The organism is Methylobacterium sp. HJ2 (assembly GCF_056431005.1).
Map to the genome: position 1 here is coordinate 221,600 of NZ_JBWJYM010000006.1, position 56,131 is coordinate 277,730.

General features: G+C 72.4%; 52 protein-coding genes (2 of these 52 cut by a window edge). 29 read left to right on the plus strand and 23 right to left on the minus strand.

Annotated features, from left to right (window positions below; genetic code table 11):
* On the plus strand, positions 1-1,264 hold the 3' portion of the coding sequence (clpA, locus tag ACS5RC_RS16485) for an ATP-dependent Clp protease ATP-binding subunit ClpA (RefSeq protein WP_478344967.1). It extends 1,217 nt beyond the left edge of the window; 1,264 of the gene's 2,481 nt are visible here — the last part of the coding sequence; the start codon falls outside the window, past its left edge; it ends in the stop codon at positions 1,262-1,264.
* Between the two features lie 85 nt (positions 1,265-1,349).
* Complete coding sequence (locus ACS5RC_RS16490) at positions 1,350-1,619, plus strand: hypothetical protein (protein WP_478344968.1); 270 nt, start codon at positions 1,350-1,352, stop codon at positions 1,617-1,619.
* Positions 1,620-1,649: 30 nt separating this feature from the next.
* Here the strand turns inward: ACS5RC_RS16490 and egtD are convergent, their stop codons facing one another.
* Together egtD and egtB are read right to left on the minus strand one after the other, a co-directional pair.
* Positions 1,650-2,624: an L-histidine N(alpha)-methyltransferase gene (gene egtD / locus ACS5RC_RS16495; RefSeq protein ID WP_478344969.1), complete on the minus strand. Its 975-nt coding sequence runs from the start codon at positions 2,622-2,624 to the stop codon at positions 1,650-1,652.
* Positions 2,625-2,652: 28 nt separating this feature from the next.
* Positions 2,653-3,939, minus strand: coding sequence for an ergothioneine biosynthesis protein EgtB (gene egtB / locus ACS5RC_RS16500; protein WP_478344970.1), 1,287 nt, complete (start codon positions 3,937-3,939; stop codon positions 2,653-2,655).
* A gap of 280 nt (positions 3,940-4,219) precedes the next feature.
* On the opposite strand from egtB, the gene murI reads away from it, so the two are divergent.
* The 9 genes from murI (at position 4,220) to tolB (ending at position 12,967) form a co-directional block, all read left to right on the plus strand.
* Positions 4,220-5,098, plus strand: coding sequence for a glutamate racemase (gene murI / locus ACS5RC_RS16505; protein ID WP_478344971.1), 879 nt, complete (start codon positions 4,220-4,222; stop codon positions 5,096-5,098).
* Positions 5,099-5,166: 68 nt separating this feature from the next.
* Positions 5,167-6,228 (plus strand): Holliday junction branch migration DNA helicase RuvB, encoded by a 1,062-nt coding sequence (gene ruvB, locus ACS5RC_RS16510; protein ID WP_478344972.1) that lies wholly within the window; start codon positions 5,167-5,169, stop codon positions 6,226-6,228.
* Positions 6,221-7,168 (plus strand): metallophosphoesterase, encoded by a 948-nt coding sequence (locus tag ACS5RC_RS16515; RefSeq protein WP_478344973.1) that lies wholly within the window; start codon positions 6,221-6,223, stop codon positions 7,166-7,168. Before ruvB ends, ACS5RC_RS16515 begins: the two co-directional genes overlap by 8 nt.
* 306 nt (positions 7,169-7,474) lie before the next feature.
* Positions 7,475-8,197 carry a DUF4142 domain-containing protein gene (locus ACS5RC_RS16520; RefSeq protein ID WP_478344974.1) on the plus strand — a complete coding sequence of 241 codons (723 nt, stop codon included), beginning with the start codon at positions 7,475-7,477 and terminating at the stop codon, positions 8,195-8,197.
* Between the two features lie 187 nt (positions 8,198-8,384).
* The gene (gene ybgC / locus ACS5RC_RS16525; RefSeq protein ID WP_478344975.1) at positions 8,385-8,816 is read left to right on the plus strand and encodes a tol-pal system-associated acyl-CoA thioesterase; all 432 of its coding nucleotides are present in this window, start codon (positions 8,385-8,387) and stop codon (positions 8,814-8,816) included.
* Between the two features lie 185 nt (positions 8,817-9,001).
* Positions 9,002-9,724, plus strand: a complete 723-nt coding sequence (tolQ, locus tag ACS5RC_RS16530; protein ID WP_478344976.1) for a protein TolQ — start codon at positions 9,002-9,004, stop codon at positions 9,722-9,724.
* Between the two features lie 16 nt (positions 9,725-9,740).
* Positions 9,741-10,184: an ExbD/TolR family protein gene (locus ACS5RC_RS16535; protein WP_478344977.1), complete on the plus strand. Its 444-nt coding sequence runs from the start codon at positions 9,741-9,743 to the stop codon at positions 10,182-10,184.
* Positions 10,185-10,197: 13 nt separating this feature from the next.
* Positions 10,198-11,568 (plus strand): cell envelope integrity protein TolA, encoded by a 1,371-nt coding sequence (gene tolA, locus ACS5RC_RS16540; protein ID WP_478344978.1) that lies wholly within the window; start codon positions 10,198-10,200, stop codon positions 11,566-11,568.
* A 55-nt stretch (positions 11,569-11,623) separates the two neighbouring features.
* Positions 11,624-12,967, plus strand: coding sequence for a Tol-Pal system beta propeller repeat protein TolB (gene tolB, locus ACS5RC_RS16545; RefSeq protein WP_478344979.1), 1,344 nt, complete (start codon positions 11,624-11,626; stop codon positions 12,965-12,967).
* 204 nt (positions 12,968-13,171) lie between these two features.
* On the opposite strand, the gene ACS5RC_RS16550 is transcribed toward tolB, so the two are convergent.
* The 7 genes from ACS5RC_RS16550 to ACS5RC_RS16580 form a co-directional block, all read right to left on the minus strand.
* On the minus strand, positions 13,172-13,717 hold the full coding sequence (locus ACS5RC_RS16550) for a hypothetical protein (RefSeq protein WP_478344980.1): 546 nt from the start codon (positions 13,715-13,717) through the stop codon (positions 13,172-13,174).
* A 196-nt stretch (positions 13,718-13,913) separates the two neighbouring features.
* The gene (locus ACS5RC_RS16555) at positions 13,914-15,146 is read right to left on the minus strand and encodes an MFS transporter (RefSeq protein WP_478344981.1); all 1,233 of its coding nucleotides are present in this window, start codon (positions 15,144-15,146) and stop codon (positions 13,914-13,916) included.
* A 60-nt stretch (positions 15,147-15,206) separates the two neighbouring features.
* Positions 15,207-18,293: a bifunctional proline dehydrogenase/L-glutamate gamma-semialdehyde dehydrogenase PutA gene (putA, locus tag ACS5RC_RS16560; protein ID WP_478345107.1), complete on the minus strand. Its 3,087-nt coding sequence runs from the start codon at positions 18,291-18,293 to the stop codon at positions 15,207-15,209.
* 64 nt (positions 18,294-18,357) lie between these two features.
* Positions 18,358-20,835 (minus strand): sensor histidine kinase, encoded by a 2,478-nt coding sequence (locus tag ACS5RC_RS16565; protein WP_478344982.1) that lies wholly within the window; start codon positions 20,833-20,835, stop codon positions 18,358-18,360.
* A 343-nt stretch (positions 20,836-21,178) separates the two neighbouring features.
* Positions 21,179-22,579, minus strand: coding sequence for an adenosylhomocysteinase (ahcY, locus tag ACS5RC_RS16570; protein WP_478344983.1), 1,401 nt, complete (start codon positions 22,577-22,579; stop codon positions 21,179-21,181).
* 149 nt (positions 22,580-22,728) lie between these two features.
* Complete coding sequence (locus ACS5RC_RS16575) at positions 22,729-23,112, minus strand: CsbD family protein (protein ID WP_478344984.1); 384 nt, start codon at positions 23,110-23,112, stop codon at positions 22,729-22,731.
* Between the two features lie 131 nt (positions 23,113-23,243).
* The gene (locus ACS5RC_RS16580; protein WP_478344985.1) at positions 23,244-23,456 is read right to left on the minus strand and encodes a CsbD family protein; all 213 of its coding nucleotides are present in this window, start codon (positions 23,454-23,456) and stop codon (positions 23,244-23,246) included.
* A gap of 343 nt (positions 23,457-23,799) precedes the next feature.
* Here ACS5RC_RS16580 and ACS5RC_RS16585 point away from each other — a divergent pair, with 343 nt between their 5' ends.
* Complete coding sequence (locus ACS5RC_RS16585) at positions 23,800-24,810, plus strand: 2-dehydropantoate 2-reductase (protein ID WP_478344986.1); 1,011 nt, start codon at positions 23,800-23,802, stop codon at positions 24,808-24,810.
* Between the two features lie 27 nt (positions 24,811-24,837).
* On the opposite strand, the gene ACS5RC_RS16590 is transcribed toward ACS5RC_RS16585, so the two are convergent.
* Positions 24,838-26,763: a potassium transporter Kup gene (locus ACS5RC_RS16590; RefSeq protein ID WP_478344987.1), complete on the minus strand. Its 1,926-nt coding sequence runs from the start codon at positions 26,761-26,763 to the stop codon at positions 24,838-24,840.
* A 151-nt stretch (positions 26,764-26,914) separates the two neighbouring features.
* The gene (locus tag ACS5RC_RS16595; protein ID WP_478344988.1) at positions 26,915-28,786 is read right to left on the minus strand and encodes an ABC transporter ATP-binding protein; all 1,872 of its coding nucleotides are present in this window, start codon (positions 28,784-28,786) and stop codon (positions 26,915-26,917) included.
* A gap of 205 nt (positions 28,787-28,991) precedes the next feature.
* Between ACS5RC_RS16595 and ACS5RC_RS16600 the strand changes: the two genes are divergently transcribed.
* Positions 28,992-29,561, plus strand: a complete 570-nt coding sequence (locus tag ACS5RC_RS16600; protein ID WP_478344989.1) for a ComEA family DNA-binding protein — start codon at positions 28,992-28,994, stop codon at positions 29,559-29,561.
* A gap of 119 nt (positions 29,562-29,680) precedes the next feature.
* On the plus strand, positions 29,681-29,896 hold the full coding sequence (locus tag ACS5RC_RS16605) for a hypothetical protein (RefSeq protein ID WP_478344990.1): 216 nt from the start codon (positions 29,681-29,683) through the stop codon (positions 29,894-29,896).
* A gap of 30 nt (positions 29,897-29,926) precedes the next feature.
* On the opposite strand, the gene ACS5RC_RS16610 is transcribed toward ACS5RC_RS16605, so the two are convergent.
* From ACS5RC_RS16610 to ACS5RC_RS16630, 5 genes are all read right to left on the minus strand, one after another.
* Positions 29,927-30,739 carry an enoyl-CoA hydratase gene (locus tag ACS5RC_RS16610; RefSeq protein ID WP_478344991.1) on the minus strand — a complete coding sequence of 271 codons (813 nt, stop codon included), beginning with the start codon at positions 30,737-30,739 and terminating at the stop codon, positions 29,927-29,929.
* A 49-nt stretch (positions 30,740-30,788) separates the two neighbouring features.
* A complete protein-coding gene (locus ACS5RC_RS16615; RefSeq protein WP_478344992.1) occupies positions 30,789-31,580 on the minus strand; it encodes an AMP-binding protein in 792 nt (263 codons plus the stop codon).
* A 113-nt stretch (positions 31,581-31,693) separates the two neighbouring features.
* Positions 31,694-33,367 (minus strand): thiamine pyrophosphate-binding protein, encoded by a 1,674-nt coding sequence (locus ACS5RC_RS16620; protein ID WP_478344993.1) that lies wholly within the window; start codon positions 33,365-33,367, stop codon positions 31,694-31,696.
* A gap of 136 nt (positions 33,368-33,503) precedes the next feature.
* On the minus strand, positions 33,504-33,773 hold the full coding sequence (locus ACS5RC_RS16625) for a hypothetical protein (RefSeq protein ID WP_478344994.1): 270 nt from the start codon (positions 33,771-33,773) through the stop codon (positions 33,504-33,506).
* A gap of 58 nt (positions 33,774-33,831) precedes the next feature.
* A complete protein-coding gene (locus ACS5RC_RS16630) occupies positions 33,832-33,981 on the minus strand; it encodes a hypothetical protein (RefSeq protein WP_478344995.1) in 150 nt (49 codons plus the stop codon).
* 564 nt (positions 33,982-34,545) lie between these two features.
* On the opposite strand from ACS5RC_RS16630, the gene ACS5RC_RS16635 reads away from it, so the two are divergent.
* Complete coding sequence (locus ACS5RC_RS16635) at positions 34,546-34,983, plus strand: hypothetical protein (RefSeq protein WP_478344996.1); 438 nt, start codon at positions 34,546-34,548, stop codon at positions 34,981-34,983.
* A gap of 24 nt (positions 34,984-35,007) precedes the next feature.
* Here ACS5RC_RS16635 and ACS5RC_RS16640 read toward each other — a convergent pair whose 3' ends face one another.
* From ACS5RC_RS16640 to ACS5RC_RS16650, 3 genes are read right to left on the minus strand one after another with little or no spacing between them, the layout of a single operon-like run.
* Positions 35,008-35,712, minus strand: coding sequence for a uracil-DNA glycosylase (locus ACS5RC_RS16640; protein WP_478344997.1), 705 nt, complete (start codon positions 35,710-35,712; stop codon positions 35,008-35,010).
* Positions 35,709-37,235 carry a bifunctional metallophosphatase/5'-nucleotidase gene (locus ACS5RC_RS16645; RefSeq protein WP_478344998.1) on the minus strand — a complete coding sequence of 509 codons (1,527 nt, stop codon included), beginning with the start codon at positions 37,233-37,235 and terminating at the stop codon, positions 35,709-35,711. The genes ACS5RC_RS16640 and ACS5RC_RS16645 overlap by 4 nt, the downstream gene beginning before the upstream one ends.
* 42 nt (positions 37,236-37,277) lie before the next feature.
* Positions 37,278-38,231, minus strand: coding sequence for a class I SAM-dependent methyltransferase (locus ACS5RC_RS16650; protein WP_478344999.1), 954 nt, complete (start codon positions 38,229-38,231; stop codon positions 37,278-37,280).
* Between the two features lie 152 nt (positions 38,232-38,383).
* Here ACS5RC_RS16650 and hemH point away from each other — a divergent pair, with 152 nt between their 5' ends.
* Positions 38,384-39,469, plus strand: a complete 1,086-nt coding sequence (gene hemH / locus ACS5RC_RS16655; RefSeq protein ID WP_478345000.1) for a ferrochelatase — start codon at positions 38,384-38,386, stop codon at positions 39,467-39,469.
* A 100-nt stretch (positions 39,470-39,569) separates the two neighbouring features.
* A complete protein-coding gene (locus ACS5RC_RS16660) occupies positions 39,570-39,725 on the plus strand; it encodes a hypothetical protein (RefSeq protein ID WP_478345001.1) in 156 nt (51 codons plus the stop codon).
* Positions 39,726-39,771: 46 nt separating this feature from the next.
* Here the strand turns inward: ACS5RC_RS16660 and ACS5RC_RS16665 are convergent, their stop codons facing one another.
* Positions 39,772-40,698: a peptidylprolyl isomerase gene (locus ACS5RC_RS16665; RefSeq protein ID WP_478345002.1), complete on the minus strand. Its 927-nt coding sequence runs from the start codon at positions 40,696-40,698 to the stop codon at positions 39,772-39,774.
* Between the two features lie 322 nt (positions 40,699-41,020).
* Between ACS5RC_RS16665 and secA the strand changes: the two genes are divergently transcribed.
* From secA to ACS5RC_RS16690, 5 genes are all read left to right on the plus strand, one after another.
* Entirely contained in the window at positions 41,021-43,924 is a 2,904-nt protein-coding gene (secA, locus tag ACS5RC_RS16670; RefSeq protein WP_478345003.1) for a preprotein translocase subunit SecA, read from the plus strand.
* A 308-nt stretch (positions 43,925-44,232) separates the two neighbouring features.
* A complete protein-coding gene (gene bioD / locus ACS5RC_RS16675; protein ID WP_478345108.1) occupies positions 44,233-44,922 on the plus strand; it encodes a dethiobiotin synthase in 690 nt (229 codons plus the stop codon).
* A 113-nt stretch (positions 44,923-45,035) separates the two neighbouring features.
* Positions 45,036-46,355, plus strand: coding sequence for a tricarballylate/proton symporter TcuC (gene tcuC / locus ACS5RC_RS16680; RefSeq protein WP_478345004.1), 1,320 nt, complete (start codon positions 45,036-45,038; stop codon positions 46,353-46,355).
* Positions 46,356-46,357: 2 nt separating this feature from the next.
* Positions 46,358-46,690, plus strand: a complete 333-nt coding sequence (locus tag ACS5RC_RS16685; protein WP_478345005.1) for a DMT family transporter — start codon at positions 46,358-46,360, stop codon at positions 46,688-46,690.
* 91 nt (positions 46,691-46,781) lie between these two features.
* Positions 46,782-47,666 carry a cell envelope integrity EipB family protein gene (locus ACS5RC_RS16690; protein WP_478345006.1) on the plus strand — a complete coding sequence of 295 codons (885 nt, stop codon included), beginning with the start codon at positions 46,782-46,784 and terminating at the stop codon, positions 47,664-47,666.
* Between the two features lie 15 nt (positions 47,667-47,681).
* Here the strand turns inward: ACS5RC_RS16690 and ACS5RC_RS16695 are convergent, their stop codons facing one another.
* Entirely contained in the window at positions 47,682-47,981 is a 300-nt protein-coding gene (locus ACS5RC_RS16695) for a DUF3572 domain-containing protein (protein WP_478345007.1), read from the minus strand.
* Positions 47,982-48,057: 76 nt separating this feature from the next.
* Here ACS5RC_RS16695 and ACS5RC_RS16700 point away from each other — a divergent pair, with 76 nt between their 5' ends.
* A complete protein-coding gene (locus ACS5RC_RS16700) occupies positions 48,058-48,432 on the plus strand; it encodes a response regulator (protein WP_478345008.1) in 375 nt (124 codons plus the stop codon).
* Positions 48,433-48,487: 55 nt separating this feature from the next.
* Positions 48,488-49,861 carry a PleD family two-component system response regulator gene (locus ACS5RC_RS16705; RefSeq protein WP_478345009.1) on the plus strand — a complete coding sequence of 458 codons (1,374 nt, stop codon included), beginning with the start codon at positions 48,488-48,490 and terminating at the stop codon, positions 49,859-49,861.
* A 227-nt stretch (positions 49,862-50,088) separates the two neighbouring features.
* Here the strand turns inward: ACS5RC_RS16705 and ACS5RC_RS16710 are convergent, their stop codons facing one another.
* Positions 50,089-50,445 (minus strand): hypothetical protein, encoded by a 357-nt coding sequence (locus ACS5RC_RS16710; protein ID WP_478345010.1) that lies wholly within the window; start codon positions 50,443-50,445, stop codon positions 50,089-50,091.
* A gap of 192 nt (positions 50,446-50,637) precedes the next feature.
* Between ACS5RC_RS16710 and ACS5RC_RS16715 the strand changes: the two genes are divergently transcribed.
* The 3 genes from ACS5RC_RS16715 to ACS5RC_RS16725 all read left to right on the plus strand — a co-directional run bounded on the left by ACS5RC_RS16715 (position 50,638) and on the right by ACS5RC_RS16725 (position 54,038).
* Positions 50,638-51,591: an acetyl-CoA carboxylase carboxyltransferase subunit alpha gene (locus tag ACS5RC_RS16715; protein WP_478345109.1), complete on the plus strand. Its 954-nt coding sequence runs from the start codon at positions 50,638-50,640 to the stop codon at positions 51,589-51,591.
* Complete coding sequence (locus tag ACS5RC_RS16720) at positions 51,588-52,352, plus strand: DUF1796 family putative cysteine peptidase (protein WP_478345011.1); 765 nt, start codon at positions 51,588-51,590, stop codon at positions 52,350-52,352. Before ACS5RC_RS16715 ends, ACS5RC_RS16720 begins: the two co-directional genes overlap by 4 nt.
* Positions 52,353-52,487: 135 nt before the next feature.
* The gene (locus ACS5RC_RS16725) at positions 52,488-54,038 is read left to right on the plus strand and encodes a L,D-transpeptidase family protein (RefSeq protein ID WP_478345012.1); all 1,551 of its coding nucleotides are present in this window, start codon (positions 52,488-52,490) and stop codon (positions 54,036-54,038) included.
* Positions 54,039-54,086: 48 nt separating this feature from the next.
* Here ACS5RC_RS16725 and ACS5RC_RS16730 read toward each other — a convergent pair whose 3' ends face one another.
* Entirely contained in the window at positions 54,087-54,260 is a 174-nt protein-coding gene (locus tag ACS5RC_RS16730) for a YqaE/Pmp3 family membrane protein (RefSeq protein WP_478345013.1), read from the minus strand.
* A gap of 200 nt (positions 54,261-54,460) precedes the next feature.
* Here ACS5RC_RS16730 and ACS5RC_RS16735 point away from each other — a divergent pair, with 200 nt between their 5' ends.
* Both ACS5RC_RS16735 and ACS5RC_RS16740 read left to right on the plus strand, forming a co-directional pair.
* Positions 54,461-55,735, plus strand: a complete 1,275-nt coding sequence (locus ACS5RC_RS16735) for a multidrug effflux MFS transporter (RefSeq protein ID WP_478345014.1) — start codon at positions 54,461-54,463, stop codon at positions 55,733-55,735.
* Between the two features lie 77 nt (positions 55,736-55,812).
* Positions 55,813-56,131 carry the 5' portion of a DoxX family protein gene (locus ACS5RC_RS16740; protein ID WP_478345015.1) on the plus strand. 197 nt of this gene lie beyond the right edge of the window, so the window shows 319 of its 516 coding nt (coding positions 1-319); it begins with the start codon at positions 55,813-55,815; its stop codon lies beyond the right edge, outside the window.

A 56,131-nucleotide genomic window follows, 5' to 3' on the forward strand; every position in this document is an offset into this window, starting at 1 on the left:
GCTGCCCGACAAGGCGATCGACGTGATCGACGAGACGGGCGCCTCGCAGATGCTTGTGCCCGAGGCGCGGCGCAAGCGCGTCATCGGGATCAAAGAGATCGAGGCCACCATCGCCACGATGGCCCGCATCCCGCCCAAGACCGTGTCGAAGGACGACGCGGTGGTGCTCCAGCACCTGACCGAGAACCTCAAGCGCGTGGTCTACGGCCAGCCCAACGCCATCGAGGCGCTGACCTCGGCGATCAAGCTCGCCCGCGCGGGCCTGCGCGACCCCGACAAGCCGATCGGCTCCTACCTGTTCGCGGGCCCGACCGGCGTCGGCAAGACCGAGGCGGCCAAGCAGCTCGCCGCCTCCCTCGGCGTCGAGATGCTGCGCTTCGACATGTCGGAATACATGGAGCGGCACACGGTCTCGCGCCTCATCGGTGCGCCTCCGGGCTATGTCGGCTTCGACCAGGGCGGCCTGCTCACCGACGGCATCGACCAGCACCCGCACTGCGTGCTCCTCCTCGACGAGATCGAGAAGGCGCATCCGGATCTGTTCAACATCCTCCTGCAGGTGATGGACCACGGCAAGCTAACCGACCACAACGGCAAGCAGGTCGATTTCCGCAACGTCATCATCATCATGACGACGAATGCGGGCGCCTCGGATCTCGCCAAGTCCGCCTACGGCTTCACCCAGGCCAAGCGCTCGGGCGACGACGTGGAGGCGATCAACCGGCTGTTCGCGCCGGAATTCCGCAACCGCCTCGACGCGATCATCTCGTTCGGCCACCTGCCGAAGGAGGTCGTCGCCAAGGTCGTCGACAAGTTCGTGCTCCAGCTCGAGGCGCAGCTCGCCGACCGCAACGTCACGATCGAGCTCTCGGACGAGGCTCGCGACTGGCTGGTCGAGCACGGCTACGACGATGCTATGGGCGCCCGCCCGATGGCACGGCTGATCCAGTCGACCATCAAGACCCCGCTCGCCGACGAGGTGCTGTTCGGGCGCCTCAAGGAAGGCGGCGCCGTGAAGGTCGTGGTCAGGAAGCCGGAGGATGCGGAGGCCAAGGCCGGCGTGAAGGACAGCCTCGGCTTCGAGTTCCCGGCGGGCCCGGTGACTCCGAAGCCCGAGAAGGACGTCACCAACGCGGCGCGCAAGAAGCGCGCGAAGCCGCGCACCGCCAGCCGGAAGAAGCCCCCGAAGGACGACAAGGGCGGCGGCGGCTCGGGCGGGCGCGGCGTGCGCACCGTGCCGAAGGTTCCGCTGGTCCGCGCCTGACCGGCCGGCACGGGGTTCCGCCCGGATCGTTGCGAGGGTATGAGCGCGGCGGCGCCACGGCGCCGCCGCGAGGGAAGGGGGCTCCATGACCGACGACCTGCAGGAGGGCCCCCTCGCGCCGACCGCCTACGCTCCGCCGCCGCAGAAGCTCACGGCGCGCGAGCAGCGCCGCCGCAGACGCCTGCGCCGTCGGCGGGGCGAGGAGTTGCTGGCCTGGGTGTTGGTGCCCCTGATCTGCGTCGGGATCTACTGGAGCGTAACGGCGGGCCTCGAATTCCTCGGCACGTCGCCCGGTCAGGTCTGGGACCAGCTGATGCAGGTCAAGGCGATGATGGAGAAGCGCAGCGGCACGTGAGGCGGGCGCCGGAAGTGAGGGGAACGCCCCTCACCCGCGCCGCAGCGCGTGGACCGAGAACAGGGCGCCCGGATCGGTCCAGACGGAGAGCGCCGACCAGCCGGCCTCGGCGGCCAGCGCCTGGAAGCCCGGCACCGTGTACTTGTAGCTGTTCTCGGTGTGGATCGACTCGCCCGCCGCGAAGTCGAAATGGCGTCCGTCGACGGAGACGGTCTGCGCGCGCAGGCTGACGAGGTGCATCTCGATCCGCGAGGCCGTGCGGTTGAACAGGGCGCGATGGGCGAAGGCCGCGACGTCGATATCGGCGCCGAGTTCGCGGTTGATGCGGGTCAGCACGTTGCGGTTGAAGGCGGCGGTGACGCCGGCGGCGTCGTCGTAGGCCGCCTCCAGCACGCCCGCATCCTTCACGAGATCGACGCCGACGACCAGCACCGCGTCCTCGCCCAGGATCGCGCCGAACTGCCGGAGCAGGCGCGCGGCCTCGGGCGGCTCGAAATTGCCGATGGTCGAGCCGGGGAAGAACCCGGCGCGCGCCGCGGCGCCGAGTTCGGTCGGAAGCGAGAACGGCCGGGTGAAGTCGGCCGCCACCGCGGCGACCCGGAGCGCCGGGAAATCGGCGCGCAGGCCCTCGGCCTGGTCGGCCAGGAACTCGCCCGAGACGTCGACGGGCACGTAGGCGGCGAGGTCGGGCAGGTGGCGCAGCAGGCGGCGTACCTTCACGGTCGAGCCGCTGCCGAACTCCACCAGCGCGGCGCCCCGGGGCAGGGCGGCGGCGATCTCGGCGCCGCTGGCGTCGAGGATGCCGAGCTCGGTCCGGGTCGGGTAGTATTCCGGCAGGACGGTGATCGCCTCGAACAGGTCGGAGCCGGCGGCGTCGTAGAAGTACTTCGCCGGCAGCGACTTGCGCCCCCGCGAGAACCCCGCGACGACGTCGTCCAGGAAGGCGGCGGGTTCCGGGGCCTGGGCGACGGGCGTCGCGTTCGCGAAGACGGGCTTGACGGTCACGGGCAGGGTACTCCGAACGGGGTGCGGCTCACGCGTTACTCTTGGCCAGGCGCAGGCCGGTGAACTGCCAGCGCTGATGGGGATAGAAGAAGTTGCGGTAGGGCAGGCGGGCGTGGCCGTCCGGCGTCGCCACGGAGGAGCCGCGCAGCACGTACTGGCTCGCCATGAACTTGCCGTTGTACTCGCCGAGCGCCCCCGGCAGCGGCCGGTAGCCCGGATAGGCGGCGTAGGCGCTGCGGGTCCATTGCCAGACGAGGCCGAAGGCGTCGTCGAGGCCGTGATCGCGGGCGGCGACCTCCCACTCGGCCTCGGTCGGCAGGTCGCGCCCGGCCCAGCGGGCATAGGCGTCAGCCTCGTAGTAGCTGATATGGGTGACGGGCAGGTCCGGCTCGATCGAGCGGCGCCCGCCGAGCGTCATCGTGCTCCAGCCGCCGTCCTCCTCCCGCCGCCAGTAGCCCGGCGCCTCCCAGCCCTCGGTCTGCGCGGCGATGAAGCCGTCCGAGAGCCAGAGATCGGCGCGGGCGTAGCCGCCGTCGCGCATGAAGGCGAGCCATTGCCCGTTGGTGACGAGCGCCCGCTCGACCGTGCAGGGCAGGATCAGGCTCTCGTGGCGGGGATGCTCGTTGTCGAAGGAGAAGCCCTCGCCCGCATGCCCGATCTCGACGATGCCGCGGGGCAGGTCCACGCTGCCGCCGCGGGCCGTCGGCCGGGGAAAGCGCCACGCCGCGTCGTAGACCGCGCCGAGCGGGTTCTGCGCGAAGGCGTGCAGGATGTCGGTGAGCAGGAGCTCCTGGTGCTGCTGCTCGTGGTAGAGCCCGATCTCCAGGATCGGCAGAACGGCCTCGAGCGCGGCCGGGGCGGCCTGGCCGAGCAGGGCCTCGACGGCCGCGTCGACGTGGCGGCGGTAGGCGGCGACCGCCTCGGCATCCGGCCGGGTGATCAGGCCGCGGGCGATGCGCGGCTGCCGCGGGCCGGCGGCGACGTAGTAGGAATTGAAGAGGTAGTGCCAGCGCTCGTCGTGGATGGCGTAGCCGGGTAGGTGCTCGCGCAGCAGGAACTGCTCGAAGAACCACGTCGTGTGCGCCCGGTGCCATTTCGTCGGGCTCGCGTCCGCCATCGACTGGATCTGTTGGTCCTCGGGCGAGAGCGGCGCGGCGCGGCGCTCGGTCTCGGCACGGACGTGGCGGTAGGCGGCGATCCAGGCCGCCCGGTCGACCGGACGGGCGCCGACGGGCGGCGGCGGGAAGGCCGGGCGAGCGGCGTCTCTCGAGATGTCTCTCGGCGCGGATTCGCGGGTCGCGGCTGTCGCTGCCATACGATCCTCCTCTCTTCACGGCCGTCCGGACAACGATCCTGCTGCGCGGATAGCGGTCGCGGGGAGATATGGCCTGCGGCCGGGCGGACAACGGCAGCGCGGCAATTCTGTCGCGCCGTCCCGCCGCCGCCGACGGGCGGCGCGGGCCGCCGGCGTGCGATCCGGCACCGCGCGGACGATCCGGAGCCTTTTTCCGGCCTCAGTGAGATGGCCTTAACCCTGCCGTCCGAGAGTACCGGTCCGAGCGACCGGTTCACGCGCGAGAGGGCCTGGCGGACCAATGCGGATCGATCTCATGGCCGGTGCGAGCCTGTCCGTCAGCGCGCTGCGGGCGCCGACCGAGCCCACGATCCTCGTCTTCGATTCCGGGCTCGGCGGCCTGACCGTGCTGGAGCAGGTGCGGCGCGCGCGGCCCGACGCCCGCTACGTCTACGCCGCCGACGACGCCGCCTTCCCGTACGGGCGGCTCGGTGAGGCGACGCTGGTCGCCCGCGTGCTCGCGGTGATGGGCCAGCTCATCGCCGCGCACCGCCCGGATCTCGTGGTGATCGCCTGCAACACCGCCTCGACCCTGGTGCTGCCGGCCCTGCGCCAGCGCTTCCCCACCCCCTTCGTCGGCGTGGTGCCGCCGATCAAGCCCGCCGCCGAGGCGAGCCGCTCGCGCCAGATCGCGCTGCTCGCCACGCCCGGCACCGTGGCCCGCTCCTATACCCGCGACCTCATCGCGACCTACGCCGAGACCTGCCGCGTGGCCCTCGTCGGCTCGCCGAACCTCGCGGGCTTCGCCGAGGCCGAGCTCGCCGGCGACCCGGTGCCGGATGCGAGCCTCGCCGCCGAGATCGCGCCCTGCTTCGTCACGAGCGACGACGGCCGGCGCACCGACGTGGTCTGCCTCGCCTGCACGCATTACCCGCTGCTGCTGCCCCGCTTCGAGCGCCTCGCGCCCTGGTCCGTGGCGTGGATCGACCCGGCGCCCGCCATCGCCCGCCGCGTCACCCAGCTGATCGGGCCGGCCCCGCGCGGGCGGGACGGCCATCCGGCGCCGGTTCTGGCGGCCTTCACCGGCGGCGCCCCCGCCGGGGCGGCCCTGCGCGCCTCGCTCGCCGCCCGCGGCGTCTCGGATTTCAGCGTCGAGGCGATCCCGCTGGTCCTGCAATAGGGTCGGCCGGCCCCGGCTTGCATTCGGGCCTTGCGCTCGGGCTGGACCTGCCGCAAGCGCGGGGGACCATGAAGACACCCAAAGCCCCGGCCAACCCGGTCCTGGCGCCCGAGCGGCGCCCGGACGACGCGGATCAGAGCATCCGGCCGCTGAGCCTGTCGGAGTTCGTGGGGCAGAAGGCGGCGCGGGCCAACCTGCAGATTTTCATCGGGGCGGCGCGCAAGACCGGTCAGGCGCTCGACCACGTGCTGTTCGTCGGGCCGCCGGGGCTGGGCAAGACCACGCTGGCCCAGATCGTGGCGCGCGAGCTCGGCGTGAACTTCCGCTCCACCTCCGGGCCGGTCATCGCCAAGGCCGGCGATCTGGCCGCCCAGCTCACCAACCTCGAAGAGCGCGACGTGCTCTTCATCGACGAGATCCACCGCCTCAACCCGGCGGTGGAGGAGATCCTCTACCCGGCCATGGAGGATTACCAGCTCGACCTCATCATCGGCGAGGGCCCGGCCGCCCGCTCGGTCAAGATCGAGCTGCCCCGCTTCACCCTGGTGGGTGCCACCACCCGCGCGGGCCTGCTCACCACGCCGCTGCGCGACCGCTTCGGCATCCCGATCCGGCTGGCCTTCTACGACATCGACGAGCTGCGGCTCATCGTCGAGCGCGGGGCGCGGGTGCTGGGGCTGGGCATGTCGGCGGAGGGCGCCGACGAGATCGCCCGGCGCGCGCGCGGCACGCCGCGCATCGCCGGCCGGCTGCTGCGGCGGGTGCGCGACTTCGCGGTGGTGGCCGAGGCGCCGGTGGTGACGCGGGCGCTGGCCGACCGGGCGCTGGGCCTGCTCGACGTGGACCCGGTCGGGCTCGACCAGATGGACCGCAAGTATCTCGGGCTGATCGCCACGAGCTTCGGGGGCGGGCCGGTGGGCGTCGAGACGCTGGCCGCCGCCCTGTCCGAGCCGCGCGACGCCATCGAGGACATCATCGAGCCCTATCTGATCCAGCAGGGCTTCCTCCAGCGCACCCCGCGCGGGCGCGTCCTCACCGCCCACGCCTTCCGGCACCTCGGAATCGCCGTGCCGCGCAGGGATCCGGGCGCGCAGGCGGCCCTGTTCCCGCCCGATGCCGACGATGCGTGAGCGGCCGCCCGGCCTCGTCCGGGTCACGCGCCGTATGGTCGTGCTCGGGCTCGGGGCGGCCGGGCTCGCGGCGACCGGGACGGGGGCTTACGCGGTCGGCGTCGAGCCGCAGCGCCTCGTCGTCACCCGCTACGCGATCCGCACCGCGGCGCCCTGGCCGGCGGGCGCGCGGCTGCGCATCGTGGCGCTCGCCGACCTCCATGCCTGCGAGCCCTGGATGCCGCTCGCCCGGATCGCCGAGATCGTCGCAGTGGCCAACGGGCTCGGCGGCGACCTGATCGTGCTGCTCGGCGACTACGTCGCGGGCATGCGCCTCGTCACCGGGGCGGTCGAGGCCGCGGCCTGGGCGCCCGTCCTCGGCGGGCTCAGGGCGCCGCTCGGGACCTACGCGATCCTCGGCAACCACGATTGGTGGGAGGACAAAGCGGCGCAGCGGCGCGGGCACGGACCCACCGTCGCCGGCACCGCCCTGGAGGGGGCTGGAATCCGGGTTCTGGAGAACGACGCCCTGCCGCTCGCCGTCGGCGGATCGGCGATCTGGCTCGCAGGCCTCGGCGACCAGATCGCGCTGCTGCCGGGCCGCTCCGAGCGCGGCGACCGCCGACGCGGCGTCGACGACCTCGGCGCGACCCTGGCGAAGATCCCGGCCGAGGCCCCCGCCATCCTCCTCGCCCACGAGCCCGACATCTTTCCGCAGGTGCCCGCCCGCATCGCCCTGACCCTGTCCGGACACACGCATGGCGGGCAGGTCCGGCTGTTCGGCCACCCGCTCGTCGTGCCGTCGCGCTACGGCGAGCGCTTCGCCTACGGCCATGTGCGCGAACAGACCGACCTCGTGGTGTCGGGCGGCCTCGGCATGAGCATCGCGCCGATCCGCCTCGGAGCACCACCCGAGATTGTCGTGGTGGAGATCTCGGCGGCCGACCCAGGACCCGCCTAGATCTGCGTACAGCGCATGTCTCGGTCGTCCACAACTCGGGTGGAGCGGGCGCCCGGAGGGTGTTCCGCCTCGGACCGCACTTGCCATGGATGATGATCGATCTCCGGCAAGACTTTGAAGAGATTATGGTTTTCAATGCCGCTGGGCCGTGGCGCGAAAAGGCCTGACGCCGTTCCGTTTTCCGATCACGGACGCGTGCGCGAGCGGAACACCCCCGCACTGCACAAGTTGACGGCCCGAGCCAGCTCCCCCGGGGAGCTCCGGCACCGCATCGTTCACGTCACGCGTTTCCAAGGAAAATACCTCATGAAGACGACTGTTCTGGCCGCCCTCGGCCTGTCCGTCGCTGTCCTCGTCACCCCGGCTCTCGCCCAGGACATCCTGCCGCTGCGTATCGCGCCGCAGGCCGACGCTCCGATCGGGGCCGCTGCGACCGAGACCCCGGCTTTCCGCGCCGAGGCCCTGCGTTCGGACGCCGCCAGCATCGAGGCGAGCCGCATCGCCCTGGAGCGCTCCCGCAACCCGCGCGTGCGCAACTACGCCAACCGCGTGCTGGTCGAGCGTGAGGCCACCACCAAGGCGCTGCTGCCCGAGGGCACCTCGCTCACCCGCGGCGGCACCGTGGTGTCGGATCGCCAGGGCATCGAGACCCGCCTCGACAACCCGGTCGGCCTCGTGCTCGCTCCGGTGACGATCGCGGCCAACATCGGCACCGGCATCGTCGGCGGCGTGCTCGGCGGCGTCGGCATCGTCGACAACAGCCCGACCGAGCCCGGCCGCCGCGTCGCCCTCGGCCCGAACGGTCAGGCCCGCCTGGAGCGCCTGAAGTCCGCCCCGACCGCCCGCGACTTCGACCGCACCTTCGTGCGCGAGCAGGCCCGCTCCGACGCCCGCACGCTCGCCCTCTACGACGCCTACGCCCGCAGCGGCGACAGCGCCGCCGGTCGCCAGTTCGCCAACGAGGCGCTGCCCTTCATCGCCGACGAGCACGCCCACTCGGCGGTCCTGGCCAACCGCATCGGCGGCTGATCGTCCGACGGACGACAGGAACGGATGAGACGGTGAGGGCCGCCCCGGGATGCCGGGGCGGCCCGATCCGCGTTCGGGACGCATCGCGGGCGCCCTCGCGGGGGCGTCCGCCCCGGGGATGCCCTTGCGGGCCGGGAGCGCCCTCTGTAGCCCCGGGACGCGTGGGCGGACCAAGACCCGGATTGCGATGACCGACACCAGCTTCGAGACCGCGCACGCGCTGCCCGTGCGGGTCTATTACGAGGACACCGACTTCTCGGGCTTCGTCTATCACGCGAGCTACCTGCGCTTCATGGAGCGGGGACGCACCGAGCTGCTGCGCGGCCTCGCGGGTGACCAGTCGGACCTGCATCGCGACGCCGACGGCCTCGTCTTCGTGGTGCGGCGCATGGAGATCGACTATCTCAAGCCCGCCCGGATGGACGACGCGCTGACGATCGTCACCGGGACGCGCGACTTGCGCGGCGCCTCGATGCACCTGACCCAGGCGGTGATGCGCGGGGAGGAGGTGCTGGTGCGGGCCGAGGTCGTGGTCGCCTGCGTGCGCGGCGGACGCGCCATCCGCCTGCCGGATTCCCTGCGCCGCGCCCTGGCCCCGCGGGCGGTCCCGAACCCTTAACCCCGCCTTAACCCTGCCGGGCCCTTAACTGGGTGCGTCGCGGCGAATGGTGCAGGCGCGAAGAGCGGCCCTTACTTTCGACAGATTCAACGGCGATTGACCGTTGAAATCGTTCGACGATTCGACCCGCGCGAGCGTGCGCCTCGCCCCGCCGCGGGCTTGCGGGACTTCGAGGATCTGAGTCCATGAATCCAGCCGATGCCATGCAGGCGGTCCAGGCGCCCGTCGCCGACATGAGCCTGCTCGGCCTGTTCCTGCAGGCGCATTTCGTCGTGAAGATCGTGATGGTCGGGCTGCTCAGCGCCTCGGTCTGGTGCTGGGCGATCATCGTCGACAAGACGCTGCTGTTCCGCCGCACCAAGGAGGAGATGGACGCCTTCGAGGACGCGTTCTGGTCGGGCCGCTCCCTGGAGGAGCTGTTCCGCTCGTTCAACGACCGGCCGGCCACCGGGCTCGCCGCCGTGTTCGTCGCCGCGATGCGGGAGTGGAAGCGCTCCTTCGAGGGCTCCGGCCGCCAGATCCAGTCGCTCAGCCAGCGCATCGACAAGACCCTCGACGTCACGATCCAGCGCGAGGTCGAGCGCCTGGAATCGCGCCTGCTGTTCCTCGCCTCCATCGGCTCGGCCGGCCCCTATATCGGCCTGTTCGGCACGGTCTGGGGCATCATGACGGCCTTCACCTCGATCGCCGCCTCGAAGAACACCTCCCTCGCGGTGGTCGCGCCCGGCATCGCCGAGGCCTTGTTCGCCACCGCGATCGGCCTGTTCGCGGCGATCCCCGCCGTCCTCGCCTACAACAAGCTCCAGGCCTCGGTGTCGAAGTCCCAGTCGCGGCTCGAGGGCTTCGCCGACGAGTTCTCGGCCATCCTGTCCCGCCAGATCGACGAGCGCCTGTCGCTCGCCGCCTGATCCAGGAGAATTCCAGATGGCCATGGCGGCGGGTGCGAAGGGCGGCAAGCGCCGGCGGCGGGGTCGGCGCAGCGGCGGCGCCATCAACGAGATCAACATGACGCCGTTCATCGACGTCGTGCTGGTGCTGCTCATCATCTTCATGGTGGCGGCGCCGATGATGACGGTGGGCGTGCCCCTCGACCTGCCGCAGTCGAAGGCCTCCCCGCTCAACTCCGACACCAAGCCCGTCACCCTGTCGATCCGGCAGACGGGCCAGGTCTTCCTCGGCGAGGACGAACTCACCGACGACACCATCATCCCCAAGCTCACCGAGACGGCCAAATCCGGCTTCGAGGAGCGGGTCTTCGTGCGCGGCGACAAGCGGGTCGATTACGGCCGGGTCGCGCAAGTGATGGCCATCGTCACCGGCGGCGGCTTCCGCAAGGTCGCCCTCGTCACCGAGCCCGAGCAGAGATAGCGGGTCGCGCTCCGTGGCATTCTCCATCGACCGCAAGGAACCGGGGGTCTGGATCTCGGCCGGCACGCATATCATGCTGCTCGCCGCCGCGATCATCGGCATCTCGGCGCCCGTGCTGCCGGAGGCCCAGGAGGGCGTGCCGGTCGAGGTCATCACCGAGAACCAGTTCTCCGAGATGACCAAGGGCGAGCGCAACGCCGAGAAGCCGGTGCCGAACGCGGGCACCCGGGCCGAGCGCAAGGCCGAGACGGTCGAGGAGCGCGAGCCCGAGAACGCCAAGGTGGACGCCCCGAGCGCGCCGACCCGCACCGCCGACGTGAAGGTCGCGGATGCCGAGGCGATGCCGCTGCGCATGGCCGAGCCGGATCCCGCCGAGGCGAAGGCCGAGGCCGAGGCGAAAGCCGCCGAAAAGGCCGCCGAAAAGGCTGCCGCGGAGAAGGCCGCCGCCGAGAAGGCGGAGGCCGCCAAGGCTGCGAAGGCCGCGGAGAAGGCGGCAGCCGCCGCCAAGGCCGAGGCGAAGGCCAAGGCGGAGGCCAAGGCGGAGGCCGCCAAGGCCGAGGCGGAGAAGCGCGAGGAACTCGCCAAGCTGGTCGAGCGCGAGGAGGCCGAGGCCAGGGCGGAGGCCGCCAAGGCGAAGGCCGAGGCCGCCGCCAAAGCCGCCAAGGCCAAGGCGGAGGCCGCCGCGAAGGCCAAGGCGGAGGCCGAAGCCAAGGCCGAGGCGGAAGCCGAGCGCAAGGAAGCGGAGCGCCGCAAGGAACTCGCCGAGGCGAAGGCCGAGGCCGAGCGCGAGAAGGCGGAGGCCGCCAAGGCCCGGGCCGAGACCGCCAAGGCGGAGGCCAAGGCCAAGGCCGACGCGAAGGCCAAGGCGGACGCCAAGGCGGTGGCCGACGCGAAGGCGAAGGCGGATGCCGAGGCCAAGGCGCGCCGTCAGGCCGCGCTGGCCGACAAGTTCAACGCGGGCGACATCAAGTCCCTGCTCAACGCGAGATCGCCGTCGCAGACCACCGGATCGACCGGCCGCGAGGTGCAGCGCGTGGCCTCGCTGGGCGCGGCGACCGCGACGGGCCAGCGCCTGTCGCCCTCGATGCGGGACGCCCTGGTGGGCATGCTGACGGACCAGATCCAGCGCTGCTACTCGGCGCCGCCCGGCGCCGCGCAGGGCGTGGTACTGCCGATGCTCGACATCCGGCTCAAGCCCGACGGCTCGCTCGGCACCGAGCCGCGGATCATGCGCGGCGGCGCCAGCGCGGTCGATCAGTCGATCGCCCAGGCCGCGCTCCGGGCGGTCCGGCGCTGCGCGCCCTACCGGATCCCGGCCCAGTACGCGCCCTATTACGACGACTGGAAAGCCATCAACGCGGAGTTCGAGTTCTCGGCGACCTGACCCGAGCGACTCGACCCCGCGCACCCCGCTCCCACGACCCGGACGGATCACGCCCATGCCCCACAGCCCGTTCCCGCGGCGCCGCACGGCGCCCTTCCCCGCGCCGCTGGCCGCGCTCCTGGCCTGCCTCGCCCTGGTGCTGCTCGGCGCGCCGGCGCAGGCGCAGCTGCAGCTGCGCATCGGCGGCGGCGCCTTCCAGCCGATGCCGATCGCGGTCGCGGACTTCTCCGGCGACCCGAGCCTCGGCGGGCTGGTGTCCGGCGTCGTCACGAACAACCTGCGCCGCTCGGGCTATTTCACGCCGCTCGACAAGGCGCGCTTCCCGGAAACGCCCCAGTTCGACGCGGCGCCGGGCTTCGACAAGTGGCGCGCCGCGGGCGTGCAGGGCCTCGTCACCGGCCGCGTCTCGCGCGACGCGGGCGGGCGGCTCAAGGTCGAGTACCGGCTCTGGGACGTGACCGCGGGCCAGCAGATGACCGGCCAGCAATACGCCACCGATCCGGCCAACGCGCGGCGCACCGGCCACCTGATCTCGGATTCGGTCTACACCAAGATCACCGGCCTCGGGCCGTGGTTCGACAGCCGCATCGCCTTCGTGGACGAGTCCGGCCCGAAGGAGAACCGCCGCAAGCGCCTGATGGTGATGGACCAGGACGGCGCCAACGTGCGCGCCATCACCACGGGCGAGAACGCCATCGTGGCCCCGCGCTACTCGCCCGCGACCCAGGACATCGCCTTCATGGCCCAGCAGAGCGGGCACCAGCCCCGCGTCCAGGTGATCAACCTGGAGACCGGCAGCCGGCAGGCCTTCGGCGCGGCCGATTCGATGAGCGCCAGCCCGCGCTTCTCGCCCGACGGGCGCCGCCTCGTGATGAGCGTGCAGCAGGGCGGCAACGCCGACATCGTGACGATGGACCTCGCCTCGAAGGCGCAGAAGCCCATCACCAGCGGCATGGCGATCGACACCTCGCCGACCTACTCGCCGGACGGCTCGCAGATCGTGTTCGAATCCGATCGCGGCGGCTCGCAGCAGGTCTACGTCATGGGCGCGGACGGCTCGAACCCGCACCGCATCTCCTTCGGCGAGGGCTCGGCCTCGCAGCCGGCCTGGTCGCCGCGGGGCGACCTCATCGCCTTCACGCGCCAGCGCAAGGGCGGCTTCGCCATCTGCGTGATGAAGCCCGACGGCACGGGCGAGCGCGTGCTCACCGAGGGCTTCCACAACGAGGGCCCGACCTTCGCGCCGAACGGCCAGTACGTGCTGTTCTTCCGCGATCCGGGCGGGCAGGGCGGGGGCAAGCTCTACATGGTCGACATCACCGGCCGGGTCGAGCAGCCGGTCCCCACCCCCTCCTACGCCTCCGACCCGACCTGGTCGCCGCTGCTCGCGGGGCGGTGAGGGGCGGGCCGGCGCCCGGCCCTACCAGTTGGGCTCCCGGAGGCTCGGCCGATCAGCGTTCCCGCCATGTCGCTGAACGGCAAGGCGTGATCCCCGATCGGCGAGGAACCGGCCTGACAAGGCATACCGGCGTCGCCGCGGGTCACGGAGGCGCCGCAGGGTCTGTGCGGATCCGCCCGTGACCTGTCGCCGAAACGTGCTGGCTCAGCCCTGCTCCAGGCCGACGCGGCGGCGCATGAAGCCCAGGGCGGCGCCGACCGAGGCGGTCACTGCACCGGCCGCGGCCTGCACGGCGCCGGTGGCGTTCGATAGGAGCCCCTCCTCAGCCGCGGCGCCGTGAACGGCCTGCTCGCTGAAGCGCAGCCGGCCGCGCCGCAGGACCTCGCGATCGTTCATGACCAGGGCGGCGAGGTTGGGATCGGCCAACGCGATCATGGCCGCCCCGTCGGCGAAGGCGATCTCGAGCAGCACCTGGGTCCGCGGCGCGTCCGCGGCCAGCGGCGCGAGTGCGGAGGCCGCGAGCAGGGCCGTTCCGGTCAGGTCGATCTGGGAGGCGAGTGCGAGGCTGCCCTTCAGGCCGTCGAGGACCGAGCCGCCCCAATTGCGGGCTCCTGCGATGTCGCCATGCGCCTCGATACTCTGAAGCGTCTCGACCGGTCGCTCGCGCCCGTCCGGCGTGGTGAATAGGCCGACCTCGTAGGTGCCGCGCCCCTTGCCGCACGTGCCGGCAACGACCTTGATGTCCGCCATGATGCCCTGCCCTCGTCGCAGAACTCTAGCGAGCGTCGGCGGCCTTGTCTCCAGGGACGACACTCCCTGTCACCAGGACGGCCCATCCCCCGGCCCGGCGGCGTCGGATTGCCGCCGAGCTTGGGCACAAAGCCCTGATACCAAAACGTTTATCCATACAAGACCGCAAAAGCGGCCGAGAATGGATAATTCGGCCTCACTCGGGCTTCAGCAGGTGGTCCCGCGCGCGGAGCGCCGGGAACAGCCGGCCCCACAGCACGGCGATCAGCACCGTGACCGCGCCGCCCGCGATCACGGCGGGAACCGCGCCGAAGGCGGCGGCGAGGAGGCCGGATTCGAACTCGCCGAGTTCGTTCGAGGCGCCGATGAAGACGGTGTTCACCGCCGAGACGCGGCCCCGCATGGCGTCGGGAGTCTCGCCCTGCACGAAGGTCTGGCGCACGTAGACGCTGATCATGTCGGCAGCGCCCGTCACGAACAGGCAGGCCATCGAGAGCGGCAGCGAGGTCGAGAGGCCGAACACCACGATGGCGAGGCCGAAGACCGCGACCGCGCGCAGCATCCGGGCGCCCGCGTGCCGGCGCAGGGGCCGGTAGGCGAGCAGGATGGCGGTGGCGACCGCGCCCGCGGCCGGCATGCTGCGCAGCGCCCCGAGGCCGAGGGGGCCGACATGCAGCACCTCGGCCGCGAAGATCGGCAGCAGGGCGGTGGCGCCGCCGAACAGCACGGCGAAGAGGTCGAGGCTGATCGCGCCGAGCACCACGGGCTGCGAGCGGATGTAGCCGATCCCGGCCGAGAGCGTCGCCCAGGTCACGGGCGGGCGCTCGGAGACGGGGGCCGGGCGGAAGCGGATCGCGCCGACCATCAGGCTCGCCAGCGCGAAGCTCGCGCCGGCCGCGCCGAAGACCACGGCGGGGCCGGCGGCGTAGAGCAGGCCGCCGACGGCCGGCCCCAGCACCGAGGAGCTCTGCCAGAGCGAGGCGTTCCAGGCGATCGCGCTGCCGAACAGGTCGCGCGGCACCAGAGTCGGCAGCAGGGCCTGGAGCGCCGGGTTGGCGAAGGCGCGGGCGGTGCCCACCAGCACCACGAGGGCGTAGACCGGCCAGACCGCCGCCAGCCCGCTGAACGCGTAGGCGAGGAGCCCGAAGCTCGCGAGCGCCTGCACCCCGAAGCTGATCGCCGCCACGAGGCGCCGGTCGTAGGTGTCGGCGACGTGGCCCGTCACCAGGGCAGCGAGCATCGCGGGCAGGAAGCCCGCGAGCCCGACGAAGCCGAGGGCGAGGGCCGAGTGCGTCAGGGCGTAGACGAACCAGCCGATCGCCACGGCCTGCATCTGGTAGGCGAGGCCGGTGAGGAAGCGGGCTGTGCCGAACAGGCGGAAATCGCCGTTGCGGAAGACGACCCAGCCGGAAGTCGCGAGCGTTGACATCGCGGACGGTGCTGACGGGCCGCCGCCGCCCCGTCAACCGGAGTTACACGCGGGAAACCATCAGCCCTCCAGGCTGACGAGCCCGATATTGCCGCCAGCCGCCGCGGTGTTGACCGTGACGGTCTGCTCGGTGGCGAGCCGGGCAAGGTAATGCGGCCCGCCGGCCTTGGGGCCGGTGCCCGACAGGCCGGTGCCGCCGAAGGGCTGAACCCCCACCACCGCGCCGATCATGTTGCGGTTCACGTAGACGTTGCCGTGGGGCAGGGCCGTCCGGATCCGCGCGACCGTCGCCTCGATGCGCGAGTGGATGCCGAGCGTCAGGCCGTATCCGCCGGCGCGAAGGCCCGCCAGCACCGCGCCGAGGCCGTCGGCGCCGTAGCGGACCACGTGCAGCACCGGCCCGAACACCTCCTCGCCGAGGGCGCCGACATCCGCGATCTCGAAGACGTGCGGGGCGACGTAGAGGCCTTGGGGGGCCGTCGCGGCGTAGAGCGTGCGGGCGTCCCGCGCGCGGGCGGCGATCGCCCGGTCGAGCCGGTCCCTGGCGGCGGCGTCGATGACCGGGCCGAGATCGACCGCGAGGTCGCGCGGGTCGCCGACCCGCAGCTCGCGGGCGGCGCCCACGATCATGGCGATCATCCGGTCGGCGACGTCGGCCTGGAGGCAGAGCAGGCGCAGCGCCGAGCAACGCTGGCCGGCCGAGCGGAAGGCCGAGGTGATCACGTCGTCGGCGACCTGCTCGGGCAGCGCGGTGGCGTCCACGATCATCGCGTTGATGCCCCCCGTCTCGGCCACCAGGGGCAGGATCGGGCCGGGGCGGGCGGCGAGCGCCCGATTGATCGCCTGCGCGGTCCCGGTCGAACCGGTGAAGACGACGCCCGCGAGCGCCGGGTGCGCGACGAGGCGGGCGCCGATCTCGGGGCCGCCCGGCACCAGCGCCAGGGCATCCCTCGGCACGCCGGCGGCGTGCAGGAGCCGCACGGCCTCGGCCGCCACCAGCGGCGTCTGGGGGGCGGGCTTGGCGGCGACGCCGTTGCCGGCCATCAGGCAGGCCGAGACCTGGCCCAGGAAGATCGCCAGCGGGAAGTTCCAGGGCGAGACCGCGAGCATCGCGCCGCGCCCGCGCAGGGCCAGCCGGTTGGACTCGCCGGCCGGCCCCGGCAGGTCGCGCTCGACGCCGAACAGGGCGCGGCCCTGCGCCGCGTAGTAGCGCAGGAAGTCGATCGCCTCGCGCCATTCGCCGAGGGCGTCGTCCAGGGTCTTGCCGGCCTCGGCCTGGAGCAGATGGAGGAAGCGCCCGCGCGCGGCCTCCAGCGCGTCGGCGGCGCGCTCCAGGCAGGCGGCGCGGGCGTCCGCCGGGGTCGCGGCCCAGGCCGGGAAGCCCGCGGCGACCGCCGCCATCGCGGCGTCGGCCGCGTCGGAATCGGCCTCCGCCACGGTGCCGACGGACGCGCCGTCGATCGGGCTCAGGACCGGACGCGGCGGCCCGGGGCGGGGATCGCCCTCGGCCGACACCGCGGCCTCGGCCGGGCGGGCCGACGCCGCGCTCTCGGCCGCGATCTCGGCCCGGAGCGCGTCGAGGGCGGCCGCGTCCCCGAAGGCGGTGCCGGGGCTGTTGGCGCGCTCGGAGCCGAACAGGTCGCGCGGCAGCGGAATGCGCGGATGACGGGCCCGGGCCGGCGTCTCGATCAGGGCCTGGGGCCGCGCGAGCAGGCTCGCCACCGGCACGGCGGGATCGGCAGCGCGGGCGACGAAGGAGGAATTCGCCCCGTTCTCCAGGAGCCGGCGCACGAGATAGGCCAGGAGCTCGCGATGGCCGCCGACGGGGGCGTAGACCCGGCAGGCGGTCTCGGGCCGGATCTCCAGCAGGTGGCCGTAGAGCGCCTCGCCCATGCCGTGCAGGCGCTGGAACTCGAACGGCCCATCCCCGGCCTCCACCGCGAGGGTGGCGATGGTGAGCGCGTTGTGGGTGGCGAATTGCGGGTAGAGCTGGGGCGCCCGCAGCATCTGCCGGGCGGCCGCGAGGTAGCTCAAGTCGGTCACGGGCTTGCGGGTGAAGACGGGATAGTCCGACAGGCCCTCGACCTGGGCGAGCTTCACCTCGGTGTCCCAGTAGGCGCCCTTGACGAGGCGGACCATCAGGCGCCGGTCCAGAGCCTCGGCGAGGTCGGAGACATGGGCGATCACCGCGCCGCAGCGCTTGCCGTAGGCCTGGACCGCGAGGCCGAAGCCGTCCCAGCCCCGGAGCGAGGGGTCGGGCAGCACGGCGCCGATCACCGCGAGGGAGAGTTCGAGGCGCGCGGCCTCCTCGGCATCGACGGTGAGGTTCAGGTCGTGCGCGCGGGCCGCCCGGGCGAGGTCGAGGAGGGTGGGCACCAGCTCGGCCATCACCCGGTCGCGCTGGCGCGGCTCGTAGCGGGTAGGGAGGGCCGAGAGCTTCACCGAGATGCCCGGCCGGTCGGGCAGCGGCCGGTTGCCGGCCTCGCGGCCGATCCGGGCGATCGCGGCGGCGTAGGCGTCGCGGTAGGATGCCGCGTCGGCGGCGGTGCGGGCGCCCTCGCCCAGCATGTCGAAGGAGTAGCGGTAGCGCCGCCGGCCCGGCTCGCCCGCGCGCCTCAGGGCGGTGCCGATCTCCTCGGCGAGGACGAACTGGCCGCCCATCAATCGCATCGCCTGCAGCGCCGCGGCCCGCACCGCCGGGCGGCCGAGGCGGCGCACGAGGCCGCCGAGGATCAGCTCCGGGTTCTCGCCCGGAGTGACGAGCCGGGCGCCGAGCCCGAGGGCCCAGGTGGTCGCCTGGGCGAGCGTCCCGTCCGAGCGGGCGGCGTGGTGGGCGAAGTCGCCGGCGCCGAGGGTGTCGGCGATCAGCCGGTCCTGGGTCGCGGCGTCGGGCACCCGCAGCAGCGCCTCGGCCAGCACCATCAGGGCGAGGCCCTCGCGGCTCGACAGGGCGTATTCCTGCAGCAGCGCCTCGACGGTGCCGAGGCCGCCGCGGCGGCGCACGGCCCCCACGAGCTCGGTGGCGAGCACGTCGATCCGGGCCTCGTCCGCGGGCGGTCGGTGGGCCGCCGCGATCAGCCGGGCGGCGATCCCCGCGTCGTCGGCGGCGTAGGGGGCGCAGAAGCGGGGCAGGGCGGGGCGCGTCATCCGGGTCGGCCCTCGGGTGCGGCTGAGGTCCGGCACCGTAGCACGATCCGAGCCGGGGCCGCCGCTACTCCGCGGCCTCGACCTGCGACTCGGCGTCGACCAGCGGGAAGCTGCAGGTGACGCAGGTGCCCGTGCCCGGGCTCGTCTCCAACGCGACCCGGCCGCCGTGCAGCTCCACGAAGGAGCGCACGATCGAGAGCCCGAGGCCGACGCCCCGGTGGCGCGTGCCGAGGGTCCGGCTCTCGAAGCGGTCGAAGACCAGGGCGGCGACCTCGGCCGGCATGCCGACGCCGTGGTCGCGCACGCTCAGCACGAGGTCGGAGGCCGTGCGCCGCGCCCGCACCTCGATGCGGGCGCCCGCATGCGAGAAGCCGACGGCGTTCGAGAGCAGGTTGAACAGGATCTGCCGGACCCGCTTGGCGTCGGCGTGGATGCTGCCGATGTCGCCCGGCACGTCGAGCGCGATGGTGAGGCGGGATTCGGCCAGCCGATCCTCGATGCCCCGCATGGCGGCCTCGATCGTGGTGCGGACGTCGACCGACTCGCGCTGCAGCTCGAGCGATCCGGCATCGATCGAGGCGAGGTCGAGGATGTCGTTGATGATGACGAGCAGCGCCCCCGAGGAGCGCATGATGTGGTCGGAATACTCGCGCTGGCGCCCGTTGAGCGCGCCGACCGACTCGTCGCCGAGGAGCTGGGTGAAGCCGATGATGTTGGTGAGCGGCGAGCGCAGCTCGTAGGAGACGTGGTGGACGAAGCTGTCGCGCAGCTGCGCCGCCTTCTCGAGGGCGTCGTTCTTCTCGGTGAGCGCGCGCTCGACGTTCACGCTCGCGGTCACGTCGATCAGGGTCAGCAGGGTGGCGCCGTCGGGGAGCGGCTGTGCGGTGCAGTCGAGCACGGTGCCGTCCACCACCTCCAGCCGGCAGGACAGGCTCTCGCGGGCGTCGAGGCCCACGACCCGGTCGCGGATGTCGAGCCAGGGCTCCTCCGCCGGCGCGATGGCGCGGCAGGCCTCGACCACCGCCTCGATGCGGGGGCGCTGCTCCAGCAGGGCCGGGTCGAGGCGCCAGACGCCCGCGAAGGCGCGGTTGGCGAAGGTCAGGCGCCCGTCCGCGCCGAACACCGCCACCGGCTCCTTCAGCGTGTCGAGCGTTTCGGCCTGGACGCGCATCAGGGCGTTGTAGCGGGATTCGAGCGCCATCCGGTCGGAGACGTCGTCGAACAGGTAGGTCAGCCCGCCCTGGGGGTTGGGATCGGCGACGACGCGCAGCGTGCGGCCGTCCGGCAGGTACCACCAGGTCTCGTTGGCCTCCACCGCCCGGTAGGCGGCGAGCACGTTCTGCTTCCAGGCCCGGAAATCGGCGTGCTCCTCCAGCTTCCGCTGGCCGCGCAGGTGGTCGAGGATCTCGCCGTCGAGGGGGCGGCTCTCCAGGAAGGCCGCGTCGAGGTCCCAGAGCTGGCGATAGGCGGCGTTGTGGAAGATCAGGCGCTGGCGGTCGTCGAACATCGCCACCGCGGTCGGCAGCTGGTCGAGGGTGCGGACGTTGGCATTCATCTGGCGCTGGAGGTCGGCGCGCACGCTCTCCAGCTCCGAGACGTCCACCGCGATGCCGACGCGCCCGCTGTCGAGGCGGGTCTCGAACACGTCCAGCATGCGCCGGCTGCCGGCGACCACGGCGGAGAGGCGCGGCACGGCCTGGGGGGTGCCGCGCCGGGCGCCGTCCTCGCGCCCCACCATCTCGCGGGCCGGCCGGTCGAGCAGCTCCACGCCGTCCTGCAGGGCCTCCTCGCGGGAGGGCGCCTCGACGGCGGCGGCGTAGGCGAGGTTGACCCAGGCGAGGCCGCCCTCGCGGTTGCGGCGCCAGACCGGCTGCGGGATGGCGTCGAGGAGGCCGGACAGCGCCGCGAGGCCCTTGCGCGCCTCGTCGAGGGTCTCGCGCAGCTCCGCGATCTCCCGGCGCTCCTCGCTGGTCTCGCGCAGCCGCAGCAGGGCCCGCCCGGCGACCGCCTGCCCCTGGGCCTCCAGGCTGCGGCCGGCCTGGCTGCGCAGCCGCATGCGGAAGCTGGTGCCGCGGGCGCGCAGCCCCTCCACCGCCGCCTCGATCGCGGCGGCGTCGGCCTCCACGAGCCAGGAGCCGAAGGCCAGGATCCGGCGGGCCGCGCCGGAGACCGGGCGCCCGTCGAAGGCGATGCCCGCATCCCCCTCGATCACCGGCTCGCCGCGGGCGTCCCAGGTGACGATGATCTGCCGCTCGGCGGCCAGCAGCATCTCGGCCCGGTCGTGGGCGCCGCGCAGGGCGTCGAGGGCCGCGGCCTGCTCGCGCTCGCGCCGTGTCCAGCGGGCGCGCTCGCGCAGGTGCAGCAGGGACAGGATCGTCGCGAAGGCGATGAGGCCGCCCAGCACCGAGACGCTGGCGACGCCGTGCATGTGCAGGGCTGCGGCATCCGCGCCCGCCCCCCAGGCCGCCGTTCCGCCGCCGAGGGCGTCCACAGCCAGCACGCCGGCGCACGCCGCCGGGCGCGCCGCTCGTTCGAGACCCATGACCCGCCTCATCCCACACACCGTCGATGAGGCCGGCGCACGGGGCGCCACGGCGCGCGACGCGCCATGCCCGCGTGGCGCCCTCTCGGACCGCTGCGCGTCATCTCACCTTCAGATTCGGACCCCACTCTACAGCGCGGAGAAATCCCGTCGGAAGGGCCTTTCGCGCGGGCGGACGGCCCGCGGACGCACGCCGCCGCGATCCGACACACAGAAGACACACTGCGTTAACCACGCAGCCTCTTGACAGGCGCCCCGCAAGCTCAGGCCAAAAACAAAGAGCCCGGCCTTTCGGGCCGGGCTCCAAGCGGTGCAGATCTTCCCCGAGCCGGGGAGGATCGGATCAGTAACGGTAGTGGTCGGGCTTGAACGGGCCGCTCTCGCTGACGCCGATATAGGCTGCCTGATCGGGGCGGAGCTTGGAGAGCTTCACGCCGATCTTCTCCAGGTGCAGGGCCGCGACCTTCTCGTCCAGGCTCTTGGGCAGGGTGTAGACCTGACGCTCGTACTTGCCCGGGTTGGTCCAGAGCTCGATCTGGGCGAGCGTCTGGTTGGTGAACGAGGCCGACATCACGAAGGACGGGTGGCCCGTGGCGTTGCCGAGGTTCACCAGGCGGCCCTCCGACAGGAGGATGATGCGGTGGCCGTCGGCGAACTCGATCTCGTCGACCTGCGGCTTGATGTTGTTCCACTTCAGGTTCTTGAGACCCGCGACCTGGATCTCGTTGTCGAAGTGGCCGATGTTGCAGACGATGGCCCGGTCCTTCATCGCCCGCATGTGGTCGAGGGTGATGATGTCCTTGTTGCCCGTGGCGGTCACGAAGATGTCGGCGCGCGGGGCGGCGTCCTCCATCGTGACGACCTCGTAGCCCTCCATCGCGGCCTGGAGCGCGCAGATTGGGTCGATCTCCGAGATCATGACGCGGCAGCCGGCGTTGCGCAGGGAGGCGGCCGAGCCCTTGCCCACGTCGCCGAAGCCCGCGACCATCGCGACCTTGCCGGCCATCATCACGTCGGTGCCGCGGCGGATGCCGTCGACGAGCGACTCCTTGCAGCCGTAGAGGTTGTCGAACTTCGACTTCGTCACCGAGTCGTTCACGTTGATCGCCGGGAAGAGCAGCTTGCCCTCCTTGGCGAGGTTGTAGAGGCGGTGCACGCCCGTGGTGGTCTCCTCGGAGACGCCCTTGATCGCGTCGGCGAGGCCGGCGAACCAGCCCTTCGGCTTCTCGGCGAGCTTCTTCTTCAGCAGCGCGAAGAAGATCTCCTCCTCCTCGGATTCCGGCTTGTCGAGGAAGGCGGTGTCGCCGTTCTCGGCGCGCAGGCCGAGGTGGACGAACATCGTGGCGTCGCCGCCGTCGTCGAGGATCATGTTCGGCACGCCGCCGCCATGCCAGTCGAACAGCTTCGAGGTGTAGTCCCAGTACTCCTCCAGAGTCTCGCCCTTCACGGCGAAGACCGGGATGCCGGCGGCGGCGATCGCGGCGGCGGCGTGGTCCTGGGTCGAGTAGATGTTGCAGGACACCCAGCGGATGTCGGCGCCGAGAGCCTTGAGCGTCTCGATCAGCACCGCGGTCTGGATCGTCATGTGCAGCGAGCCGGCGATCTTGGCGCCCTTGAGGGGCTGGCGCGCGCCGTACTCCTCGCGGACGGCCATCAGGCCCGGCATCTCGGTCTCGGCGATCGAGATCTCCTTGCGGCCGTAATCGGCCAGCCCGATGTCCTTGACGATGTAGTCCTTAGCCATGAGGCCTCCTGCTCCGTGTCACGCTCGGGCGCTCCCGCCCGGGCTCGGTCCGCCGAGCCTGTAGCAGGTCGTCGGATACGAAGCAATCAAGACATAAAGATGTCTTTATACGTCGCTGCCGGACCGGGCCGGCAGCGACGCGGGCCCGCTCAGTCCCGGCCGCGGGTCAGCCAGCCGACGCCGAAGGCGACCGCGGCGACGAGGGCCAGCGTGGCGGCGCGGTTGTCGTCGGCGCGGGCGGCCAGGGCGCGGCCGTGATGCTCGGCCCGGCTGCGCACGTAGCGGCTGCGGTCGCCGACCTGATCGTAGAGCGCGCGCCCGCGCTCGCCCGCCTCGTCGGCCAGGCGGCGGCCGTCGCGGGCGAGATCGTCGGCGGCGTCGCGGGCGCGGCCATAGGCGTGTTGGGCGGCACCGGCGACCTGATCGACGGCGCCCTCGACCTGGGGACGCGGACGGCCGCCGATGGCACCGACCGCCGATTTCGCGCGACCGCGCAGGTTGCGGAGGCCGCCCTCGAGATGGTCCCTGTTCATGGTTGCGATCCTTGCGGTGGGGCGGCCGGGCTCGGCCGGATGGTGCCCCGAAACGAGGAGGGCCGGCAGCGCCGGCCCCGATGGCTGATGGGATGCGGCGCCGGATTGCCGCCCGGCGCCGATGGCGCGCCTCAGGTGCGCTTGACCGCGTCCGCCGCCTGCTGCGCGGCGTTCTTCACGCCGTCCTTGACGTCGCCCACGGTCTTCTGCGCGTCGCCCTTCAGCTCCTGCGCCTTGCCCTCGGCCTGAAGCTTCTCGTTGCCCGTCAGGCTGCCGACGCCCTGCTTGACGTTGCCGACCGCCTCGTTGGCCAGGCCCTTCAGCTTGTCCGTGGTGCTGCTCATCGTGGTCTCCATTCGGTTCGGGCGGCCGGCCCGGCCACGTCGCCGGGTCGGGGCCGCCCCGTCTGGGTGGTCCGAACACGGCGTCGCCGCCAAGGTTCCATCACGCTCGATCACGGCTCGTTCAGGGTCCGGGTCCCGTCAGGCTCGGGGCGGGCGGCTGGGTCCGACCCGGCCCGGCGTGCCATCGGCGCCGGTGAAGATTTTTTGCCGGGGTCGCGAAATCTTTACAGACGACGCCGTCCCTAACGTCGGGCAGTATTCTCGGCATACCGTATGCCAGCCTCCGGCCGGAGACCGGCCCGCGCGGCCGGGCGCGCCGCGAACCACCACGGGGAACGGACCCATGAGCATCGCGATCGTCGGCGCGGGCGCCATCGGCGGGCAACTCGGCGTCAAGCTCGCGACCGCGGGCGAGCGGGTCACCTTCATCGCGCGCGGCGCGAATCTCGCGGCGATCCGGTCCGGCGGCTTGCGGCTGATCGAGGAGGACGGCTCCGAGATCCACGCCCGGGAGGTGCGGACCACGGACTCGATGCGGGAGGCCGGGCCTCACGATTACGTGCTGCTCACCGTGAAGGCGCATCAGGTCGGCCCGATCGCGGCCGATCTCGGCCACCTGATCGGGCCCGACACGGCGGTCGTCACCCTGCAGAACGGCATCCCGTGGTGGTACTTCCTGCGCGGCCACGACGGGCCGCATGCGGGGCGGCAGGTCGAGAACTCGGATCCGGGCGGGCAGATCGCGCGCCATCTCGACGCCGCCCGGGTGATCGGCTCGGTGGTCTATCCGGCCGCGATCCTCGAGGCGCCCGGCGTGGTCCGGGTCGTGGAGGGCAACCGCTACACCCTGGGCGAGCCGGACGGCTCCGCGAGCCCCCGGGTCAAGGCCCTCTCGGACACGCTCACCGCGGCGGGCTTCAAGGCGCCGGTGACCGGCGACATCCGCTCGGAGATCTGGCTCAAGCTCTGGGGCAACCTCAGCTTCAATCCGATCTCGGCGCTGACCCACGCGACGCTCGTGGACATCTGCCGGTTCCCCGAGACCCGCTCCCTCGCCCGGGCCATGATGGAGGAGGCGCAGGCGATCGCCAACGCGCTCGGCGTCAGCTTCCGGGTCGATATCGACCGGCGCATCGCCGGCGCCGAGAGAGTCGGCGCGCACAAGACCTCGATGCTGCAGGACGTGGAGGCGGGCCGGGGGATCGAGCTCGAGGCGCTGGTCGGCTCGGTGATCGAGCTCGGCCGCATCACCGGCACCCCGACCCCGCATGTCGACGCGGTCTACGCGCTGATGCGGCTGCTCGGCAAAACCCTCGCCGAGGCGAACGGCCGCCTCGCGATCCAGGCGGCGTAGGGCGCCCCTGCGGGGGGCGCCGGCCGCTCAGATCTCGATCTCGGTGCCGACCTCGACCACCTGCCGGGTCGGCACGCAGAAGAAGGCGCCGGTGCGCTCGGCGTTGCGCTGCATGAAGGCGTAGAGGTTCTCGCGCCAGGGCGCCATGCCGCGTTTGTCGCTCTTCGGGATCACGGTCTCGTGCCCGACGAACACGGTGAGGTCGTCGAGCACGTGGGCCGGCAGGTGCCGGTGCTCCACGGCGCAGCGCAGGCCGTCGGGGATCGAGGCGTCCTCCATGAAGCCGTAGCGCAGGGTCACCCGGTAGAAGTCGGGCGCCAGGATCGAGACGTGGCCGCGCTCGGATTCCGCCACGGTCGGCGTCTCCTCGTACTGGGCGCAGATGATCAGCACGCGCTGGGGCAGGGCGTGGCTGCGCTCGACGAAGCGGGAGAGGTGCAGGGGAATGCCGTGCGTCGCCGAGGACAGGAAGGCGCCGGTGCCGCGCACCCGCACGAGGTCGCGGTGCTGCAGGCCCGCCAGGAACACGTCCTCGGGCTGGCGCATGCCGGTGCGCGCGGTCTCCACGAGCTGGTTGCCCTTGCGCCAGGTCAGCATCATCAGGGCCACGAGGCCTGCGAGCACCAGGGGAAACCAGCCGCCCTCGACGAGCTTCACGCTGTTGGCGCCGAGGAAGACGAGGTCGATCGCCAGGAAGAAGCCGTTCACCGCCGCGACCGCGAAGGGATTGTAGCCCCATTTCAGGGCGATCAGGGCGGCGAGCAGCGTGGTGATCGCCATCAGGAGCGAGACGGCGATGCCGTAGGCGCCGGCGAGCGCGTCGGAGGAGCCGAACACCACCACCGCGGTCAGCGTCGCGGCGGCGAGCAGCCAGTTCACCGCCGGCACGTAGATCTGGCCGCGCTCGTCGCTCGCGGTCTGGACGATGCGCATCGTGGGCAGGAAGCCGAGCTGGATCGCCTGCTGGGTCAGCGAGAACACCCCCGAGATGATCGCCTGCGAGGCGATCACGGTGGCGAGCGTCGCCAGCCCGATCAGGGGGAAATGCGCCCAGTCGGGCGAGAGGCGGTAGAACGGGTTCTCGATGGCGTCGGGCTCGGCCAGCAGCACCGCGCCCTGGCCGAAATAGTTCACCACCAGCGCCGGCAGGACGAGGGCGAACCACGCGACCCGGATCGGCTTGGCGCCGAAATGCCCGAGGTCGGCATACATCGCCTCGCCGCCGGTGACCGCCAGGAAGGCCGCGCCGAGCATCGCGAAGCTGACGTGCCAGCCGGCGCCGTAGAGGAACTCCACCGCCCGGAGCGGGTTCAGGGCGGCGAGGATCTCGGGCCGGTCGAGGATGCCGCCGATCCCCATCACGGTGAGCACGGCGAACCAGAGCAGCATGACGGGCCCGAACAGCCGTCCGATGAAGGCGACGCCCTTGCTCTGGACCAGGAACAGCCCGACCAGGATGACGAGGGTGATCGGCACCACGAAGCGGCCGAGCGCGGGCGCGTCGACCTTCAGGCCCTCCACCGCCGAGAGCACCGAGATCGCGGGCGTGATCGCCCCGTCGCCGTAGAGGAGCGCGGCGCCGATCAGGCCGACCACGAGGAGGAGGGCCTGCCACGTGCCCGGGCGGGCGTGGCGGGCGCCGAGCAGCGCCAGCATCGCCACGATGCCGCCCTCGCCGCGGTTGTCGGCGCGCAGGATCAGCACCGCGTATTTGAGCGAGACGATCAGGATCAGCGACCACAGGATCAGCGAGACGGCGCCGATCACGGCGGCGGGCTGGGCACCACCACCGCCGCCGCTCGCCGCGCGCACCGCCTCCTTGAAGGCGTAGAGCGGGCTGGTGCCGATGTCGCCGTAGACGACGCCGAGCGCGCCGAGCAGCAGGGCGGGACGCAGCCGCCCCCGGTCGCCATGGCCGGAGGCATCCTCCGCACGGGCTTCGGTCTGACTCAACGGAGGCTCCGGGGGACGGATCGGATCGCGAGGTCCCGCACGGGGCACGGGCGCCGCAAGAGCTAGCGGCTGCGGGCCGCAGCGTCCAGGGAGGCGCCGGTCACGGACGAGACATCGCGGCGCCGATCGCCACGATCGGCGTGAGCGCCGCCTAGCGGTATCCCGCCGCCTGCAGCTCGAACAGCTCGGCGTAGCGCCCGCCCCGCGCCAGGAGGTCGGCGTGACCGCCTTCCTCCAGCACGCGGCCCTCCTCCAGCACCAGGATGCGGTCGGCCATGCGGACGGTGGAGAAGCGGTGCGAGATCAGCACGGCGGTGCGGCCGGCGCTGAGATCGCGGAAGCGCGCGAAGACCGCGTATTCGGCCCGCGCGTCGAGGGCGGCGGTCGGCTCGTCGAGGATCAGGATCTCGGCCTCGCGCATGTAGGCGCGGCTCAGCGCGATCGCCTGCCACTGCCCGCCGGAGAGGTCGATCCCGCCCTCGAAGCGCTTGCCGAGGGGCTGGTCGTAGCCCTGCGGCAGGCCGGCGATCAGGGCATCGGCCCGGCCGCGCCGCGCCGCCGCGGCGATGCGGGCGGGATCGTCGCGCGCGGCGATCCGGCCGACCGCGACGTTCTCGCCGGCCGTCAGGTCGAAGCGCACGAAATCCTGGAAGATCACGCCGATGCGCGCCCGCAGCGCGTCGAGGTCGTAGGCGGCGAGCGGCAGGCCGTCGAGGAGCACGCGCCCCTCGGTCGGATCGTACAGGCGGGTCATCAGCTTGACGATGGTGGTCTTGCCCGCGCCGTTCTCGCCGACCAGGGCGACGGTCTCGCCGGGGCGGATCCTGAAGCTCAGGCCGCGCAGGGCGAAGCCCTCCGCGCCGGGATAGCGGAAGCCGACATCCTCGAAGACGAGCTCGCCCGGTCCCGAGGCGGGCAGGGGCGCGGGGTCGGGGGCCGAGCGGATCAGGGGCTCGATCGCGAAGAAGGAGAACAGGTCGTCGAGATACTGCGCCTGTCCGGAGATCTGGGTGAAGCCCAGCAGGAGCCCCTCGATCTGGCCGCGCAGGCGCTGGAACGAGCCGGCCAGGAAGGCGAGGTCCCCCACCGTGAAGGCGCCGCCCACCGTGCGCCAGACGATCACCGCGTAGGCCGCGTAGTAGGCCAGGGTGCCGAGCGCCGCGAAGGCCCAGCCCCAGCCGGCGCGGCGCAGGGCGAGCGCGCGGTTCTCAGCGACCAGCCTGTCGGCGAGTCCGGCATAGAGGTCGGCGACGTAGCCGTGCAGGCCGAAGAGCTTCATCTCCTTGGCCGCCTCGACGCTGGCGCCGAGATAGCGCAGGTAGTCGATCCGCCGCCGCTCCGGCGTGCGCTTCCAGGCCAGCCGGTAGCCGGCCCGGGTGAAGTGCCACTCGGCCAGGAAGGCCGGCACGAGGGCGAGGGCGATCAGCAGGATCAGCCAGGGCGCGAAGGCCGCGACCCCGAGCGCCAGGGAGGCGAGGGTGACGAGGCCCTGTCCCTGCCCGAAGACCTGGGCGATCAGGCTGGTCCGGCCCGTGACCTGCCGGCGCGCGCGCTCGAGGCGGTCCTGCTGGGCGCTGTCCTCGAACTGGGCGAGGTCGAGGCGCGCGGCGTGGTTCATCAGGCGCAGCGAGGCGGCGTTGCCGTAGGCGTCCCCGATCAGGCTCTCGACGAGATTCACGAGGCGGGAGACCGCGTCCGACAGGAGGGCGAGGCTGAGTTCGGCGGCCACCAGGAGGGCGAGGCGCCGCAGCTCCGGGTCGGCGAGCCACGCGGCGGCCCCGGAGGGCGGGGGCCGGGCATGGGCCGCCACGATCGCGTCGAGGATGAGCTTGGCGAGGTAGAGCATCGCCAGGGGCAGGCAGGCGCCGACGAGCCGCAGGCCGGCATTGGCCGCGAACAGCCCCGGGCTCGCCGCGCGCACGTGCCGGAACAGCGTCGGCAGGTGGCGCAGCGCGCCGACCCGCTCGCGCAGGAGGGCATCGAGGCGGGCGGTGTCGAGGAGAGCGGTGCCGAGGCGGGCCATCGCGGCCGGTATGCCGGGTGGGAGCCCGCGCGTCGATCCTCCGCGCGCCATCCAAGCGCGACCCCGGCGCCGATGCGCGGCCGTGTCGGGAGGCCACGCGGCGGTTATCCCGCCCATTCTCACGGACCGGCATTGTCGCGACACGCCCGAATATTGCCTCTCTGGGCGGTAGGATGAGAGACATCTGCTCTTGGGGGAGGATCGAATGCTGAGCGGCTCGGCCTTGTTGCGGGTGTCCGGGCTCCTCGTCGCGGCCGGGATCATCGCCGCGCTGATCCAGCTCCTGTGGCCGCGCTCCGCGCCGCTTCCGGCGGGCGATGTGCCCGTCGTCGCGGCGCCGCCTGCGGCCAAGCGCGCGGCGCCGGCGGAACCCGAGGCGCCGCGCGCGCCGCAGCCCGCGTCCCCGCCGCTCTCCGCGACGCCTCCGCCCGCGGTCGCGCCCCCCTCCGCCGCCGCACCCGCGCTCACCGAAGGGCCCGCGCCCGCAGCGACGCCCGTCCCGGCTCCCGCGCCCCCGCCGCAGGATCCGCCGCCGGCCCCCGCACCCGAGGATGCGGCCGACCGCGCCCTCGACGCCGCCGGTCCCAGGGCCGTCGCGCTGGTCGACCTCAACACGGCGACACTCGCCCAGCTCAACGGCCTCAAGGGCGGCGGCAGCATCGGGCGCGCCATCATCCAGCGCCGGCCCTACACCTCCGTCGACCAGCTGATCTCGAAGCGGGTGCTCAGCCGCGCGACCTACGACCGGATCAAGGATCAGGTCACGGTGCAGTAGGGGCGCGACAATCGCGGCGTCCGGTCATCGGCCCGGCGCGCGTCCCGTCTGGCGCGGGCCTGCCGCCTTGCCTATGCTCCCCGGGCGCGGCCGCCGGGGCCGGAACCGAGGATTTGCGGATGCTGACGCCCACCGGGAACACGATCCTGCGGGACGATCTCGGCGTCGAGGAGACGACGGAGACCGACAACATCGTCCGCTGGGACGGCGAGCGCCTCTACGTCGAGCACGACGTCTACCACAACGGGCAGCTCGTCCACCGGAAGTACCGGCGCAACGTCACGGAGCCGGTCGCCCGGGCCCTCCTCGCGCTGGTCAACCGGACGCGCCAGTAGGGCGGCCCCGCGCCGCGCCGGCGCCGCGGCTCAGGGCTGCCAGTGCGGCGCGCGCTTGCCCAGGAAGGCGTCGATGCCCTCGGCGGCGTCCGCCATCATCATGTTGCGGGTCATCACCCCGGCCGCGTAGGCATAGGCCTCGGCGAGCCCCATCTCGGACTGGGCGGCGAAGGCCTCCTTGCCGATGGCGAGCACGCGGGGCGCCTTGGCGGCGATCTGGCGGGCCATCGCCCGCACCGCGTCCGACAGCCCGGCCTCCGGCACGACGCGGTTGACGAGGCCGATGCGCAGCGCCTCCGCGGCATCGATCGGCTCGCCGAGGAGCAGCATCTCCAGCGCGGCCTTGCGGGGCACGGCCCGGGACAGGGCCACCATCGGGGTCGAGCAGAACAGGCCGATATTCACCCCCGGCGTCGCGAAGCGGGCGGTCTCCGCGCAGACCGCGAGGTCGCAGGTGGCGACGAGCTGGCACCCCGCCGCGGTGGCGATGCCGTGGACCTCGGCGATCACCGGCTGCGGCAGCCGGGTGATCGCGAGCATCAGCGCCGAACAGGCCGCGAAGACCACGTCGGCGGCCTCCCGGCCGGGATCGGCCCGCATCTCCTTGAGGTCGTGCCCGGCGCAGAAGGCGGGACCTGCGCCGCGCAGCACCACGACGCGCACGCTCCGGTCCGCCCGGATCGCGTCGAGCGCGTCCTGCAGCGCCGCCATGAGGCCCAGCGACAGGGCGTTGCGGGCAGGCCCGCGGTTCAGGGTCAGGGTCGCGATGCCCTCGGCATCGGCGCGCAGCAGCACGGGCTCCGCGGCGACGGGGTGAGTCGAGGGCTCGGCGGCTGGGGACATCGGACGGCTCCGCGGCAGCGGCGGCAGCGCGGGCCGCCGGCGGCGGTCTCTAGCACAAGGTCTGGGCCGGGCCGAGGCGGACGGCGCCGCCGCGCAGCAGGGTGCCGCAGGCCTCGGCCAAGCTCCGGAAGGCGGGCGGGCAATCCGGCCGGCGCAGGCCCGCAGCGGCCTCGGAGAAGCCCTGGGCCCAGCCGAGAAGCGCCCCGTGGCTCGCGGGCAGGATCAGCGTGCCGCCGTCGCGGGCGGGCGCGCAGGCGAGGAGGGCGGCCGCGTCCGGCGCGGGATCGGGCGCGAAGCGGAAGCCGAGGGGGGCGCCGTCGTACTCGGCGATCTCCAGGTCGATGCGGGCGACGTCGGCGCCCGCGCCGTGCCAGCCGACGGCCGGCATCTCGGCCACCAGTCCGGCCAGGCCGCCGAGCGCCTCGGCGCAGGCGGGCTCGGCGATCAGCAGGCGCGCCCCGGCGCCGGCGAGGCAGCGGGCGAGCCGGGCGCCGGTGAGGGCGGGATCGATCAGCGCGACGCGCAGGCCCGCCCGGACGAGGCCGAGCCAGAGGGCGTGCCGCGTGGGCGCGTCGCGCATCAGCAGCGCGACCGTGTCGCCGGGGCGGAAGCCCTGGGCCAGGGCCCAGCGGGCGGTGCGGGCGAGCGCGGCGCCGAGTTCGGCGTAGCTCAGGTTGCCGTCCGGTCCGGCCAAGGCCGGGGCCGCGCCGAGGATCGCGGCCAGATCCTCCATCAGCGCGGGCAGGGTGCGGATCGGACCGGCCGCGAGCCGCGGCCCCGCCCCGGCCGGCCGTAGCAGCGGGGTTCCGGGCGCGGAGCGGTCCTGAGCGGGGTGGAGCATGCGGCGTCGGGCCCGGTTCACGAGAGGCGGGAGGCAAGCCGTGGCGGCCCCGGGTTAATTTTTTGCGCATCCCGGCTTGGCGGATCGGGCGTCCGCCCCACGCGCGGGCCGCGTCAGCCCCGCGCCGCGTCGCGGATCTGCGAAAGCGTCCGCCCCGGGCTGATCGCCTCGGTGGAGACCTTGAGATGCAGGATCGCGGGCAGGCCGGAGGCGAGCGCCGCGGCCAGGGCGCCGGGAAAATCGGCGTCTCGCTCCACGGTGGCGCCGAAGCCCCCGAAGGCGCGGGCATAGGCGGCGAAGTCGGGGTTGCGCAGGTCGGTCGCCGAGACGCGGCCGGGGAAGTCGCGCTCCTGGTGCATCCGGATGGTGCCGTAGCTGGCATTGTCGCAGACGATGCAGACGACGGAGAGGTCGAACTGCACGGCGGTGGCGAAGTCCTGGCCGGTCATCAGGAAGTCTCCGTCGCCCGCGATGCAGAGCACCGTCCGCTCCGGATGCAGCGTCTTCATGGCGATCGCGGCGGGCAGGCCGTAGCCCATCGAGCCCGAGGTCGGCGCGAGGTGCCGGTTGAGGGCGCGGAAGCGGCAGAAGCGGTGGATCCAGGCGGCGTAATTGCCCGCTCCGTTGCAGATCACGGCATCGGGCAGCGCCTCGCGCAGGTGGATCATCACGGCTCCGAGATTGACCGGGCCCGGCTGCGGCGTCGCCGCGTCGCTCCAGGCCCGGTAGGCGGCGTGCGCTGCCCGGGTCTCCTTCGCCCAGGCAATCCGGTCCGGCGGCGGGAGGCGCGCGAGCGCCGCCGCCGCGCGCGCCGGGCTCGCGTTGATCGCGAGGTGCGGGCGGTAGACCCGGCCGAGTTCCTCCGCGCCCGCATGGACGTGGACGAGGGTCTGGGCCGGGCTCGGAATGTCGAGGAGGGTGTAGCCCTGGCTCGGGATCTCGCCGAGGCGTCCGCCGAGCAGCAGCACGAGGTCGGCCGCGCGCACCCGCTCGGCGAGCGCCGGGTTCACCCCGAGCCCGAGGTCGCCCGCGTAGGCCGGGTGGAGCGGATCGAACAGGGACAGGCGCCGGAAGCTCGTGGACACGGGCAGGTCGTAGGCGTCGACGAAGCGGCGCAGATCGGCACAGGCGGCCTCGCTCCAGCGGCTGCCGCCGAGAATCAGGAGCGGGCGCCGGGCCCCGGCGAGGAGGCCGGCGAGGGCGGCCATCTCCTCGGACCCGGGCGCCGCCTCGACCGGCCGGACCGGCTCGGCCAGGGGGCCGGGGCAGGGCAGCCGCAGGATGTCCTTCGGCAGGGCGATCACCACGGGCCCCGGCCGCCCGGCGGTGGCGGCGTGGAAGGCGCGCGAGACGTATTCGGGGACGCGGGCCGGATCCTCGATCTCGGTCGCCCACTTGGCGATCGGGCCGAAGGCCGCGCGGTAATCGACCTCCTGGAAGGCCTCGCGGTCGCGCTGGCCGCGCTCGATCTGACCGACGAACAGGATCATCGGCGAGGAATCCTGCTGCGCCACGTGCACGCCCGCCGAGGCGTTGCTGGCCCCGGGCCCGCGGGTGACGAGGCAGATGCCGGGCAGGCCGGTGATCTTGCCCACCGCCTCGGCCATCATCGCGGCGGCGCCCTCGTGCCGGCAGGTGATCACCCGGATGCCGGAATCGCGCAGGGCGTCGAGCACCGGCAGGAAGCTCTCGCCCGGGACGGTGAAGACGTGGCGCACGCCGTTGACGGCGAGCTGCGCGACGAGGGCCTGCGCGGCGGTGGGTGCGGCTGTGTCCGATGTCGTCACGGGCGGATCCGGATCGCGGGGAGGGGACGGCGCCGGACGTGCCCTCACCCGGCACGCGCCCGACCGCCCCTCATACCCGATCCCGACAGAGTTTGGCCGATCCCGGCCGACCCGAGCGGGGTCCGGCCGCGGATCCTCAGCGCACCTGCGTCACCCGCGCAGTCGCCTTCCGCTCGCGCTGGTAGGCGGAGATCGCCGCGGCGCAGCCGGGCGAGATCTGCCGGATCTTCGCGCGGAAGCAGGCCTCGACCTCGGGGCCGCCGGGCGCGTGCTCGCTGCAATGCTGCAGGTAATCGCCGCTGCAATACTGCTTCAGCCCCTCGCGCGCCGGAGACGCCTCGGCGCGGGCCGGGGCCGGCACGCAGAAGCAGGCGAGGACGAGGAGGGACTTGCGGATCCTGGACATCGGGCGACCTCTCGTTGCACGGGCCGCGCCCCGCGAGGGGGCCGACCGATCCTGCCGATCAGACCGGGGCGACGGGCGCGCGGTGGAAGATCGCGCCGGCATCCCCGATCACCTCGACCACCCAGGTCCGCGTGGCGGCGCGACTCGATGCGCCGGTCCGGCGGCAGGCTCGCGCCAGCCGCTCGGCGATCTGGGTGGCCTCGGCCAAAACGACAGTCTCCAGTGCGGTGGATGCACGCCAAACTGTCGAATCGGGCGTTCTGATCTGAAGAAGGAACACGGACAGCGGACTCTGGACAGTGTCAAGGCGCACGTCAGCTTCTGCACGACCGGACCGCGCCGGGCCAGGGCCACCCCGGCGGGTTCCCGGCGCCGAGGACGCTCGGGCAAGAGAACGGGATGCTCAGGCAGCGCGAAGGCAGCGCGCCCCGGGATTCTGGAAACGCCGGACGGGCCCGCGCGGTCCATCGCCGGCCGGGCCGGGCGGTGGGCGCGTCGGCGCGGGACGGCGGCGCTCTCGCCGCGCCGGAGCCAGCGCCCGGCTGCCGTCCTCGAGGACCCAGCCGTTCCGGCCCCGGGCTCTTCGCCCGGTACAGGGCCTGATCCGGCACCGTGCCCGGCGCGCCACGCGCCCTGTCGCCTCCGGAGCCCGGGCCTGCGGCCGATCCGCCGCCCGCTCGCCCTCGGCTTTGCGAGGACCTATGTGGCGAGGCGCGCCGAGCGGATCGCCAGAACCCGCCGGCTTCGAGGAACACCAGAGGACAACCGAACGATGCGTGCCCCTATCCCGCTCGCCCTCGCCGCCGCGCTCGCCGCCGGCCCGGCCCAGGCGCAGATCCGCAATGCCCCGGCCCCGCGGGCGCTCGAATTCGCCGCCTACATCTTCGCCGCCTCGAACGTCTGCGGCTACCGGATCGACACCGTGCAGTTCGAGGCGCTGCTCGCCAAGCAGAACACCCGGGCCGAGGACGTCGCCCCGCGCGGGCCCTTCGGCAGCCGCGTGCAGACCATGTTCGCGCTGATGTCGAACCAGATGGCCCTGAACCGCGACAGAGCCTGCATCGCGGTGGCGGGCGAGTACGGCCCGGAGGGCAACGTCGCCAAGAACGTGCTGCTGCCGGTAGGTGCCGAGGCGCCCGCGGCGACGGCGCCCACGCCCTCTCCGGCCCCCGCAGCGCCCGAGCCGGCCGCCCCCAAGCCGGCGCAGTAGCCAGGCCCACCCAGGAGCCGGATCTCAGGCGCCGCCGAGCCGCCAGTCGATCGGCGTGCGTCCGCGGCTCTCGAGCCACGCATTCGCCCGCGCGAAGGGCCGCGACCCGGGAAAGTCCCGGGCGCGGTTCAGGGGCGAGGGGTGTCCGCTCTCGACGATGGCGTGGCGGCTCCCGTCGATCAGGGCGGCGCGGGCGCGGGCCTGCGCACCCCAGAGCAGGAACGCCGCGGGCTCCGGCCGCGCCGAGACCGCCGCGACGGCCTCGTCGGTGAGCGCGGCCCAGCCGTAGCGCAGGTGCGCGCCGGCCTTGCCGGCCTCGACGGTGAGCGCGCTGTTGAGGAGGAGCACGCCCTGGCGCGCCCAGGGGGTGAGGTCGCCCGTGCCAGGCCGCACGCCCTCGACCTCGGCGAGGATCACCTTGAGGGAGACCGGCAGGCGCCGCGGCCCGACATACGAGAAGGCAAGGCCGTTGGCGTCGCCCGGGGTCGGGTAGGGATCCTGGCCGAGGATCACCACCCTCACGGCATCCGGCGGCGTCAGGGCGAGGGCGGAGAAGATCCGCTCGGGCGCGGGCAGCACACGCGCGCCCGCCGCGATCCGGGCGTCGACGCGGGCCGCCACCGCATCGGCCGCGCCGGTGCGGAAGAAGGGCAGGGCGGTCCAGGGCGAGCCGGAGGCGCGGAAGGCCGCGAGCGCGGCCGCGACGGGGTTCGCCGCCTCTGTCGTCATCGCTCCGCCACCAAGCGTTCGCCGTCGGGGATCGCCAGCGGCGCGGTCCGGCGGATCTCGGCCATCACCGCGTTGGCCAGCAACGGGCCGTCGGTCGCGCCGACGAGCGTGCGCCCGGCGCGGAGCGCCCCGTAGCCGTTGCCGCCCTCGTAGAGGAAGTTGTTCGAGGCCACTCTGTAGCGGCGGCCCGGGTCGAGGAGCGCCGCGCCGACCGTGACCGCACGCACCCGCCGGCCCGGCGCGGCGGCGGGATCGAAGGCGACGCGCAGGCCCGAGACCTGGACGATGCGCCCGGCCGGGCGGCCCCAATCGGCGAGCCCGTTCTCCAGGAGGTCGAGCAGCACGGCGCCGGTGATCTCGACGAGCACCACGGTGTTGCCGAAGGGCAGCTCCTGCAGCACGTCGCGCCGCGTCAGCGCGCTGCCCGCCGGATAGAGCCGGTTGCCGCGGATGCCGCCGCCGTTCATCAGCCCGATCTCGGCGCCGGTCGCGGCGCGCATCGCGTCGGCCACGAGGTTGCCGAAGCTCGCCTCTCGGGCCCGCACGCTGGCGATCCGGCTGTCGAGGGGGAGGCGGGTGGTGCCGAGCGTCACGTCGAGCTCGCGCGACAGCTCGGCTTCGAGGACGCGCACCGCCGCCAGCGTCTCGGGATCGGACGTCGCGTCGGCCGAATCGTGGATCCGGAAGCTCGGACGCCAGCGCAGGCGCCGCTCGGCGCCCGTTCCGGTCACCGTGCAATGCACGTCGATGGCGGTGACGAACTGCGCGTCGACGCTCGATTCGCAGAGCAGGCGCTGCCCGTCGTAGCGCAGCAGCAGGTCGTGGTCGTGGCCCGACAGGAGGATGTCGGCATGGCCCTCGGCCAGCATGGCGAGGTCGCTCGGGCGGCCCGTATGGGTGACGGCGACGACGATCTCGGCGCCCTCCCCGCGCAGGAGCCGGGCCTGCTCGGCGAGGGTGGCGGCCTCCGGGCCGAAGCGCAGCGGGCCGCTCTGCGACTTCTCGGGCGTGCTCTCGAGCGCGATACCGACGAGCCCGACCCGAACGCCCCCGAGATCGGTGACGAAGCGATCCTCGACGCCCGGCAGGGCACGCCCCTCGCCGTCGCGGAGATTGGCCGCGAGCGTGCGGAAGCGGGCGCCGCGGATGCGCTCCAGGAAGGTGGCGGGGCCGAAATCGAATTCGTGGTTGCCCGGCACGAACACGTCCGGGGGCGCGAGCGCCAGCATCGCCATGATGTGGGCGCCGCGGTCGAAGCCCGACATCAGCGAGGGCGAGAGCGTGTCGCCCGCATGGGCGTAGAGCAGCGGCACGCCGCGGGCCCGCTCGGCCTTCACGATGGCGTTGAGCCGCGCGAAGCCGCCGCGCCCGTCGACCTCGCCCATCAGGTAGAGGTCGTTGACGAGGAGCAGGGTGAAGGTCGGGAGCGGGGCGCCCGGCTCGGCGGCGGAGGCGGGCAGCCCCGCGCCGAGGCCGGCGGCCAATCCGAGTCCGAGGGTCTGGCGGCGGTTGGGGCTGACCATGCGGGCCAGCCTAGCCCCGCGCGGCCACGATCCGGTGACGGCTCATCGAGGCGCGAAGGTGTCGCGCACGGCCTTGGCGTTGCGGCGGACCATCGGCCAGATCCAGGCCCCGGAGGCGAGATAGGCGCCGGGCGGCATCGGCCGCAGGTCCGCGACGAGGCGCGCGGCGAGGCCCGGCACCGCGAGGCGCCCGGCCGGCGCATCGGTCTTGCGGTAGACCACCGTCGTGTCCTCGCGCGGGTAGGCGGCGTCGGGCACGAGCCCGGCCCGGCGAGCGAGCAGGTCGAAGGTCTCGCGGACGTAGCCGTGCACGTGGGCGAAGTGGAAGCGCTCGTGCGGGGGCTTGCCGGTGGCGGCCATGTTGGGCACCGCGGCATAGAGCCGCCCGTCGGGCTTCAGCCAGCGGGCGAGCCGCTCCATCACCACGGCGGGGTCGCGCAGGTGCTCGAGCACGTGATGGGTCGAGACCACGTCGAAATGGCCCGCCGGGAAGCGCTCGTCGTCGGCATCGTCCAGAACCTCGACCCCGTGCGTCGTGCGGGCGTAGTCCGCGTAGTCGCGGCCCGGCTCGATCCCGATCGCCTCGCAGCCCCGCGCCCGGGCAGCGGCCAGGAACTCGCCCGACCCGGAGCCGAAATCGAGCACGCGGGCGCCGGGGGCGAGCTTGGGTGCGAGGAGATCGGCGCGAAACCGGGCCTCGCGGGCCGAGCGGTTGAGGTGGTGACGCGGAGGGCCGCCCGCGAAGGCGAGCTGGTAATCGGCCCGGTACGCGCTTGCGTAATACTCGGCGAGCTCGTCCGGCGTCGGCATCGGATCGGTGCGAATCAGCCCGCACTGGGTGCAGGCGACCGAGCGCAGGGTCTTCAGCCGCCGGTCGGACTCGGCCACCACGACGCTCTCGCCGCAGCCGCACAGATTGCACGCCGCGGGCGCCCCCGTGTAGGGATACCCGGTGAACGGCACGAAGTGCCTGAGGAAGTAGCGGGGGGAGGGCATGGCGCTCTGTCCGTCGGATCTTCGCAATCAGGCTCCGTGCTCTAGATCGTTAATCCTGTCGCGACAATCGCGGCGTCGGCGCCGGCCCGCCCGCCCCTCGCCGCCTCGGGGGGCCTGAGCAGGCCGCCCGCCGCACCGGAAGCCTTGAGTTGATGAACGAACGCGTCGAACCCGCCTCCCTGGCGGCCCGTCAGCCCCTCGCCCCGCAGGCCCCCGTCGCGGCCGGCACCCTGCCGGCCGAGCACCCGCCCGTGCGCTGGGGCCGCGTCGGGGTGCTGCTGATGAACCTCGGCACGCCCGAGGGCACGAGCTACTGGCCGATGCGCCGCTATCTGAAGGAGTTCCTCTCCGACCGCCGGGTCATCGAGGTGCCGCGCCTGATCTGGTGGCCGCTCCTCAACCTGATCATCCTGACGAAGCGCCCGGGCCCCAAGGGCCGCGACTACGCCAGCGTCTGGAACAACGCGCTGAACGAGGGCCCGCTCAAGACCATCACCCGAGGCCAGTGCGAGCGGCTCCAGGCCGCGATGGGCGACACGGTGGTGGTCGACTGGGCGATGCGCTACGGCAAGCCCGAGGTGTCGCTCCGCATCCAGGCCCTGCTCGACCAGGGCTGCGACCGCATCCTGCTGGTGCCGCTCTATCCCCAATACGCCGCCGCGACTTCGGCCACCGCCTGCGACCAGGCCTTCAAGGCGCTGATGCAGATGCGCTGGCAGCCCACCGTCCGGGTCTCGCCGCCCTATCACGACGACCCGGTCTACATCGAGGCGATGGCCCAATCGATCCGCGAGGGTCTGGCCAAGCTCGATTTCGAGCCGGAGGTGATCCTCACCTCGTTCCACGGGGTGCCCAAGAGCTACCTCCTCAAGGGCGATCCCTATCATTGCCAGTGCGTGAAGACCGGGCGCCTGATCCGCGAGGCCCTCGGCTTCTCGACGGAGCGGATGCGGGTGACCTTCCAGTCCCGCTTCGGCAACGAGGAATGGCTGAAGCCCTACACCGACGAGACGGTGCAGAGCCTCGCCAAGTCCGGCGTCAAGCGCATGGCCATCGTGGCGCCGGGCTTCACCGCCGACTGCCTCGAGACGCTGGAGGAACTCGACGGCGAGAACCGCCACTATTTCGAAGAGAACGGCGGCGAGCGCTTCGCCTACATTCCCTGCCTCAACGACTCGGATCTCGGCATGCGGGTGATCGAGAACGTGGTGCGGCGCGAGCTGCAGGGCTGGCTCTGACAGGAGCGGCCCCGCACGGGTTACTCGGAAGGCACCTTGCCGGGGCGGCGGTCCCGGTTATGATCAGGCTCTGCCGTGCGAATCGGCCTGGAGGACATCGATGGGCTTCTTCATCGTCATCGCCTGTTCCTGGCTGGTGGTCGCGGCCCTCGAGGTCCTGGCCTTCCGCCGGCAGAACGAGCTGCAGGCCTCCGGTCTCGTGCCGGTGACGCGCGCGGCCGATTCCGCCTACCTGCACCCGTCGCGCCCGTACTGAGGGGAGCGGCCGGGCCCGAGAGCCCGGCCCGTCCCCACCCGGCCGATCAGGGCTTCTTGGCCGGTGCCTCCTCGGGCGCGGGCGGCGCCGCGGCGGTGCGCTCGATCTTGGCGTCCGCGCGGAGCTTCAGGATCAGGTCCTGCTGCGCCTTGCGGATCAGGTGCTGGTCGATCTGCTCCTTCAGCTCGTCGTAGGTCGGCAGCGGCTTCATCCGCTTCTCCTCGACCTTGATGACGTGCCAGCCGAACTGGGTCTTGACCGGGTCGGAGACCTGCCCGACCGGCATCTTGAAGGCGGCGTCGGCGAATTCCTTCACCATCCGCTCCTTGGTGAACCAGCCGAGGTCGCCGCCCTCGGTCTTCGAGCCCGGATCCTTGGAGGTCTCCGCCGCGACCTTGGCGAAATCCTCGCCGCCCTTGATCCGCGCGGCGATCTTCTTCGCCTCGGCCTCGTTGTCGACGAGGATGTGCCGGGCGTGGACCTCCTCCTCGGGCTTCATCAGCTTGGCGCTCTGCTCGTAGACCGCCTTGGCGGCCTCCGGGGTCGCGGCCTTCTTGGCCTCGCGCTCGAGGTACTCGTCGAGCAGGAGCTTGTCGCGGAAATAGCCGAGCTTGCGCTTGAAATCGGGGCTGTCGGCGACCTTGGCGGCCTCGGCCGCCTGCGCGCCGACCTTGAGGTCGATCAGGTAGTCGACGAGCAGGCCGCGCTTGGCCGCGTCGTCGACGCCCGGCAGCGACAGGGCCGGATCGTCGCCCGCCACCGCGAGGTCGCCCCCGGTGATCGGGGCGCCGTTCACGCGCGCCACCACGGTGTCGTCCTTGATCGGCGCCGCCTGCGCCTCGGGCGCCTGGGTCGGAGCCTGGGACGCCGGCGGGGCGGCGCTCTCGGGCTTGGTCTCCGCCGCGCACACGCCCGGCACCGTCAGGGCGAGCGCGAGGGCGCTGGCGCGCCAGAGATGGGTCGGCTTCGGCATGGCGTCGGGATCCTCGGGAGATGCGCCTGTCCGTCAGGCGTCGATGGCGCCGCCCGTGAGCGCTTGAATCGGCCGCGGGCGGCGTCACAGGTGGCTCGGGGGCCTGGCAAACGCAAGCGTGGCCGCGCCCGGGGCCGGACACCGGATCGTGAGCGGGCGGCGCGATCGGCGGCACGGGAGGCGGGCGCCGGGGGCGGGCCGGACGGAGCCGCCTCTTTTAGATGCGCCCCCCGATGTTTACCTCTATAAGCCCGGCCAACTCAGCCCAAGGCAGGCCCGCGACGGCATCCCGTCCGCGGGCTCGCGCGTCCGCAGGTTCACGATGCTAGGCAGCCTCGCCAAGAAGATTTTCGGCTCGTCCAACGACCGTCGCGTCAAGGGCTACCGCCCGCGCGTGGCCGCGATCAACGCGCTGGAGCCCGAGATCCAGGCCCTCTCGGACGAGCAGCTGCGCGCCCGCACCGAGATGCTGAAGGCGGAGATCGCCGCCGGCAAGAGCCTCGACGACATCCTGGTTCCGGCCTTCGCCACCGTGCGCGAGGCGGCCAAGCGCGTGCTCGGGCAGCGTCACTTCGACGTGCAGCTGATCGGCGGCATGGTGCTGCACGAGGGCGCCATCGCCGAGATGAAGACCGGCGAGGGCAAGACCCTGGTGGCGACCCTGCCGGTCTACCTGAACGCGCTCTCGGGCAAGGGCGTCCACGTCGTCACGGTGAACGACTACCTGGCCTCCCGCGACGCGGAGTGGATGGGCCGGGTCTACCGCTTCCTCGGACTGTCCGTCGGCACCATCGTGCACGGGCTCGACGACGAGCAGCGCAAGGCCAGCTACGCCTGCGACATCACCTACGGCACCAACAACGAGTACGGCTTCGACTACCTGCGCGACAACATGAAGTACGAGATGTCCCAGCTGAGTCAGCGGGGGCACAACTACGCCATCGTCGACGAGGTCGATTCGATCCTGATCGACGAGGCGCGCACGCCGTTGATCATCTCCGGCCCCGTCGACGATCGCTCGGAGCTCTACGTCTCCGTCGACGCGCTGATGCCCCGGCTGCAGAAGTCCCACTACGATCTCGACGAGAAGCAGCGCACGGTCTCGCTGACCGAGGAGGGCAACGAGTTCATCGAGGAGGCCATGCGCGAGGCGGGTCTGCTCAAGGAGGGCGACCTCTACGACGCGCACAACGTGTCGCTCGTCCACCACCTGAACCAGGCGCTCCGGGCCCACACCCTGTTCACCCGGGACAAGGACTACATCGTCCGCAACGACGAGGTGGTGATCATCGACGAGTTCACCGGCCGCATGATGCAGGGCCGGCGCTACTCGGAAGGGCTGCACCAAGCGCTCGAGGCCAAGGAGCGGGTCACGATCCAGCCCGAGAACCAGACGCTCGCCTCGATCACCTTCCAGAACTACTTCCGTCTCTACGGCAAGCTCGCGGGCATGACCGGCACGGCCTCGACCGAGGCCGACGAGTTCGCGGAGATCTACAAGCTCGACGTGGTCGACATCCCGACCAACAAGGAGGTCGAGCGCGTCGACGAGGACGACGAGGTCTACCGCACGGTGGGCGAGAAGTACGACGGCATCATCGCCGAGATCGACAAGGCGCATGCCCGCCACCAGCCGATCCTGGTCGGCACCGGCTCGATCGAGAAGTCCGAGCACATCGCCGAGATGCTGACGAAGCACGGCTACACCTTGCTCGACTACTCGGACCCGAACGCGCTGACCGACGTCTACGCCGCCGCCCGCGAGGGCCGGATCACCAAGCGCTTCGCCGTGCTGAACGCCCGCTTCCACGAGCAGGAGGCCTATATCGTGGCCGAGGCCGGCGTGCCGGGCGCCATCACCATCGCGACGAACATGGCCGGCCGCGGCACCGACATCAAGCTCGGCGGCAACGTCGAGATGCGCGTCGAGAAGGAGCTCGCCGGCCTGGAGGAGGGCCCCGAGCGCGAGGCCAGGATCGCGGCGATCAAGGCCGAGATCGCCGAGAACCGCGCCAAGGTGCTGGCCTCGGGCGAGCCGGCCGACCCGGCCGCGGGCCGCAAGAAGGACCTGCCCGGCGGCCTCTACATCATCGGCACCGAGCGCCACGAATCCCGCCGCATCGATAACCAGCTCCGCGGCCGCTCCGGCCGCCAGGGCGATCCCGGCCGCTCGAAGTTCTACCTCTCGCTGCAGGACGACCTGATGCGGATCTTCGGGTCCGACCGCATGGACGGGATGCTGCAGAAGCTCGGCCTCGAGCAGGGCGAGGCGATCATCCATCCGTGGATCAACAAGGCCATCGAGAAGGCGCAGCAAAAGGTCGAGGCGCGCAACTTCGACATGCGCAAGAACGTGCTCAAGTACGACAACGTCATGAACGACCAGCGCAAGGTCGTGTTCGAGCAGCGCCGCGACTTTATGGGCCAGGAGAGCGTGCGCGAGACGGTCGACGAGATGCGCCACGGCGTGATCGACGACCTCGTGGCGACCCACATCCCGGAGAACGCCTACGCCGAGCAATGGGACGTGGCGGGCCTCGCCCAGCGCGTCTCCGAGGTGCTGAACCTCGACGTGCCGGTCGAGGATTGGGCCAAGGAGGAGGGCATCGCCGACGAAGAGATGCGCGAGCGCCTGCGCAAGGCCGCCGACGAGGCCTACGCGGCTCGCGCCGAGAAGAACGGCGCCGAGATCAGCGCCTATATCGAGAAGCAGGTGCTGCTCCAGACCCTTGACCACCTCTGGCGCGAGCACCTCGTCACCCTCGACCACCTGCGGCAGGTGATCGGCTGGCGCGGCTTCGCCCAGCGCGACCCGCTGAACGAGTACAAGTCGGAGGCCTTCGACCTCTTCAACGGCCTCGTCACGTCGCTGCGCGAGCAGGTGACGAGCCAGCTCTCGCGGGTCGAGATCATGTTCCAGGAGCCGGATCAGGGCGGCCTGCAGCCCTTCCCGACCGAGGCCCCGAGCCTGCCGCCGATGTTCGCCCAGCACCTCGACCCGGTCACCGGCGAGAACGAGATGGACTATTCCGGCCGCGGCACGGGCAGCGCCGGCGGGGGCGGGCCGGCCGTCGGCTACGCCGCGCAGGGGCTCTCGGCGGACGGCGCGGTGCTGGAGCGCGATCCCGAGGATGCCGCCACCTGGGGCCGGGTCGGGCGCAACGAGCCCTGCCCGTGCGGCTCGGGCAAGAAGTACAAGCACTGCCACGGCAGCTTCCAGGCCTGAGGGGCCGGCCTCGGGGGCTACCGGATTGACTTAGCGGTTCCGCCGCTCGACCACTCCCTCTCCCCTCTGCGGGAGAGGGTGGCCCGCGAAGCGGGTCGGGTGAGGGGGCGACGCTTCCGGACGGCGCGCAACGTCGATGCCGAGCGTCGTCCTGAAGCCGGGTTCCCCTCTCCCGCCTCACTCCGTTCGGCACCCTCCCCCGCAGAGGGGGAGGGAAAACCCGCGGGTGCCATCCGAGATGTGGGAATATCCGAGCCGAGGGCGGGCGGCGGGATCGCCCTCTCACCACGATCGCCATGAAGCAGCCCATGCCAGCCCTGTTCGTCGCCGGCGCCGGCACGGAGATCGGCAAGACCTACGTCACCGCCGCGCTGACGCGGCGGCTGATCGCCTCGGGGCGGCGGGTGCGGACCCTGAAGCCGCTCGCGAGCGGCGTGCCGCCCCTCGATCATCCGGACTTCGCCGGGAGCGACACCGCGCGCCTCCTCGCCGCCCAGGGCCTCGCGCCGAGCCCGGAGGCCGTGGCCGCCTGCTCGCCCTGGCGTTTCGCAGCTCCCCTCGCCCCCGATCAGGCCGCCGCGCGGGAGGGCCGGGCGCTGGCGCTCGCCGAGCTCGTCGCCTGGTGCCGGGCCGAGATCGAGCGGCCGGAGGTCGTGTCCGGCGACGCGGTGCTGCTGATCGAGGGCGTCGGCGGCCTGATGAGCCCGGTCACCCCCGAGGCGACGGGGCTCGACTGGCTGGCGGCCCTCGGCCTGCCGGCCCTCCTCGTCTCCGGCAGCTATCTCGGGGCGATCAGCCACGCGCTCACCGCCTGCGAGGCGCTGCATCGCCGCGCCGTGCCGCTGCGGGCGATCGTCGTCAGCGAGAGCCCCGACGCGCCGACGCCGCCGGACGTCGCGGCCGACGCCATCGCGCGCCACGCGGGCGGACCGGTCCATATCCTGGCCCGAAACGAGGAATGCCCCGAACCGCTGTCGGCCCTGGTCGAACAGGGATGAAAACTCCGGCCGAAACGTAAGGCCGGCGGCGCCGGCCCGATAGTCTATCCTGGACGATGCTGTAGGCTCGTGCGCGGGGACGGACACGGACCGGCGAACGGGGGACGCATCACATGGCCTCATACTCCGAGAGCGACGCGACGGGCTCGCGTGTGGCGACCGTGCTGCGCGTCACCAGCGGCAACTTCCTGGAGATGTTCGACTTCTTCCTGTTCGGCTTCTACGCGTCGTACATCTCGAAGTCGTTCTTCCCGACCGGCAACGACTTCGCCTCCCTGATGCTCACCTTCGCGACCTTCGGGGCGGGCTTCCTGATGCGCCCGCTGGGAGCGGTGATCCTCGGGGCCTATGTCGACCGGATCGGGCGCCGCCAGGGCCTGATCGTCACCCTGACCATCATGGCGACCGGCACCATCCTGATCGCCTTCGTGCCGTCCTACGCCACGATCGGCCTGCTCGCCCCGGCCCTGGTCCTGATCGGGCGGCTGCTCCAGGGCTTCTCGGCGGGCGTCGAGCTCGGCGGCGTCTCGGTCTACCTCGCCGAGATGGCGACGCCCGGCCACAAGGGCTTCTACGTCTCCTGGCAATCGGGCAGCCAGCAGGTCGCGGTGATGTTCGCCGCGCTGATCGGCTACGGGCTGAACCACACCCTGACGCCCGCCGACATGAACGACTGGGGCTGGCGGATCCCGTTCTTCATCGGCTGCGCGATCGTGCCGTTCCTGTTCTACATCCGCCGTTCGCTGCAGGAGACGGAAGCCTTCCTGCAGCGCAAGGTCCGGCCGAGCACGCGGGAGATCTTCGCCTCGCTGGCGCAGAACTGGAAGATCGTCGGCCTCGGCATGCTGTTCGTGGCGATGACGACGATCTCGTTCTACACGATCACCATCTACACGCCGACCTTCGGCAAGGCGGTGCTCAAGCTCTCGGACACCGACAGCCTGATCGTCACCTTCTGCACCGCGCTGTCGAACCTCGTCTGGCTGCCGGTGATGGGCGCGCTCTCGGACCGGATCGGGCGCCGCCCGATCCTGATCGCCTTCTCGGCCCTGACCCTGCTCACCGCCTACCCGGCGCTGGCCTGGCTCGTCGGCCACCCGTCCTTCGGCAACATGCTGATGGTGCTGCTGTGGCTGTCCTTCCTGTACGGCAGCTACAACGGGGCCATGGTGGTGGCGCTGACCGAGATCATCCCGGCGAGCGTGCGGACGGCGGGCTTCTCCCTCGCCTATTCTCTGGCGACCGCCCTCTTCGGCGGCTTCACGCCCCTGGTCTCGACCTGGCTGATCGACGCGACCGGCAACAAGGCCGCCCCCGGCCTGTGGATGGCCTTCGGCGGGTTGTGCGGACTCGTCGCCACCATCGTGATCTACCGGGGCATCGCCGTGCGCGACAGGCTCTCGGAACTCTCGACCACCGCGGCCCTACGCTGAGGGTGTCCGGCTACCTCAGCCTCGCCGTCGCGATCCTCGCCGAGGTGATCGCCACCTCGGCCCTCAAGGCCTCGGCGGGCTTCACCCGGCCCGGTCCCTCCGCCATCGTCGTTGTCGGCTACGGGCTCGCCTTCTACTGCCTGTCGCTGACGCTCCGGACCATGCCGGTCGGCATCGCCTACGCCGTCTGGTCGGGCGTCGGGATCGTGCTCGTCTCGGGCATCGGCTGGGTCGTGTACGACCAGCGCCTCGATCCCCCGGCCCTGATCGGGCTCGGCCTCATCGTGGCGGGCGTCCTGGTGGTGAACCTCGTGTCCGACAGCGCCGGGCCCTGAGCCCGGACGGACGGCCCGCGGCCCCTTGGCGCGATCATTGCCCGAACGGCGCCCGCCGACTATCTGCAGGGCCATGAAGAGAGGAAACCCCATGCGGCTGCGTTCCGCCCTCGCGCTGCTCCTCCTCGCCGGACCGGCCCTGGCCGCGCCGACGCCGGACGCCGCGCCCGCAGCGCCGGAGGCTTCCGCCAAGGCCGCGCCGGTGGTGCTCGCCAACCATCGCGCCGTCTACGACCTCTCCCTCGCCTCCAGCGGCGGCACCCGGGCGGTCGAGGGCGCGCGGGGTCGGATCGTGATCGACTTCCGGGGCGATGCCTGCCGCGGCTACACGATGCAGACCCGGCAGGTGACGGTGCTCGAATCCGGCGAGAGCGGCAGCCGCACCTCGGACCTGCGCAACACCACCTTCGAGGGCGGCGACGGCCACGACTTCCGCTTCCGCACCGCCAGCGCGATCAACGGCACCGAGAGCCCGACCGTTGACGGCACGGCGAGCGCGGATCCCGCCGCCCTGAAGGTGCGGCTCAAGGAGCCCAAGCGCGACCAGTTCGGCGAATCCGGGCCGGTGCTGTTCCCGACCCGGCACATGCGCCGGCTGATCGAGGCGGCGCGGGCGGGAGAGACCACCGTACAGGCCAAGGTGTTCGACGGTTCGGACGATGGCCGCAAGGTCTACGATACCCTGGCGGTGATCGGCCGTCCGGCCACCGGCCCGGCGAACGCGGCCGGCAGCGAGCGCGACAAGCCGCTGCGTGACGGTGCGCTCGCGACGGTCCGGCGCTGGCCGGTGACGCTGAGCTACTTCACGCAAGGGGAGGGGGAGCGCACGCCGATCTACACCCTGAGCTTCGACCTCTACGACAACGGCGTCAGCGGCGCGCTCAAGCTCGATTACGGCGACTTCGCCATTCTGGGCGACCTGACCCGGCTCGAGATGGACAAGGCGACGGCGGCCGGAGCGCCCTGCGCGCCGTGACCGGGTGGGGCGCGCTCAGGGCGCCTCGAAATCCGGCGGCTGTCGCCGCCGCCAGGCTGCGGCGATCCGCTCGGGCGACACCCCGATGGCCGTCGCGCAGGCGAGCAGCACCGGCTCGTCGCCCATCACATGGTCGAGAACCGCCGTCAGGACGGATGGGTCGCGCGCATTCGAGCGCAAGTTGTCCGGGTCAAGTCCCGTCGCGTTCAGGAAGGGTATCAGGCGATCGGGCTCGCCGGCCATCCACAGCAGAACGTCGAGGGCGAGGGCGTCGGTGGATTCATCCTCTTGAAGGGGTTTGCGTTTCATCAACATGTAAAGCCTACAAAGCTCAGAGGCAGGGTGAAGCCCCGTTAACGACGAGCGTCGCGCGCACCGGGATTAACGCGTCATGAAGAAGACGGTGCTGATCGTCGAGGACAACGAGCTCAATATGAAGCTCTTCAACGACCTCCTCGAGGCGCAGGGCTACGCCACGCTCAAGACGGCCCACGGCATCGAGGCGATCGAGCTCGCCCGCGCCCACCATCCGGACCTGATCCTGATGGACATCCAGCTCCCCGAGGTCTCGGGCCTGGAGGTGACGAAGTGGCTCAAGGAGGACGACGACCTCAAGCACATCCCGGTGATCGCGATCACGGCCTTCGCCATGAAGGGCGACGAGGAACGGATTCGGGAAGGGGGCTGCGAGGCCTATTTGTCCAAGCCCATCTCGGTCGCGAAGTTTTTGGCAACGGTTCGCCAGTATCTTGACGTGAAGCCCTGACGCCGGGGCCCCGCACCCTCGCGGGACGGCGTCGCGCACCGCCCTGCGAGGTACGATGTCGGCCCGCGTCCTGATCGTCGACGACCTGTTTCCGAACGTCAAGTTGCTGGAGACGAAGCTCGCGCTCGAATATTTCGATACCGTCGCGGCGATGAACGGCCCCGACGCCATCGCGATCTGCGAGAAGGGCCTCTGCGACATCGTCCTGCTCGACGTGATGATGCCCGGCATGGACGGGTTCGAGGTCTGCCGCTACCTCAAGGACAATCCCGTCACCGCCCACCTGCCGGTGGTGATGGTGACCGCCCTCGACCAGCCCTCGGACCGCCTCAAGGGGCTCGATGCCGGGGCCGACGACTTCCTGACCAAACCCATCGACGACACCGCGCTGTTCACGCGGGTTCGCAGCCTCGTGCGCCTCAAGGCGGTCACGGACGAGCTGCGCAGCCGCGCGCTGGCGTCGCGCGAGTACGGTATGGGCGACCCGCTGGCGCTGGCCGCCGCCGCCACCGGCCTCGACGCCAAGGTGCTCCTCGTCGAGGACCGCAAGGGGGCGGCCGAGCGCATGGGCGCGGCCCTCGGCCAGCACCACGCGGTGACCGTGGAGGCCGATCCGCAGGCGGCGATGCTGGCCGCCGCCGAGGGCGCGTTCGACTGCGTCCTGGTGAGCCTCGATCTCGACGGCTCGGACGGGCTGCGCCTGTGCAGCCAGCTCCGCTCCCTCGACCGCACGCGCAACGTGCCGCTGATCATGCTGGCCGAGCCGCACGACCGCGCCCGCATCGTGCGGGGCCTCGATTTCGGCGTGCACGACTACCTGATGCGCCCCGTCGACCGGAACGAGCTGCTGGCCCGGGTGCGCACGCAGATCCGGCGCAAGCGCTTCTCCGAGGTGCTGCGCGGCGCAGTGCAGGCCTCGATGCAGCTCGCGGTCACGGACGGGCTCACCGGGCTGCACAACCGGCGCTACCTCGACAACCATCTCGGCGCCCTGTTCGGCGACGAATCCCTGCGCCACCGCCCGGTGGCCGGGCTCATCCTCGACATCGATCACTTCAAGGCGATCAACGACACCTACGGCCACGAGGCCGGCGACGAGGTGCTGCGCACCTTCGCCGAGCGCGTGCGCCTGCAGACCCGCACCATCGACATCGTCGCCCGCTACGGCGGCGAGGAGGTGGTGATCATCCTGCCCGATGCCGGGTTGGGCGAGGCGCAGGCCATCGCCGAGCGGATCCGGGCGCGGATCGAGGCGGTGCCCTTCCCGATCCAGCGGGCCACCCGCAGCGTCCCCGTCACGGTCTCGATCGGCGTGGCCGTGCGCCAGCCCGAGGATACCGGGCCGGGCGACCTGCTGAAGCGGGCCGACCTCGCCCTCTACCGGGCCAAGGGCTCCGGCCGGAACCGCGTCGAGGCGGAGGCGGCCTAGGGCCGCTCCCGATCGCGTGGCGATCCATAACATTGCCTGCCGAGACGCCCCGGCTCGCGCTCGGTCCCTCGGAATGCGGGGTCGGGCGAGTCTGACCCGCCGCACGCCGCGCTGGCGTGCAGCGTGGCGTTGCCACAGCGAACGGCCCCGCGCCCTCGATGCGACGGGCCTGACCCACCCCGACCCGGCATCCGGCGCGGCGGACGGCGAGCCCCGCCGCCGGGGCCCTAATCCATCCGCGCCTGCGCCGGGTCGGTCGGGGCGGGCGCGGGCGCGCGGGAGCCGCGGCGGCGGGGCGCGGCCCCGCTCTCGCAGCCGGCGCAGATGCTGCGGGTGACGCGCCGGACGCGCGCGTCCATCTGGCGTCGGATCCCCTCCATCTTGGCGTCGCTCTGACGGGCGGCCAGCTCGGTCTCGGGCTTGAGGTAGAAATCGCGCCGCGGGGCCGCCCGCATCCGCTCGATCTCGGCGGCGGCGGGCGGAGGCGCGGGGGGGTGCGGCGGCCGGGGCGCCTGGGCGGCGGCGGGGCCGCCGAGGACGGCGCAGAGGAGGGCGCCGAGGCGAATCGGGATGCGCGGGCTCATGGGGCGGCAGGGTGCGGCCGGATCGCGGCCTCAACATGGCCGGCGCCCGGCGCGCGGCAGGCCCGGCTCCCTGCACGGCTCCCGGCTCGGCGCCTTGCCCGGTTGACACGCTTCCGCGCTTCGCCAACACCTCCCGCCGCTCGCGTCGGTCTTCGCCCGCGCCCCCGAGGACATCTGTGAACCATGGCGGTGATGCGCACCTACCTCGATTTCGAGAAGCCCGTGGCCGAGCTCGAGGCGAAGGTCGAGGAACTTAAGGCGGTCGGCGCGCGGGACGGCGCGGTCTCGATCAGCGACGAGGTCGGCCGGCTCGAGGCCAAGGCCGCCCAGGCGCTCGCCGAGATCTACGCCGCGCTGACGCCCTGGCAGAAGACCCAGGTCGCCCGCCACCCGCAGCGCCCGCACTTCGTGGATTACTGCGCCGGCCTGATCGAGGATTTCACCCCGCTCGCGGGCGACCGGACCTTCGGCGAGGACGAGGCGATCCTGGGCGGCTTCGGGCGCTTCCGCGGCCGGCCCGTCTGCGTGCTCGGCCAGGAGAAGGGCGCCACCACCGAGACCCGGCTGCGCCACAATTTCGGGATGGCCCGGCCGGAGGGCTACCGCAAGGCGGTGCGCCTGATGGAGCTCGCCGACCGGTTCGGCCTGCCCGTCCTCGCCTTCGTCGACACCGCTGGCGCCTTCCCGGGCATCGACGCGGAGGAGCGCGGTCAGGCCGAGGCCATCGCCCGCTCGACGGAGGCCTGCCTCGGGCTCGGCGTGCCCAACGTCGCCCTCGTGATCGGCGAGGGCGGCTCGGGCGGCGCCATCGCGCTGGCCACCGCCAACCGCGTGCTGATGCTGGAGCACGCGATCTACGGCGTGATCTCGCCCGAGGGCGCGGCCTCGATCCTGTGGCGCGACCAGGGCCGGGCGCACGACGCAGCCACCGCCATGAAGATCACCGCGCAGGACCTGCTACGGCTCGGCGTGATCGACGTCATCGTGCCGGAGGCGACCGGCGGGGCGCATCGCGACCGCGAGGGGGCGATCCGCGCCGCGGGCGACGCCCTCGACGGTGCGCTCCAGAGCTTCGAGGGCCTCGGACCCGCCGAGATCCGCGACCGGCGCGCGGCGAAGTTCCTCGAGATCGGCCGCCGTCTGTGAGAGCCCCGGGCGGGGCCGCGCCGGGTCCGGCCGGAGGGCCCGGCCTGCTCGGCGCCTTCCGGCGCGCCTTGCGCGGCGGCCGGCCCCGGCACGACGCCCGCGAGCCGGGGCCGCGCAACCACGTCTCCCTCGGCAGCAACTGCCAGATGGCGCACGCCCTCAAGACCCTCGGGCTGCGCACGTGGTCGGGCCCGTTCGACTGGCTCTTCACCCTGCCCGAGATGGTGCGCGACTGCCTCGCCGACGATTTCGCGGCGCTGACCGACCGGGCGGAACTGGAATCGATCCCGGAGGCCGAGCGGCAGGGGCCGGGGATCTGGCGCGGGCGCCACCGCCTGTACCGGGCGCGCTACGGCCTCGAATGCGTCTTCAACCACCACGATCCGGCCGCGAGCGCGGCCGATTACGATTTCCTCGCCGCCGGCGCCCGCCGCCTGCGCACGGCGCTTGCCGGGCCCGAGACCCGCAACCGGCTCTGGCTGATGAGCCATCTCCACATCGCGCCCGAGACCGTCGCGAGCCTCTGCGACGTGCTGGCCGGGACGCCCGCCCGGAACCACCTCACGGTCGTGCAGATCCTGCCGGGCGCGCCCGCCTGCCGGCTGGCCGGGACCGAGGACCCGCGCCCGGACCTGCGCCGCCTCACCGTGGAGACGCCCTCGGCGCCGGTGGGCCTGCGGCTGGCCGACCCGGCCGACGACGCGTTCCTGCTCGATCTCGTCGCCGCGGAAGCGGCGTGCCATCCCGCACATCTCGCGTGACGTGAAAGCGGGCCGGTGTGTCTTGCGCGTCATTGCGGTAACGACGCGCTAAGTTTAACGCGGCTAGTGGTTTGGGGAGTAACGCCCGACGTCGGCACGAACGCCCGCGGGTGATGGTCGATGACGAGGTTCCCCATGGCTGTGCGCCCGTTCGCGGCTGCCTGTCTCATCGCGGTCACGTTCAGCCTCGGCGCCTGTCAGGACGGCCTCGTCGGAGGCGCGTCGACCCGGCACCTGACCCCGATTCCCGCCCAGACGCTCTCCCTGATGCAAACCAAGGGGATGAGCCAGTCCGACCCGATCCTGGTCCGCGCCTACAAGAAGGAAGCGGAGATGGAGGTCTGGAAGCGCGGCGCGAACGGCCAGTACGCGCTGCTCAAGACCTTCCCTATCTGCCGCTGGTCCGGCCAGCTCGGGCCGAAGACCAAGCAGGGCGACCGGCAGGCGCCCGAAGGGTTCTACGCCATCACGCCGGGCCAGATGAACCCGAACTCGGCCTATTACCTCTCCTTCGACACCGGCTACCCGAACGCCTTCGACCGCGCGAACGGGCGCACGGGCAACTACATCATGGTCCACGGCACCTGCTCCTCGGCCGGGTGCTTCGCCATGACCGACGCCTCGATGTCGGAGATCTACGCCATCGCCCGCGAGGCCTTCGCGGGCGGACAGCGCGCGTTCCAGTTCCAGTCCTACCCGTTCCGGATGACGGCCCAGAACATGGCCAAGTTCCGCAACGACCCGAACGCGCCGTTCTGGAAGAACCTCAAGGAGGGCTCGGACTATTTCGAGGCCCTGCGCGAGGAGCCGAAGGTCGGGCTCTGCGGCAGCAAGTACGTGTTCGGCGGCCAGGACGCCGCGGCGGGCTCGTGCAGCCCGAAGGTCGATCCGCTCGTGGCCGAGAAGCGGGCGCAGGACGACCAGCAGATCGCCGAGCTGGTGGCCAAGGGCACGCCGGCCGTGCGCGTCGTCTACCAGGACGGCGGCCAGAACCCGGTGTTCCGCCCGCCGAACGCCACCGCCTTCGCGAGCCTCGGGACGACCGAGCAGGAGCTGCCCTACAGCGCCAAGGATTTCGGCCGGCACAACCTGGGCGAGGTCAGCCGCCCCGAGACCCTGGCCGCCGGCCCGGAAGAGATCCCGTTCGAGCCCAAGACCGCCCCCAGGGGCAAGGCCGCCCCGACGATGCTCGCCGCGGCGCCGATCCCCAGCAAGGCCGCAGCCGTAGCACTCGCCCGCACGGGCGGCGGGCCGGCGCCGCTGATGCTGGCGGCCAAGCCCGACGCGGTCGGATCCGAGCCGGCCCAGACCGAGCCCGTGCGGCCGGCGCGCGTCACCGTGGCGGATGCCGACGGCGATCCCTCCGCCTTCGGGGCCGTGTTCGGAAAGCTCGTCGGCAAACCGGGCCCGGCCCCGGAGACGCCCGCCGCCGACCAGGCGATTGCCGCGCCGAACGGCCTCACGGCCAATCCGTCCGCGAAGGTGGCAGCCCGGCCCGAGCCGGCGGGCAAGCCCCACGACCCGGCCCATACCGCCAGCGCGGCCCACACAACCGGTGCGGCCCACACCGCGAACGCAGCCAAGCCCGCCGGGACGGCCAAGCCCGCGGGTGCCGAGCGGAAGCCGGAGCCCGCCAAGGTCGCCGAGGCGCGCAAGCCCGGCGCGCGGGCCGACAAGGCGCCGTGAAACGGGCGCCCCGAGCGGGCGTCCCAACCAGACCAGCGGGCGTCCGGATCAGACCAGCGGGCGGTCGCGGTTCATCAGCCAGAGCGCGTGGATGGTGCCGGGCAGCCAGCCCAGGATCCACAGCACGATATTGAGCAGGAACTGCAGGCCGAAGCCTGTGGTCAGCAGGACCGCGACCGGCGGGATGAAGATCGCGAGCAGGATACGGACGAGGCTGGACACGGGAACTCCGGTGTTGCGAGGAATGCCCGCCCAACGAAGCGGGGCCGTTTCCGTTCCACGCCGGTGATCGCCGCCTCCGGGCGCGCGAGGCTGGCCCGCCGCGGTCGCATGGGTCGCGTCACAGAGCCGCCGCGTTGACGGAGGAGGGGAGGGCTGCGCCGGATCCCCGTCCCGGCCGGCAAACACAGCCCGAGGCTTCCGTGACCGCACCGATCCGGCCGAATCCGCCCGAAGGCGAGCGCCTGCGCGCGCCCGGCGCCTGGGTCGGCCCCGGCTTCACCGAGTTCGTGGCCATCGTCGCCCTGATGATGGCGGTGACCGCGATCTCGATCGACAACCTGCTGCCCGCCTTCCCGGCGATCCAGGCGCGCTTCGGCGTGGCCGACGCGAACCACCTGCAGCTCCTCGTCTACGTCTACATGATCGGGTTCGGGCTGGCGCAGATCGCCTACGGGCCGATCTCGGACGCCCTCGGGCGCCGGCCCGTCCTGCTCGGCGGCCTCGCGATCTACGTGGCGGGCAGCGGGCTCGCCATGGTGGCGCCCTCGTTCGGCTGGCTGCTGGCCGCCCGCATCGTGCAGGGAATCGGGGCGGCGAGCGGGCGCGTGCTCTCGACCGCGATCGTGCGCGACCGCTTCGCCGGACGCGAGATGGCGAGCGTGATGTCGCTCATCATGATGGTGTTCCTGATCGTGCCGATGGTCGCCCCCGCCATCGGCGGCGCCATGCTGGCGTTCGGGTCCTGGGTCTACGTGTTCGTCTCGATGCTGGCGCTCGCGGCCTGGCTCGCCGTCTGGTTCGGCCTGCGCATGCCCGAGACGCTGCACCCCGCCTACCGCCGGCCGCTCTCGATCCGCGCGACGGGCGAGGCGCTGATGGCCACCCTCCGCTGCCGGGTCGCCATCGGCTACGCCACGGCGCTCGGCCTGCTCACGGGCTGCATCATGGGCTATGTCGGCTCGGCCCAGCAGGTCTTCGACACCGGCCTCTACCATCTCGGCACGCTGTTCCCGCTGGCCTTCGGGCTCGTGGCGGGCGCGATGGGGGCCGCGACCCTCGTCAACGCCCGGGTGGTGCGCCGGCTCGGCATGCGCCCGCTCTCGCATGCGGGGCTCGTCGCCTTCGTGATCGTGGGCCTCGCCCAGGTGGGCGTCGGCCTCGCCTATGGCGGGCGCCCGCCGCTGGGGCTGTTCCTCGGGGTGCTGGCGCTGAACCAGTTCCTGATCAGCTTCGCCATGCCGAACTTCAACGCGCTGGCGCTGGAGCCGCTGGGCGCCATCGCGGGCACCGCCTCCTCGTTCCTCGGCTTCTACACCACGGTCCTCGGTGCGCTCTGCGGCTACCTGATCGGCCAGTCCTTCGACGGGACCACGCTGCCGATCGGGATCGGCTACGCGGCGCTCGGCGCCCTCGCTCTCGTGGTGGTGGCCTGGACCGAGCACGGGCGCCTGTTCCGCGGCGGCGTTTCCGGTTGACGGGCGCGCGCCCTTAACGGGGTCTCAACGCGGCTGATCCCAGGCTCCAGCATCGAACCCGCGCCCGGAGCCGCCCGATGATCGCCAGAGCCCACGATGCCGTCAGCCTCGCCGCGCGCCTGCTGCTGGCCTCGGCGCTGCTGCCCACGGGCATCGGCCGGGCGCTCAACGTCTCGGGCTTCGCCCTGACCCTCGCGGGCTCCGGCGTGCCGGCGCCGAACGCGGTGGCGACAGCGATGGTGGTGGTCCAGGTCTTCGGGCCGCTCGCCGTGATCCTCGGCGTGCTGCCGCGCCTGACGGGGCTGGCGCTCGCGGGCTTCGCCGCCGGCATGGCGATCGTGCTGCACCCGTTCTGGCACCTCGTCGGCCCGGCCGCGATCACCGAGCGCACCCTCC

Coding starts and splice junctions, on each gene's coding strand:
- ACS5RC_RS16490 (WP_478344968.1), top strand. CDS start 1,350: ATGACCGACGACCTGCAGGAGGGCCCCCTCGCGCCGACCGCCTACGCT.
- egtB (WP_478344970.1), bottom strand. CDS start 3,939: ATGGCAGCGACAGCCGCGACCCGCGAATCCGCGCCGAGAGACATCTCG.
- murI (WP_478344971.1), top strand. CDS start 4,220: ATGCGGATCGATCTCATGGCCGGTGCGAGCCTGTCCGTCAGCGCGCTG.
- ruvB (WP_478344972.1), top strand. CDS start 5,167: ATGAAGACACCCAAAGCCCCGGCCAACCCGGTCCTGGCGCCCGAGCGG.
- ACS5RC_RS16515 (WP_478344973.1), top strand. CDS start 6,221: ATGCGTGAGCGGCCGCCCGGCCTCGTCCGGGTCACGCGCCGTATGGTC.
- ACS5RC_RS16520 (WP_478344974.1), top strand. CDS start 7,475: ATGAAGACGACTGTTCTGGCCGCCCTCGGCCTGTCCGTCGCTGTCCTC.
- ybgC (WP_478344975.1), top strand. CDS start 8,385: ATGACCGACACCAGCTTCGAGACCGCGCACGCGCTGCCCGTGCGGGTC.
- tolQ (WP_478344976.1), top strand. CDS start 9,002: ATGAATCCAGCCGATGCCATGCAGGCGGTCCAGGCGCCCGTCGCCGAC.
- ACS5RC_RS16535 (WP_478344977.1), top strand. CDS start 9,741: ATGGCCATGGCGGCGGGTGCGAAGGGCGGCAAGCGCCGGCGGCGGGGT.
- tolB (WP_478344979.1), top strand. CDS start 11,624: ATGCCCCACAGCCCGTTCCCGCGGCGCCGCACGGCGCCCTTCCCCGCG.
- ACS5RC_RS16550 (WP_478344980.1), bottom strand. CDS start 13,717: ATGGCGGACATCAAGGTCGTTGCCGGCACGTGCGGCAAGGGGCGCGGC.
- ACS5RC_RS16555 (WP_478344981.1), bottom strand. CDS start 15,146: ATGTCAACGCTCGCGACTTCCGGCTGGGTCGTCTTCCGCAACGGCGAT.
- putA (WP_478345107.1), bottom strand. CDS start 18,293: ATGACGCGCCCCGCCCTGCCCCGCTTCTGCGCCCCCTACGCCGCCGAC.
- ACS5RC_RS16565 (WP_478344982.1), bottom strand. CDS start 20,835: ATGGGTCTCGAACGAGCGGCGCGCCCGGCGGCGTGCGCCGGCGTGCTG.
- ahcY (WP_478344983.1), bottom strand. CDS start 22,579: ATGGCTAAGGACTACATCGTCAAGGACATCGGGCTGGCCGATTACGGC.
- ACS5RC_RS16575 (WP_478344984.1), bottom strand. CDS start 23,112: ATGAACAGGGACCATCTCGAGGGCGGCCTCCGCAACCTGCGCGGTCGC.
- ACS5RC_RS16580 (WP_478344985.1), bottom strand. CDS start 23,456: ATGAGCAGCACCACGGACAAGCTGAAGGGCCTGGCCAACGAGGCGGTC.
- ACS5RC_RS16585 (WP_478344986.1), top strand. CDS start 23,800: ATGAGCATCGCGATCGTCGGCGCGGGCGCCATCGGCGGGCAACTCGGC.
- ACS5RC_RS16595 (WP_478344988.1), bottom strand. CDS start 28,786: ATGGCCCGCCTCGGCACCGCTCTCCTCGACACCGCCCGCCTCGATGCC.
- ACS5RC_RS16600 (WP_478344989.1), top strand. CDS start 28,992: ATGCTGAGCGGCTCGGCCTTGTTGCGGGTGTCCGGGCTCCTCGTCGCG.
- ACS5RC_RS16605 (WP_478344990.1), top strand. CDS start 29,681: ATGCTGACGCCCACCGGGAACACGATCCTGCGGGACGATCTCGGCGTC.
- ACS5RC_RS16610 (WP_478344991.1), bottom strand. CDS start 30,739: ATGTCCCCAGCCGCCGAGCCCTCGACTCACCCCGTCGCCGCGGAGCCC.
- ACS5RC_RS16615 (WP_478344992.1), bottom strand. CDS start 31,580: ATGCTCCACCCCGCTCAGGACCGCTCCGCGCCCGGAACCCCGCTGCTA.
- ACS5RC_RS16625 (WP_478344994.1), bottom strand. CDS start 33,773: ATGTCCAGGATCCGCAAGTCCCTCCTCGTCCTCGCCTGCTTCTGCGTG.
- ACS5RC_RS16635 (WP_478344996.1), top strand. CDS start 34,546: ATGCGTGCCCCTATCCCGCTCGCCCTCGCCGCCGCGCTCGCCGCCGGC.
- ACS5RC_RS16640 (WP_478344997.1), bottom strand. CDS start 35,712: ATGACGACAGAGGCGGCGAACCCCGTCGCGGCCGCGCTCGCGGCCTTC.
- ACS5RC_RS16645 (WP_478344998.1), bottom strand. CDS start 37,235: ATGGTCAGCCCCAACCGCCGCCAGACCCTCGGACTCGGATTGGCCGCC.
- ACS5RC_RS16650 (WP_478344999.1), bottom strand. CDS start 38,231: ATGCCCTCCCCCCGCTACTTCCTCAGGCACTTCGTGCCGTTCACCGGG.
- hemH (WP_478345000.1), top strand. CDS start 38,384: ATGAACGAACGCGTCGAACCCGCCTCCCTGGCGGCCCGTCAGCCCCTC.
- ACS5RC_RS16660 (WP_478345001.1), top strand. CDS start 39,570: ATGGGCTTCTTCATCGTCATCGCCTGTTCCTGGCTGGTGGTCGCGGCC.
- ACS5RC_RS16665 (WP_478345002.1), bottom strand. CDS start 40,698: ATGCCGAAGCCGACCCATCTCTGGCGCGCCAGCGCCCTCGCGCTCGCC.
- secA (WP_478345003.1), top strand. CDS start 41,021: ATGCTAGGCAGCCTCGCCAAGAAGATTTTCGGCTCGTCCAACGACCGT.
- bioD (WP_478345108.1), top strand. CDS start 44,233: ATGCCAGCCCTGTTCGTCGCCGGCGCCGGCACGGAGATCGGCAAGACC.
- tcuC (WP_478345004.1), top strand. CDS start 45,036: ATGGCCTCATACTCCGAGAGCGACGCGACGGGCTCGCGTGTGGCGACC.
- ACS5RC_RS16690 (WP_478345006.1), top strand. CDS start 46,782: ATGCGGCTGCGTTCCGCCCTCGCGCTGCTCCTCCTCGCCGGACCGGCC.
- ACS5RC_RS16695 (WP_478345007.1), bottom strand. CDS start 47,981: ATGTTGATGAAACGCAAACCCCTTCAAGAGGATGAATCCACCGACGCC.
- ACS5RC_RS16700 (WP_478345008.1), top strand. CDS start 48,058: ATGAAGAAGACGGTGCTGATCGTCGAGGACAACGAGCTCAATATGAAG.
- ACS5RC_RS16705 (WP_478345009.1), top strand. CDS start 48,488: ATGTCGGCCCGCGTCCTGATCGTCGACGACCTGTTTCCGAACGTCAAG.
- ACS5RC_RS16710 (WP_478345010.1), bottom strand. CDS start 50,445: ATGAGCCCGCGCATCCCGATTCGCCTCGGCGCCCTCCTCTGCGCCGTC.
- ACS5RC_RS16715 (WP_478345109.1), top strand. CDS start 50,638: ATGCGCACCTACCTCGATTTCGAGAAGCCCGTGGCCGAGCTCGAGGCG.
- ACS5RC_RS16725 (WP_478345012.1), top strand. CDS start 52,488: ATGGCTGTGCGCCCGTTCGCGGCTGCCTGTCTCATCGCGGTCACGTTC.